Source organism: Pseudarthrobacter sp. NPDC059871 (assembly GCF_042731175.1).
Lineage (GTDB): Bacteria > Actinomycetota > Actinomycetes > Actinomycetales > Micrococcaceae > Arthrobacter.
Genome location: NZ_JBHWJV010000005.1, coordinates 1 through 57,671, shown reverse-complemented (window position 1 = coordinate 57,671; position 57,671 = coordinate 1). Strand labels below are relative to the sequence as shown.

Here is a 57,671-nt window from a genome sequence, read left to right as displayed (position 1 = left end):
ACCGTGGCCATCGCGTTGGCTGTGGTCACTGCGGTGCTCATGGTGGCGCTGCGGCACGGCCACCATGTGTCCAAGGCCGTGCACAGCGAAAACTCGGAGGTGTTCCTGCTCAACGTGCTGGGCGCCGCGCTCCTGGTGGCCGGGCTGGCCTCTGCCATGCAGGTCTCCGCAGCGGTGGGCGCCTTCATGCTCGGCATCGCCATCTCGGGCGCCACCGCCCACAACGCCACCCGCATCCTCGAACCGCTGCGCGACCTGTTCGCCGCCATCTTCTTCGTGGCGTTCGGGCTGAACACCGACCCCACATCCATTCCGCCGGTACTGGGCTGGGCCCTGGTGCTGGCGGTGCTCACTGCCGGAACCAAGATGGCCACCGGAATCTGGGCGGCCAAACGCGAAGGGATTGCCCGGCCCGGACGTTTTCGGGCCGGTGCCACGCTCATAGCCCGCGGCGAGTTCTCGATCGTGATCGCCGGGCTGGCCGTCGCCTCAGGCGCCGTACCGTCCAACCTTGCCGCCCTGGCCACCGCCTACGTCCTGCTGATGGCCGTCATCGGCCCGCTGGCAGCGCGCTTCGTGGAACCCCTGGTCAAGGCGTCATCGCGGGCGCGGCAAATCCCGGCGCAGGCGTAGGCTCCCGCGGCACCTGCCGGCGGGCTTTAGCGGGATCGCCCGCCGGTGCCTGGTTCCGCTAGATGCGGGTGCGGTGGAAGTTCAGGTGGCTCCGGCTGGCGGTTGGGCCGCGCTGGCCCTGGTAACGGTTTCCATATTCGCCCTGGCCGTAGGGGAATTCCGCCGAGGAGCTGAGGCGGAAGAAGCAGAGCTGGCCGATCTTCATGCCGGGCCACAGTTTGATGGGCAGCGTGGCCATGTTGGACAGTTCCAGCGTCACGTGCCCTGAGAAGCCGGGGTCGATGAACCCTGCGGTTGAGTGCGTCAGGAGCCCCAACCGGCCCAGCGAGGACTTGCCTTCCAACCGGGCGGCGATGTCATCCGGGAGGGTGACGGTCTCGTAAGTGGAGCCCAGGACGAACTCGCCCGGGTGCAGGATAAAGGCCTCGTCCTGCTCAACCTCCACCAGCCGCGTCAGCTCCGGCTGCTCCTGCGCGGGGTCGATGTGGGCGTACTTGTGGTTGTCGAAAAGCCTGAAGAACTTATCGATCCGGACGTCCACCGACGACGGCTGCACCATCGCGGGCTCGAACGGTTCCAGCACGATCCGCTGGGAGTCTATTTCGGCACGAATATCGCGGTCTGAGATCAGCACCGTCCCAAATTACCGTATGGGATATCCACAGCCACATTCTTTCGTTGTTGCTGTTGTCCAGTGGGGCTAGTGTTGCCTCAGATACACAGGCGCCGGATGGTCTCCCGGATGGCCCAACAGAGCTGGGGATGTTGTGAATAAATTAGTCGCGCCCTCTTTTATTGGCGTGCTCTGCGCGCTGGTGCTCGCCTCCTCGACGGCGGGGCCAGCCCCGCTGCCGCTGGATTCGAACCGGCAGGTGGCATCGTCAGGACCGTCACGCGTCTCGCTGGGGGCGGCCACCGGAGACGGCGCCGGCACGCCCGGCGCGGGAAGCAGCCCCACCGGCACCGCCCTCACCCCGGCTGTTGATCCGGACATCCGGGTGGCTTCGCCCACCCCGCCGCTGGATGCGGCACCGCCGGCGGCCCCTGCGGCCGCCGCGGTCGGACCGGCGCTGGACATCAGGCCGGCCCAGGAACCGTCCCCCGCGCCATCAGCCGAGTCCACCGGCGCTTCGGGACCCGTCACTGCGCAGCCCGCTGCCGAGGTCCCGTCCATACCCCCGCTGTGGGCACCCGACGCCGAACTGGCCTCCCCGCCGCCGCCGGCAACATCCGGGCCCACCACTTCCGGGCCGGCAGCCTCCGAAGCACTTGCAACATCCCCGGCCACGGAGGCACTGGTCAAGGACAACAACTCCGCAGCGATCCTCACCGTCTTCACCAAGATCAACGAGTACCGGGCGTCCAAGGGCTTGAAACCGGTGAAATACAACCCCACCGTTGCCGGCCTCGCGCAGGACTGGTCGGACAACATTGCCTCACGCGAGGTCATTGAGCACCGCGCAAACTTCTGGACAGATCCGCGCGCCATGAACCCCAACAACGGCGCAGGCGAGGTCATCGCCATCCGGACAGACAGGGATGCCGCCCAGCTGGTGGAGTGGTGGAAGGGCTCCCCGGGGCACAACGCTATGCTCATTGACCCCCGGTTCAACGTCATGGGGGCCGGCATCTCGTACACCAACTCCACTTACCAGATCTGGGGTGTGGTGAACTTCTTCGGCTACACCACCCTCCCGGCCGGCACCGTGGACTCGCCCGGCGGTTCCTCCTCCGGCGGAGGCTCCCCTTTCCCAGCGCCGGCACCCACCCTGTGCGATGCCACGGGGCGGCACATGCCTCCCACCCTGGACCTGAGTGCCGCGGCCATCACGGGGCCCGGCGACCTCGTCACCGTAAATTCATCGGGCCAACTGCTCAACAGGGCCTCAACAGGTGTCCGCACGTACGCCGCCGCCAAGGTCATCGGTTCAGGCTTCAGCGGCGCGAAGGAAGTCTTCGTCACCGACTGGGACCGGGACGGCGCCTACGACCTCGTGACCCAGTGGACCAACGGGAACGTCACCCTTCATCTCGGCATTCCGGCTGGAGGGTTCCAGGCAGCAATCACCCTGGGGTCCGGCGGCTGGCAGTCCCTCACCCTCGCGGTGGGAGGCTGGTGCGCCAACAACAGGATGCCGCAGATCCTGGCCCTGGACGGCAGCGGGAACCTGTTCCTCTACCCCAACAAGGGCACCAACGACCTCTCGGCAAGGGCATTGATCACAAGCGGCATCAATGCGTCCCGCCTGGCGATGGTGGACTACGACGCCGACGGCTTCCAGGATGTCCTCGCCCTCCGCGCTGATGGCGCGGTACAGCTCTACCGCGGTTGGGGAACCACCACCCTCCGTGCCGAGGCACGGCCCACGGTGGCCACCGGCTGGCAGGATGTCACCGGCATCAGGGCGCTGAAGAACGTGACCGGCCTGAACTCCACCGGCGTCGCGCTCCGCAGGGCTTCCGATGTTGTGCAGTACTGGGACCTCTCGGGCGGAAGCCTGGCGTCGCCGTCGAACATTGCAGGGTCTTGGACCGGCCAGCGGCTGGCGCAGTAAATTCCGCGCAGTAAGTACCAGGGCGAAAGGCGGCGAACCCGCCGGGGAACGGCGGCTGGAAGCCGGTGGCCCGGAAGTCGCCGGGTCAGCTGACGGTCTGCAGCTCCAACACATCCTTGAGCCGGTCCAGCTGGGACACCTCGGCGCGGACCCGTCGCTGGGCGATCCTGTTCAGTAGGCCGAACCGGTCAAGGAAGGAGAACGGGCCTTCCGGCCGGGCTTCGAGCGCGTAGCGGAGCCGGGTGCCATCGTTCTCGGTGCTGAGGTAGTAGCCGCCCGAACGGTTCGACGGGCCGGAGGTCACCCGGAACTGGATTTCCGCGCCGGGCCTGGCCTGGGTGATTTCCAGCTCGGCCGGAATGCTGAGCCCTGAGCGTCCCGCCACCATCTTGCGGTACACGGCCCCTTTGGTGCCGGCAGAGCCCTGCACCAGCTTCACGTTCCGGACGGATTCGCACCAGCCGGGCAGGTTGGTGGCGTCCAGCAGGTACAGGTACACGGCCATGGCGTCACGCCGGATGAGGACCTCGTGTTCTGCGGATGCCATGGGGATCTTTCTGTGGTTGACGCCGGCATGCTGCCCGGACCGCCTCCCCCTGGCGCCACAGCATTCCGGTTCAGGTTAGCCAGCCCGCCGGGTGCCAACCTAGCCAGATGCGGCGACGTTATTGAAGAGTTACTGGATGACGTGCCGGACCTGGGACACGGCTGGAACTGCCGGCCCCGTGGCCGGACCGCCGTTCCATCTGCGCTAAGCTAAGTTCTGCCCCGCAGATGCGGCGGCAACGCGGCTGTAGCTCAATGGTAGAGCGCTAGCTTCCCAAGCTTGATACGCGGGTTCGATTCCCGTCAGCCGCTCCAGTTCCCCAAGCCAGCCCTGCCGAGTGATGTTTCCGGTGGGCCACATCAATAACTACAAAGCGGCGGTCCACAGCCCGTCCCACCTCCGGAACTCCTCCGGCAAGAGATCAGCCAAACCTTGCTGCCGTTTCCTGCGCGGGTGATTGTTCAGCCGCGCACCTTACGGGCTGTCGCCGGCAAGGCCATACTTTTACCCCGTCCGCCGACGGTTTTGCGGTCGGTGAACGCCCGGCCTTCGGCCCTCGCTTCGCCTGCCTCCGGGCGTAGGGTCGCAAAGCAAGCGAACCCGTACGTAAGGACTGTCATGACAAAGGTTTTGGACGACGTTGCCGCGGTGGCACAGGACCTCGCAGGAGTTTACGAGGATCTGCACCAACATCCCGAGCTGTCCGGAGCCGAAGTCCGGACCGCCGGGATCGTGGCCGAACGGCTCACCGGGCTGGGCTGGGAGGTCAGCGCCGGAGTCGGCGGGACCGGCGTCGTAGGCGTCCTGCGGAACGGGGACGGACCCACAGTGATGCTCCGAGCCGACATGGACGGCCTTCCTGTCCTGGAAAAATCAGGGCTTGGCTACGCCAGCACGGCGCGCGGCACCAGTCCCGACGGAGCCGACGTACCGGTGATGCATGCGTGCGGCCACGACGTCCACGTCACCTGCCTCCTCGGTGCGGCTGCGCTGTTCAGCGCCCATCTCCCGGCTTGGTCCGGAACCATCGTGGCAGTGTTCCAACCCGCCGAGGAAACCGGCGCCGGCGCCCGCGACATGGTGGCGGACGGTCTCTTTGAGCGTTTCCCCCTGCCGGACGTTGTCATGGGACAGCACGTGGCCCCGTTCCCGGCCGGCGCACTGGGTGTGCATGCCGGACCGGCCTTCGCCGGGTCCGACAGCTTTGCTGTGACGCTGTTCGGCCGGAGCGGCCACGGCTCCCGTCCGGAAACCACCGTGGATCCTGTGGTGATGGCCGCGGCCACCATCATGCGGTTGCAGGGGCTGGTGTCCCGCGAGATCGGCGGCAACGAGACGGCTGTCCTCACCGTCGGCCAGCTCAACGCCGGCACCAAGGACAACATCATTCCCGAAGAGGCCAGGCTGGGCATCAGCATACGCACCGCGGATCCGGCGGTCCGGGAGCGGATGATCAGCGGCATGACCCGCATCATCAACGGCGAGGCCGCAGCTTCCGGGGCTCCCCAGCCGCCCTCGATCACCGCCGGGCAGCACTTTCCCGTGGTGGTCAACAACCACGACGCCACCGCCCGCGTACGCGAGGCGTTCGCCGCGAAGCTGGGCGGCGCCGTCGATCCCGGCCCCGTCACCGGCAGCGAGGACGTGGGCACCCTCGCCGCAGCCGCAGGAGCACCGTTGGTGTACTGGCTGCTGGGCGGCACCGATCCCGAGGCGTACGGCAGGGCGGTCGAGGACGGGACGGTGGCATCCACCATCCCGTCCAACCACTCACCGACTTTTGCCCCAGTCATCCGCCCTACCCTCGACGCCGGGATCTCGGCGCTCGTGGTGGCCGCGTTCGCTTGGGTAGGAAAACCCGAGGGGTAGGGCTACGCAGGCGCCGTCCGGTCCATGATCCGGATCGGCCGGCGCCGGTCCCGTACGTCCACCTTCAGGTACAGTGAGCCCTTCCGTGCCAGGACGATGCCCACCACAACGGCCGCGAGCGCAGGCACCCCGCCGGATACCAGGAGGGCAATGTGCGGGTCGGCGTGTTCGGCGATCCACCCCAGCATCGGACCGCCCAGCGCCTGGCCGCCAATGAGCACCATGATGTACAGGCTCATGACGCGCCCGCGGATCCCCATGTTTGAGCTGATCTGCACCAGCTGGTTGGAGCCGGTGAGGAACATCAGGCACCAGAACCCGGACAGCACCATCACGGCCCCGAACGTTGCCAGCGAGGGCGCCAGCGCGGCCAGGCACAGCATGGCCCCATACATTCCCGCACAGAACACCACCGAGCGCAGCCGCAGCTGGCGGCGCCGGGTCGAGGCGATGGCGCCGGCCAGTGCCCCGAGGGCCACCAGCGCGTTCAGGAGGCCATATCCGCCGGCTCCCACACGGAAGACGTGGTCGGCAAAGGCTGCGAGGATCACCGGCAGGCTCATGGCGAAGACGGAGATGAATCCGGCCATCAGCCAAGGCCAGTAGATGGTGGGCTTGCTCAGCGCATACCGGAGTCCCTCGCGCAGCATGCCCTTGCTCTTGGGGGTGGGGGCGCTGACGTGCAACTGGTCCTTGCGGAGGATGAGCAGCATCGCCACGGTGGAGCAGCAGGCCACCGCGTTGGCTGCGAACGCCCAGCCCGCACCCACGGCTGTGAGGAGCAATCCGGCCAGCGCCGGCCCGATCAGCCCGCCCAACTGGAACGTGGTGGAGTTGACGCTGATGGCGTTGCGCAGGTGGGTGGGACCCACCAGTTCGTTGACGAATACCTGGCGGGCGGGCTGGTCGAGCACCGTCACGAGTCCCAGGATCAGGGCAATCACGTAGACGTGCCACACTGCGATGGCGCCGGTCAGGGCTAGCGTGGCGAGCAGGGCAGCCAGGACCGCGGCCATGCTCTGGCACAGGATCAGGATCTTCCTCTTGGCGAACCGGTCGGCAATCATGCCGCCCCACGGGCCCAGCAGCAGGGACGGCAGGAACTGCAGCGCCACCGTGAACCCCACGGCGGTGACGGACCCGGACAGTTGGAGGACCAGCCAGTCCTGGGCGATGCGCTGCATCCAGATGGCGATGACGGCGATGAAGTGGCCCACCGCGAAGATGCGGAAGTTGGGCACGCTGAGGGAGATAAACGTGTGCTTCCACGGCAGGCGTTCCGCGACGACGGGCACGGGCTGGGTGAGCGCGTCCCGGTTCCGGACGCCGGGGGCTTGCGGGGTGGGCGGCAGGGCCGGTGCTGAACTCGCGGAATCGATGACGGGCTGGCTGACGGTTGCCGACGACGGCGGTGGGGGTGCCACAGGTTTGTCCTCAAAGTGGGTGCGGTCCGGGATGTCCTTAACGCTATGGTGGCGCTAGCAGATTATGGAGACGTATTGTCCCTATAACTCGTATTGCAAACCGCAATACGACGCGCAGCCAATGGAGTCCACCGTGTTCGAACCAGCCCAACTCCGCTCGTTCCTGGCCGTTGCCGAGACCCTGAGCTTCACCAAGGCGGCGGACCGGCTGGGGCTGGCCCAGCCCACCATCAGCCAGCACATCCGCAAGCTGGAAACCGCCGCCAAGCGTGTCCTCATCACCAGGGACACCCGGGACGTGCGGTTGACGGATAACGGGGACGCCATGGCGGGTTTCGCCAGGAACATCCTCTCGGCCCACGACGCCGCGGCCCGCTACTTTTCCGGCTCGGCGATGCGGGGCCGGCTGCGTTTCGGCACGGCTGACGATCTGGCCATCACCGGGCTGCCCCGGATCCTGCGCGAGTTCCGGCAGATCTACCCGCAGATCAACCTTGAACTGACTGTGGGTCAAAGCGATCAGCTCTACCGCAAGCTCAACGCCGGGCAACTGGACCTGGTGTTCGTCAAGTGGGTGGCCGGGGCCAAGGACGGCACCGTGGTCCAGCACGACTCCTTCTCCTGGGTGGGCCTGGAGCAGACGTCCCTCGAACCGGGCGCACCAGTGCCGCTGATCGCCTACCCCTCCCCCAGCCTCAGCCGGAAACTTGCCATCGACGCTCTCGAAGCGCACGGCCGGACCTGGCGGATCACCTGCACTACCCGCCAGATCAGCGGCGTCCTGGCCGCGGTCCGGGCCGGAATCGGCGTGGCCGTCATGCCGTCATCGCTGGTACCGGAGGACCTGAAGATCATCACCCGCCGGTTCGACCTGCCCGCGGTGGGCGATGTGGATTTCACCCTGATCCGGAACCCGCTGGCCAACGCGGAAGTCATCGACGCGCTTACGCAGTCCATTGTGGGGCGGATCATCAACCGCCAGGGGTGAGCAGGCAAGGAAGAGCCGGGAGAAATCTTTCATTGATGTCAGATCGTTGCATAATCTATGCTGGTTTCTCCAAGGTCAAGCAGCAGGCCTGTTCTAAACTACGGGCGCGCCTGCACACCATGGCACGCCGCCCGGGACAGGCAGCCAATGACGACAGCCAGGAACACCCATCTCAGCGCCGCACACGCCCGCCCGCACACCAGCATCCGGCCGGCAACGCGTCAGTCCAACCTCGGCAGCGGCCATGCCACCACCGATTCGGGCTACATCGGAAAGCCGACCTGCGAAAAGTGCCGGACGGACGAATTCATTTACCTTGAGTCCTATATCCCGCCCACCTACCGGCACGACGGGTCAGTCGCGGCACTGGGCGAGGTAGCCTACAACTGCACGCGGTGCGAGGACTTCTCGGCCCACAGCGTGCCCGTGACATGGACTCCGCCAGGCTGGTACCTGGGCTGACATTCCACGGGCCGGGCGGGCCGGAACAAACGTTCCCCCGCAAACCCAACCAACAACGAGGCCGGGCGGCCACCATCAGGTGGCCGCCCGGCCTCGTTTGTTCGTGCGGGCCTGCTAGATCAGCGCGTCCGAAAGGTGGTTCGGGGTGCCGAACCGGTGGGCGGTGATGCTGACTGCCTGCTCGTGCAGGAACGGCAGCAGCTCAACCCTGCCGGCTTCGGTCACCGCGTGGGAGTAGACAGCGATGTCGGGCCGCCCGCCCGTTGCTTCCGCGAGAGCCGGCGCGTCACCGCCCAGCAGCCGGATGCGGGCGCCGGACAGCTTGCCCGCGGAGGCGAGCCGCCCCGCCGAAGCCAGCCAGCCGGCGTCGGACTCCACCGTCAGGTCCACGTCGAGGCCAAGGAACACGGCACGCAGCTGGGCGGGAAGCTCGACGGCGGTGGACACGGTAAGCGGTGAACCCGCCAGCACGCCGGCCGCCACGGTCCGCACGAGGTGGGCCAGCGGCGCACCTTCGGAGAGGCGGATGGTGACCGGCAGGTTGCGGTAGCGGAAAATGTTGCGCTCCGCGCTCAGGCCTGAAACGTCCTTGGCGGTGCCGAACTCGCTGGCCCAGGCCTCGGCGTCGGACGCCAAGGCGCGCTGCACGGACTCAAGGTGGGCCGGCTCCAGGGCGGCGCCGGCGGCGTTGATGATCCGGCGGACGCCGGGGTGCGTGACGTCAGCCTTCGCGGATGCTTCGGCCGGGGTCCAGTCGCCCAAGCCCGCCAGGTAGTTGGGACCGCCGGCCTTGGTGCCGGCACCGACGGCCGATTTCTTCCAGCCGCCGAACGGCTGCCGCTGCACGATGGCGCCGGTGATGCCGCGGTTGACGTAAAGGTTGCCTGCCTGGATGCGGTCCAGCCAGATTCCCAGTTCCTCGGAGTTCAGCGAGTGCAGGCCTGCGGTGAGTCCGTACTCGATCTGGTTTTGGATGGCGATGGCCTCCTCCAGGGTCCCGGCGGTCATCACGCCGAGGACCGGGCCGAAGAACTCGGTCAGGTGGAAGTAGGAACCGCGATTGACTCCATACCGCACACCGGGGCTCCAGAGCCTGCCGGACTCGTCCAGCTTCTTCGGTTCCACTGCCCAGTTTTCGCCCTCGCCGAGGGTGGTGAGGGCGTTGAGGAGCTTGCCGTTGGCGGGCTCGATGATGGGGCCCATCTGGCTGGTGGGATCCTGCGGGTAGCCCACCTTCAGGGAGGTGACGGCGTCGATCAGCTGGTTGTGGAACCGCTTGGACTTGGCAACGGAGCCCACCAGGATCACCAGGGACGCGGCGGAGCACTTCTGGCCGGCGTGGCCGAACGCGGAGTAGGCCACGTCCTTGGCCGCAAGGTCCAGGTCGGCGCTGGGGGTGACGATGATGGCGTTCTTGCCGCTGGTTTCGGCCAGGAGCGGCAGGTCCTTGCGGAAGGACCGGAACAGCTCTGCCGTTTCGTAGCCGCCGGTGAGGATGACGCGGTCAACGGCCGGGTGGGAGATGAGCTGCGTGCCGAGCTCCCGCTCGCCCAGCTGGACCATAGTGAGGACGTCCTTGGGGACGCCGGCTTCCCACAGGGCCTCTACCATCACGGCGCCGCTGCGTGCGGCCTGCTTGGCAGGTTTGATGACGACGGCGGAGCCGGCGGCAAGTGCCGCGAGGGTGGACCCTGCCGGGATGGCGACCGGGAAGTTCCACGGCGGCGTGACAACGGTGAGCTTCGCCGGGACGAACGTGGCGCCGTCGACCCCGTCCAGCTTGCGCGCGGACTCGGCGTAGTAGTGCGCGAAGTCCACCGCCTCGCTGACCTCGGGATCGCCCTGGTCGATGGTCTTGCCGGTCTCGCTGGCCATCACCTCGAGGAGATCGGCGCGGCGGGCTTCCAGGGCGTCGCCGGCGCGGTGCAGGATGTCGGCGCGTTCGGCGCCGGAAAGGGCGCCCCAGGCTTTGCCCTTGTCGACGGCGGTTTCGATGGCCGTGTTGAGCGCCGCTTCGTCATTGATGAAGGCAGCCTTCACCGAGGCGTTGCCCAGCGTGGAGGCCGGAACGCGGTCCAGGATGGCCCGGCCCCAGGTGCGGTTGGCGGGCAGCGACGGGTCAGTGTCCGGGGTGTTTTCGAAACTGTGTTGTGCCTGATCGGCGCGAGGCCCGGCTGCGGCGGGAAGACTGCGGTTCTGCCGTCGGTTGGGCGCCGGAACACTGTTGTCCAGGGCCTCCAGAGAAGAGAGGAAGCGCTGCTTCTCGCGCTCGAACAGGGATTCGTTCTTGTCCAGCTCGAATACTGCCGACATGAAGTTGTCCTGGCTGGCGCCTTCTTCGAGGCGGCGGATCAGGTAGGCGATGGCGACGTCGAACTCCGCCGGGTGCACCACGGGCGTGTAGAGGAGAAGGGAGCCGACGTCCTTCTTCACGGCTTCGGCCTGGCCCTGCGCCATGCCCAGCAGCATCTCGAACTCGATGCCGGACTCAATTCCGCGCTGCTTGGCCAGGAGCCAAGCGAAGGCGATGTCGAACAGGTTGTGGCCCGCCACGCCGATGCGGATGTTCCTGATCCGCTCGGGGTGCAGCGCGTAGTTGATGACGCTCTTGTAGCTGGTGTCCGAGTCCTGCTTGGAACCCCATGTGGCCACGGGCCAGTCGTGCAGCGAGGCTTCCACCTGCTCCATCGGCAGGTTGGCGCCCTTGACTACACGCACCTTGATGCCGGCGCCGCCGTGGGCGCGGCGCTCCGCGGCCCAGTCCTGCAGCCGGATCATCGCCGAGAGCGCGTCCGGGAGGTAGGCCTGGAGTACGATGCCGGCCTCGAGGTCCTTGAACTCGGGCTTGTCCAGGATCCGGGTGAAGACCGCGATGGTCATGTCCAGGTCCTTGTACTCCTCCATGTCCAGGTTGATGAACTTGGCCTTGCCGCCGGTGCTGCTGCCGGGGGCGGCAAACGAGGCCGCGCGCTGGAAGAGCGGGGTGAGCTTTTCGACGACGTGTTCCACGGCTTCGTCGAAGGCCCATGCAGAGTGGGGGGCCACGGTGGAGGAGACCTTGATGGAGACGTAGTCGACGTCGGGACGCGCCAGCAGCGTGTGCGTTCCTTCGAGCCGGCGGGAGGCCTCGTGCTCGCCGAGGACTGCCTCGCCGAGGAGGTTGACGTTGAGCTTGATGCCGTCCTTTTTGATCTTGGCGATGGCGGGGCCCAGTTTGGCGTCGGTGGCGTCAACGATCAGGTGGCCCACCATTTCGCGGAGCACCTTGCGGGCTGCGGGGATGACCACCTGGGGCAGTGCCGGGGCCATGGTCCCGCCGAGCGCCACGGCGCTGCGCATGTACCAGGGCAGGAAGGCCGGCACCTTGGGCGCCAGCGCGGCCAGGTTGCGGGCGGCCACGTTCAGGTCCTCGGGGCGTACCACGCCGTCCACGAAGCCGACCGTGAAGTCCAGGCCGTTGGGGTCCTTCAGGACTCCGGCCAGCTGTTCGGCGGAGGCATCCACCGGAACCTTCGCGGCCTCGGTGAGCCAGTGCCGGACCAAGGCGACCGCCTCGGCGGCGAGGGCCTTGGCCTGGGGGACGTCGACGTCGACCGTCTGCGGGGTGGCCGCGTGGGTGACTGCCGGTTCCATTGCAACGTGGGTCATGGTTTTCCCGATCTTTCCTTGGGTGTGGGAGGAGGTCTTTTCATCAGTATGCGCTCCTGATCACATAAGATAAAGCGACCTTTTCCAACCAATACAGGTTAGGAAAACCAATGCTTTTAGTGGACCAAACGCCCGCTCACTTCTGGTGCGTAAAATCCAAACGCCCGCTCAATTGTGGCGGTCTAAGTATCGGCGGATTCCGGTCCGCAGAACGTACACTTCCGCACCCCAGACAGCCTTAAATGGACCAGCCCTCCCGCACGTGACGTGCAGGAGGGCTGGCAGGCGGAGCCGGCGTGAGCGCGCGTTCGCCGGAAAGCCACCACAAGTGAGCGCGCGTTCGCCGGAAAGCCACCACAAGTGAGCGCGCGTTCGCCGGGAAGCCGCCACAAGTGAGCGCGCGTCGCAGGGGTGCCGGGGGTCAGGCGAGGGGGCGGTGCATTTCCTCGATTTCCTGGTGCCGCGGGCTGTTGGGGTTCATCAGCGAGTTCTTGCGGCCATAGAAGAAGTAGATGACCAGGCCGATGACCAGCCACACGCCGAACCGCAGCCAGGTTTCCCAATGCAGCTGCAGCATGAGGAACGCCGAGGCGAGGACGCCGAAGGCCGGCACCAGGGGCATCAGCGGAAGCCGGAACGTACGCGGCGCGTCCGGACGCTTGTAGCGGAAGATAATGACGGAAAGGCAGACGACGACGAACGCGGCCAGGATGCCGATGTTGGTCAGGTCCGCGACCTCCTTGATGGGGAACACGCCGGCCAGGAAGGCCGAGGCGATGCCGGCGATCCAGGTGACACGCTGCGGGGTGCCGTTGCGGTCGGTCTTGGCGAACCAGCCCGGAAGAAGCCCGTCGCGGCTCATCGAGAACCACACGCGGGTGACACCCAGGAGGAACGTCAGCATCACGGTGAGGATGGATAACACCGCGAAGACGGAAATGATGGTTGCGATCACGGGCAGCCCAACCGAGCTGAAGGCGGACGCGAAGCCGGCCTTGGGGTCGATGTCCTTGTAATTCTGCATGCCGGTGAGCACCAGGGTGGCGGCCACGTAGAGCAGCATGGCGACGATGAGCGAAAGGATGATGGCCTTGGGCATGTGCTTCTTGCCGTCCTTGGCTTCCTCCGCCGCGGTGCTCATGGCGTCATAGCCGAAGACCGCGAAGAACACGGTGGCGCTGCCGGCAAGCACGGGGCCGAACCCGGAGGGCATGAACGGGTTGTAGTTGTTGGTGTCGATATAGAAGACGCCGAGGCCGATGATGAAGAGGATGAGGATGACCTTGATGGCCACCGCCACGAGCTCGAAGCGGCCGAAGGCCTTGGTGCCGCGGGACAGGATCCAGGTGACCAGGAGGCAGACCAGGATGGCGGGAATGTTGACGATGCCGCCCTTGCCCTCATCCACTGTGGAGGTCATCCAGATGGGCATATGGATGCCGATTCCGGACAGGAATGCATCCAGGTAGCCGGAGATGCCGATGGCCACCACGGCCACGATGGCAATGTACTCCAGGAGGAGGTCCCAGCCGATGAACCAGCCGATCACCTCGCCGAGTGCCACGTAGCCGTAGGTGTAGGCGGAACCGGCGCGGGGAATCATGCCTGCGAATTCCGCGTACGACAGTGCTGCCGCGGCGGAGGCCAGGCCCGCAATAAGGAAGGAGATCAGCACCGCGGGCCCCACTCCCGGGTTGCCTTCGCTCCCTGCGGCCACCAGCCCCGCGAGGGAGAAGATGCCGACGCCGATGATGCCGCCAACGCCGATGGCGGTGAGCTGCCAAAGGCCCAGCGACTTAAAGAGGCCGCTGTGTTTGTTCTCTTCTTCGATGTCATCAATCGGCTTTCGCCGCATGATGGACTGGCTCATATCTCTAGTGCTCATCAGGAACTCCTGCTGTGGGGTGCTGCCCCGCCGCGGCACGCCGGGAAGGCTGTGACGGGGGTAACTCAGTCCCAACAGTATGCAAGCCTGTTTGCATTAGATAAAGTGACTACTTCTAACCTATATTCATTAGTTTCAGTTAGGAATTCCCCATGCTTGACGTACGCCGGCTGCGCCTGTTGCGGGAACTGAGCATCCGGGGGACGCTGGCCGAGGTGGCGGAGGCACTGCAGTACAGCCCGTCGTCGGTATCCCAGCAGCTTGCCCTCCTGGAGAAGGAGGTGGGCGTGGAATTGCTGCGGAAGACCGGCCGCCGCGTGCAGCTCACCCCGCAGGCCGAGGTGCTGGTGGCACATACGGCGCAGCTGCTCGAAACCATGGAGCAGGCCGAGGCGGATCTGGCGGCCTCGCTGACAACTGTTACGGGCACGGTGCGGATTGCGGTTTTCCAGTCGGCGGCCCTGGCGCTGATGCCGGACACCCTCACCCGGATGGCCAAAACCTACCCCGAAGTCCGGATCGAGATGATCCAACGGGAACCGGAGACGGCACTTCACGAAACGTGGGCCCGCGACTTCGACCTGGTCATCGCCGAGCAGTACCCCGGCCACGCGGCTCCCCGCTACCCGGAACTGGACCGCGTGAAACTGACCACCGACGCCATCCGGCTTGCGGTCCCGGCGTCCGACGGCGGCGCAGCCATCCGCGCGCTCGCGGACACCGCGGAACTCCCCTGGGTGATGGAACCGCGGGGTGCCGCGTCGCGCCACTGGGCGGAACAGGCGTGCAGGAGTGCCGGGTTCGAGCCGGACGTGCGCTTCGAGACGGCAGACCTGCAGGCGCAGGCCCGGCTGATTGAATCCGGCAACGCTGTGGCACTGATGCCGGACCTGGTGTGGACGGGCCGCGGCACCACCGCCCGGCTGCTGGAGCTCCCGGGCAAGCCGCACCGCACCATCTTCACGTCGGTGCGCCGCTCCAGCGCGCAGCGGCCCGCCATCCTGGCAGCAAGGGAAACCCTGGCCGCCGCTGCCGCCGCGGTGGCGGGGGACGACGCAAGCTAACCGCCCGCCGTCGTGCGCTGACTGATCTGTGGGTGTTCCGTGCGTCACTGCGGCGGCCCGGCCCCGGCGCTAGACTGGAGCCGTTATGAATCGAACCATGTTCAAGTCCAAAATCCACCGGGCCACCGTCACCCACGCAGACCTGCACTACGTAGGTTCCGTCACCGTTGACCTGGACCTGCTGGAGGCAGCTGACATCCTGCCGGGCGAGCTTGTCTCGATTGTCGACATCACCAACGGAGCACGGCTGGAAACCTACACCATTGCCGGCGAGCGCGGCTCCGGCGTCATCGGCATCAACGGCGCCGCCGCCCACCTGATGCACGAGAACGACCTCGTCATCCTCATTACGTATGCGCAGATGACCACCGAGGAAGCCAAGGCCTACGAGCCGAAGGTGGTCCATGTGGACCAGAACAACCGCATCATCCAGCTGGGGAATGATCCCGCCGAGGGCATTGCCCCCGGCATGATGCGTCCGCCGTTCGCACTCAACAACGCCGCCCTGTAGCCGGGGCGTGAGACCGGGGACTCTTTTCCGCCGCCCGCCGCGGGTTCTTCCGTGCTAGGGGTACTTGCCGGTTTCTTCGTTGTCTGGTGCATCATCCTGGTGGGCTGGTTTGTTGGCCGGCAGAAGATCCTCGGCGACAACGCCCGCCAGGTCCTCAGCTCACTCACCTTCTTCGTTGCCAGTCCGGCCCTCCTGTTCGAAACCCTCAGCAAGGCCCGGCTGCAGGAGGTGTTCGCCGCGCCGCTGCTGGTGACCGCCGTGGCGGCCATCGCCACGGCTGCCATCTTCTTCACCATCGTGAAATTCTGGCTGAAGCGTTCGCTGCCAGAGTCCCTGATGTCCTCGATGTCCGCCTCGCTCGCGAATTCCGCGAACCTAGGTATTCCCATTGCGGTATATGTCCTCGGTGACGCCAGCTATGTTGCGCCGCTGCTGATCTTCCAGCTGGCCTTCTTCACGCCGGTGTTCCTCATGATCCTGGACTCCAGCACCAGCTCGCACAGGACCACCCCGCTCGGCTTCGTGGTGATGATCCTCCGGAACCCGATGATCGTGGGTTCGGCGCTGGGCCTGATTGTTGCCGGCACCGGTTTCAAGGTGCCCGAGCTGGTCATGGAACCCATCCACCTGATTGGCGGTGCCGCGATCCCGGCCATGCTGATCGCCTTCGGCATGAGCCTGAACGGGACCCGGCCGCTGCAGGCAGCGGCCGGACGGCGCGTGGACACCCTGCTGGCCAGCACATTCAAGCTGGCCGTCCAGCCTGCCCTGGCCTACGTCTTTGCCCGGTTCGCCCTGGGAATGGACGGCCACGCCCTGTTCGCCGTGGTGGTGACGTCCGCCCTGCCCACGGCACAGAATGTGTTCGTGGCGGCCAGCCGCTACAAAACCGGCCTCACCGTGGCCAAGGACACCGTGCTGATCACCACCGTGGTGGCTGTTCCGGCGATGATCGGCGTCGCGCTGTTGCTGGCGTGACAACCTGGACAAGGAGGACCCATGGCAACAACTCTTGACACCGTGGTGATCGGCGGCGGCGCCATGGGTTCCGCCACCGCGAGGGCGCTGTCCCGGCGGGGACGCCACGTGACACTCGTGGAGCAGTTCGGGCCGGGGCACAAGATCGGCGCTTCCCACGGCACCACCCGCAACTTCAATCCCGGCTACCACCGCCCCGAATACGTTGCCATGATCGCCGAATCCCTGGACCTCTGGAACGAGCTGGAGCAGGACAGCGGCGAGACGCTCCTGGCACGGACCGGGATCGTCACGCACGGGCCCGAACCCATGCTGCCGGACGCTGCGGAAGCGCTGGCACAGGCGGGGCTGCGCGCCGAGTTCCTGCGTCCGGACGAGGCCGGCGAGCGCTGGCGCGGCATCCGCTTCGACCAGCAGGTCCTCTACATGCCCGACGGCGGCCAGCTCAACCCGGAAGCCGCACTGCCGGCTTTCCAGCGCCTTGCCGCGGCCCGGGGCGCCGACATCCGGCACCGCACCAAGGTGGTGTCCTTCGAGGTGAGGGACGACGGCGTCCGGCTGGGGCTGGAAAGCAGCGCCGGTACCGAGGTGGTCACCGCCGCACAGGTGGTGGTAACGGCCGGTGGCTGGACGGAAAAGCTGCTGGGCACGGCCGTGGGCGGTCGCCTGCGGACGCCAAAGCTCAGGGTGACGCAGGAGCAGCCGGCACACTTCCGGATCATCGACGCGGACGCTGTATGGCCCGGGTTCAACCATTACCCGGGCGGTGGATCGCAGTACGCGGGGTGGTACTCCCCTGTCTATGGCATGCACACCCCCGGCGAGGGCATCAAGGCCGGCTGGCACGGCGTGGGCCCGGTGACGGACCCTGACAGGCGCACCTTCGAGCCGGAGCCGCAGCAGCTCGCTGCCCTGCAGGCCTACGCGAGGACCTGGCTGCCCGGCGTGGACGCCGATACCTTCGCGGCCATCAGCTGCACCTACACCACCACCCCGGATGAAGACTTCGTCCTGGACCGGATTGGGCCGGTAGTGATCGGTGCCGGGTTCTCCGGGCACGGGTTCAAGTTCACGCCCGTGGTGGGCCGGATCCTTGCCGACCTCGCCACGGGCACTCGCCCCGCGCCCGAAATCTTCAGCGCCTCGCGCTAGCTGCCGCCGGCCTGATCAACTGCCGCGGCGGCCGGAATCCTCCACTTCGGTGCGGTCCGGACCGGCGGCATCCCCTCCGTCGTCGGTGCCGTGCGCGGGATCCTGGTTCGAGGCTGCGTCCTGTTCGGAAACCTGCTCCTGCCCGTCGGCACCATCCCCGGCACCGGCGGCCTGCATCCCCGGCATGGCCACCACCGCCAGGACCGTCAGGAGCCCGGCCACCAGCGCTGCCAGGAAGACGGCGCTGGATGCGGCCACCACGGCCTGGCCGTTTCCCTCACCGCCCGGGTTGCCCGAGTAGATGGCGTTGGCCACCGCCCCGAACACTGCCACGCCCAGGGCGCTGCCGATGGAGCGGGCAAACATGTTGGTGCTGGTCACCACGCCGCGCTCGTTCCACCGCACGCTGGACTGCGCGGCGATCAGCGTGGGCGTTGCGAGCAGGCCGAGGCCGAGCCCCACCACGAAGCAGCTGGAAGCGATCAGCGCCACGTTCGGCGTCCCGGCCGTCAGCGCCAGGATGAGCAGGCCGGCCACGGTGATGGAGATGCCGATCAGGCCGGTGGCCTTGAACCCGATCCGAAGATACAGGCGGCCGGCCTGTGAAGCGCTGAGCGGCCAGCCGAGGGTCAGCGCCGCCAGGGCCAGGCCCGCGACCAGCGGTGAAACGGACAGGGCACCCTCGAGGAAAGTAGGCACGTAGGAGGTCAGGCCAATCATCACCGCACCCACGCCAAAAGATGCGAGCGCTGTGGTCACCAGCAGGCGCCGCTGCACCACCCAGGACGGGAGTATGGGTTCCGCAGCGCGCCGTTCCACCAGGATGAAGGCCACCAGGAGCACCGCACCGACGCCGAAGACCGCGAAGCTGACCGGCGAATCCCACGCCCAGGCCTCGCCGCCCTGCAAAGCGCCGAGGATCAGCAGGCCCAAAGAGCCCGCCATCAGTGCCGCTCCGGCGTAATCCACCGTGTGCTTGGCGCGTTCCACATTCTCATGAAGCGTCCGCACCAGCATCCAGCCGGCCAGGATGCACAGCGGGATGTTGACCAGGAAGATTCCGCGCCAGATGCCCAGCGCCGAGAAGACGCCGCCCAGGCTGGGCCCCACCACGGAGGACACCGCCCACACACTGGCCAGGTACCCCTGGACCTTGGCGCGTTCCTCCAGCGAGTAGATGTCACCGGCGATGGTGATGCTGACCGGTAAAACCGCTCCGGCGCCCAAGCCCTGCAGCGCCCGGAAGGCGATCAGGGACGGCATGCTCCAGGCCACGCCGCAGAGGACGGAGCCCAGCAGGAACAGTCCGATGCCTGTCAGGATGATCGGTTTGCGGCCCACCATGTCGGACAGCTTGCCGTAGATGGGCACGGAGACGGCCTGGGCCAGCAGGTACGCCGAGAAGAGCCACGGGAATGAGGAGAACCCGCCAACGTCGCGGACGATCGACGGGACGGCGGTCGCCACGATGGTGGAGTCGATCGCCACCAGTCCGGTGGACAGCATCAAGGCGATGAGGATGGGGCCGCGGTCCGAGCGGAACCCCACCCCCTGGGCGCGGGCGGTCATCATGAGTCTCGATTCGGTTTTTGTATCCCTTGTCCTTCCACTCTAGGTACCCCGGACGAACGCTGCCTACCGTCCGGCCTGGTGCGCATCCAGGAGGCGGGCACAGCGGATGAAGCCCAGGTGGGAATACGCCTGCGGATGGTTGCCCAGGTGGGTCTCGGTGCCGGGGTCGTATTCCTCCGGCAAGAGCCCGGTGGGCCCGAAGAGGTTCACCAGCTGGTCGAACAGGTCCCAGGCTTCATCGATGCGGCCCACGGCGACATAGGCCTCGATCAGCCAGGTGGTACAGATGTGGAAGCCGCCTTCAAGGCCCGGCAGGCCGTCGTCGTACCGGTAGCGGAAGACTGTTGGCCCCACCCGCAGTTCCCGTTCCACGGCGGTGACCGTGTCCAGGAAGCGCTGGTCGGTGACATCCAGCAGGCCCGACAGTCCGATGTGCAGGACAGCGGCATCGAGGTCCGGGCTGTCGTAGGCCACCGTGTAGGACTTGGCCGATTCGTCCCAGCCCTCCCGCAGCACCTCGTCCCGGATGGTGGTGGCCATGGGAGCCCAGGCGGGGTCCGGCTCCCTGCCGTGGCGCTCAGCTGTCCTCAGTGCCCTGTCCAGGGTCACCCAGCACATCACCTTGGAGTAGACATGGTGGCGTGCCGGGCGCCGGGCTTCCCAGATGCCGTGGTCCGGTTCATGCCAGCGGGCCAGGACTGCTGAGGCCATCTGGACCAGCAGCTCCCAGTGCTCCTCGGCGAGTACGCCCTCTTTCGAACTCAGGGTATGGATCAGCTCGGCAACGGGGCCAAAGACGTCCAGCTGGACCTGGTGGTCCGCCGCGTTTCCGATCCGGACCGGGCGGGAACCGGCGTAGCCCGGGAGGCTGTCCACCACGGCTTCAGTGGACAGCGGCGCACCAGTGACGGAGTACAGCGGATGCAGCCACTCCGGGCCCGGGGCATGCTCAAGGATCCGCCCCAGCCACCCAAGGAACCCGGCGGCCTCCGCGGTGGAGCCGAGGTCCGCCAGGGCATTGACCGTCATGGACCCGTCCCGCAGCCAGCAGTACCGGTAGTCCCAGTTCCTTGTTCCGCCGATGCCCTCGGGCAGGGACGTGGTGGGGGCGGCGAGGACTGCGCCGGTGGGTTCGTGGACCAAGGCCCGGAGCACCAGCGCCGAGCGCCGTACCAGCGAGGGTTTCACGGACGGAAGGGCGAGTCTCTGCACCCACTGGCGGGCGTGGAGGGCCACCTCCGCCCGGCGTTCCGTCTCCCCCTGTGGGTCTGCGGGCCGGGGTTCAGTGTCGCCGCAGCGCAGGTTGAGCACCACGGGCCCGGACTGGAGGTTCACCGATGCCGTGGCCGTGCCGTGCCTGCCGTCCGAGGTGATGCTGAAGGTCACGCCCGGCGCGAAGAGAATGATCGGTTCCGACGTGCCCACCACATGCAGCTCGTCGCCGCGGGCCTCCATGACGAACGGGGCGTTCGCGTAGTCAGGCCGCGGTGCGAAGGTGATCCGGGCAGCCCCCGTGCCGGTCAGCACCCGGACCAGGCTGGTGATGCCGTCCGGGGCCGGTTCGAGGTAGTCGGTGACGGTGACGTCCGCCCACCGGGTTTCGACGATCATGGTGCTGTCCACGTAGCGCTGGCCCAGCACCTGCGATGCCTTTGCCGGTTCCACGGAGAAGTGGCCGGCCGCGTCACCGCCAAGGATGTGGGCGAACACCGAGCCGGAGTCCGGCAGCGGGTGGCTCATCCAGCAGACCTTGGCGTCCGGTGTCAGCAGTGCGGTGGAGGAGCCGTTGCCGATCATGGTGTGCCGTTCGAGGCCCACGGCGTCCTCGCCGAACAGCCAGGCCCGGCGCAGTTCGAAGAGCAGGGCAAGGACCCGGGCAAAGGACTCGGGGTCGCGGACCCGGTGTGCCGCTGCGGTTTCGCCCCCGCCGACCCGGAGGCCCAGGTCCGGGCCGCGGAGGGTGGCGATAGCCAGTTCGTCGCTGTCGGCGTCGCCAGCGAACATGGCGGCACTGGCGCCGAGCCGGGACCGGAGGGTTTCCAGTGCCTCGCCCTTGGACGGCTCCACCACGGACAGGTCCAGCACCGAGCCGTCCACGATGAAGAACAGTCCGTGGGCGCGCGCTATTTCCCGGGCAGTCTCGGTCACCGAGGCGACGACCTCTGCCGGGGCCGGACGGGTGTGGACCGAAACCGCCACCGGCTTGCGCTCAATCCACACGCCGCTCTGGAACCCTACGGCCTCGTTTAGCGCAGCGTTGACCTTTTGCAGGACCGATTCGGTGGCAAGCGTCTGGGTGTGCGCGAAGCCCATGTCCGACTCCGCGCCGTGCGACCCGATGAGGTGGACCTCCACGGGGAGCCGGGACACCGCCGCCAGGTCCCGCAGGGAACGGCCTGAAATGATGGCGGCGTGCGTGCTGGGCAGGGCGGCAAGTGCCCGCAAGGCGATGGCGGCGCTGCCCAGCGGGAGGATCTCGGTGGAAATGCCTTCCGCGTCGCACAAGGTGCCGCCGTAGTTGCAGGCCACCAACAGGGCAGGAACACGTGCCAGAACCTTCAGTTCGTCCAGCAGCGCCGGGGTCAGCCCGCTGTCCGCCGCATCCGCCTGGACAAACGACCGGAGCACGTCCAGCGGAAGGGAACGGGTGAGCAGGGCGGAATCCGCCACGCTCTGGTTCAAAGGCGTGGGCATCAGGGAACCCCTTCGAGGCAGAACCAGGCCGGGACTGCAGCCGCTGGGTCACCTGCGGACTACCGGTTGGCGCCCCTCCCGAAGATCCTGGCGGATTCCCGGGGGAGCATTACCCATCGTCATCCCCGGCGGTTTCCCCTGAATATCCCCTTCATTGCGTATGTGTAAAAGCCCGGGCAGGCGGAAGCTCAGACGCGCGCCAGCCCGGCCACCTCGGCCAGCAGTTCCACCGAGCGCAGGCGGGCGTCCGTGCCGGTGCTCTGGTGCGCCACGATGAGTTCGTCGGCGTCGGCATGCCTGCCGAACCCGTCAAGGTAGTCCAGGACGACGTCGGGCGTTCCCACTGCGGAGTAGGTCATCATCTGCGAGACGTGCTGGCCCTGCGGGGAGTCGAGGATCATGTCCGCCTCGTCATCGGTGAATTCCCGGGTCCCGCCGCCGAAGAACAGGGACACGCGGGCGCGTTTGGTGGCCTGCATCATCTGCTGCGCCTCGGACGCGGAATCGGCCGCGATCACGTTGACGCCGGCGATCACGTGGGGGGCGTCCAACTGCGCCGAGGGCTTGAACTCACGGCGGTAGACGGCCACCGCATCCTTCAGCGCGTTGGGCGCAAAGTGCGAGGCGAAGGCGTACGGCAGGCCCAGCTGGGCAGCGAGCCGCGCGCCGAACAGGGACGATCCCAGGATGTAGAGCGGGACGTTGGTGCCCTTGCCGGGGGTTGCCTCCACGCCCTGGATCCGTGTGGGTCCGGTGAGGTAGCCCTGCAGTTCCAGGACGTCCTGGGGGAAGCTGTCGGCGGACATCGGGTCGCGCCGGAGGGCCCGCATGGTGTTCTGGTCGCTGCCGGGGGCACGGCCGAGGCCAAGGTCGATCCGGCCCGGGTGCAGGGTCTCCAGGGTGCCGAACTGCTCAGCGATGGTCAGCGGCGAGTGGTTGGGCAGCATGACGCCGCCGGCGCCGAGCCGGATGCTTTCGGTGTTCGCGGCCACGTGGGCGATCAGCACACTGGTGGCGGACGACGCGATGGACGACATGTTGTGGTGCTCGGCGTACCAGACCCGCCGGTACCCCAGTTTCTCGGCGCTCTGCGCCATGGCCACGCTGCCCGCGAAGCTTTCCGCCGCCGTCTGGCCTTTGCCGATGGTTGCCAGGTCAAGGATGGAAAGCGGGAGGGTCACGTCGGGTGCCGGCCTTTCGGAGCGTTGCGTACGGAATATCGTTGCGTCATGGCGCCCGCCGGAATCGCGGCAGGCACAGAGGGTATAACCACCGCGGCGGCCGGCTTATTTCTGTGATCTGCGGAATACCCAGCACACTGATGATGTTGCCGCCCCTATGAGCCCAGACACGAACAGCGCAGACACGAAGAGCACAGGGACAACGAACCAGTCCGCCACCATCGACCTCAAGGACCTCGGAACCGTGCAGCGGCTCGGCTTCGGTGCGATGCGCATCGTGGGCGACGGCGTCTGGGGCGAGCCCGCGGACCGGGCGGCCGCCGTGGCCGTGGTGCGCCGCGCCGTCGAACTCGGCGTCGATTTCATTGACACCGCGGATTCCTATGGCCCGAACATCAGCGAGGAAATCATCGCCGAAGCCCTGCACCCCTACAAGGACGGCCTGAGAATCGCCACGAAGGTGGGATTTACCCGCACCGGGCCCAACAAGTGGGTTCCCGTGGGCCGGCCCGAATACCTGCGCCAGCAGGCGGAACTGAGCCTCCGCAAGCTGAAGGTGGACACCATCGACCTGCTGCAGCTGCACCGTATCGATCCCAAGGTGGACGCCGAGGAACAGTTCGGTGTGCTGCGTGAACTCCAGGACGAGGGCAAGGTCCGGGCGTTGGGGCTGTCGCAGGTCAGCGTGGCCGAACTGGAAGCCGCCGGAAAGCACTTCACTGTTTCCACCGTCCAGAACCGCTACAACCTGACGGACCGCAGCTCGGAGGACGTGCTGCGCTACTCAGAGGAGAACGGCATCGGCTTCATCCCGTGGGCCCCGATTTCCGCGGGCGAGCTGGCACAGCCTGGCGGTCCGCTGGACGAGGCCGCCTCGCGTCTGGATGCCACCACCTCGCAGGTGGCCCTGGCGTGGCTCCTCCGCCGTTCCCCCGTCATGATGCCCATCCCCGGCACGGGATCCCTCAGCCACCTGGAGGAGAACATCGCAGCGGCGGGCATCACGCTCGACGACGACACGTACGCTGGGCTGGAGGCTGCCGGCAAGTAGCGGCGGCTTTCCACGCAGTGCCCAGCAACACAACAGGCAGGAGAACAGCATGGCTAACGTTTTGATGGTTGTTTCAGCAGCCGATTCCCTCACCATGAAGGACGGGAGCGAACACCCCACCGGCTTCTGGGCTGAAGAACTGGTGGTTTCGCACCAGACCCTGGTGGACGCCGGACACACTGTCCACATCGCCACCCCGGGCGGCGCGAAGCCCACCGTGGACCAGGTCAGCCTGGCCGCAGATTCCGCCGGCGGTGAGGAACGCGCCGAGGGCTTCCGTGACTACCTGGCCAAAATCGGCACCGAGCTGTCGCAGCCCCTGGTGCTCGCCGACGTCGACATCGCTCCCTACGACGCCGTGGTGATGCCGGGCGGCCACGGCCCGATGGCCGACCTCTACAAGGACACCGACCTGGGCCGTCTGCTGGTGGCCGCGGACAAGGACGGCAAGGTCATCGCGCCGTTCTGCCACGGCCCGGCGGGACTGCTCAGCGCAACGGACGACGCCGGGACGTTCACTTTCGCGGGCCGGCGCCTGACGGTCTTCAGCAACGAAGAGGAACTGAACGGCGGCACAGGCGAGAACACGCCTTGGCTTGTGGAGGACGCGCTGAAGGAGAAGGGCGCGATCGTCAACAACGCCGCTGCCTGGTCCTCCCATGTGGTCCGCGACGGTAACCTGATCACCGGCCAGAACCCGCAGTCCAGCGAGGACGTGGCCAGGGAAGTCATCAAAGCCCTGGGCTGACAGGCTTCCGCGGGTTTCCGGCGGGATGGCCTGACGCCCACGCGTTGAAGGAGGGGACCAGCTCTTGTGAGCTGGTCCCCTCCTTTGGTGTACGCGGATTGTGACCGCGGCGGTCCCCGCGTTAACTGCGGTTACTCCCCGTATCGCCCGGTTTCGGGGCCTTTGATTCTGCCGGTGGCACTCCCGGATAGTTGCTGCAACGCGCATCATCCGTCGCATCAACTTCGTACCTCCAAGGAGGAAACCATGGCCATCCCCACTCCGAAACCGGCCCTTATCGCGGCCCTGGCAGTGTCCCTGCTGGGCCTGGCCGCATGCGCCGATCCGGGCGCGACGGCGGCGACAGGACCGACGTCGGAGACTACCGCCACCGCAGCCGGCAAGACCTTCAACCTGTCCCCCGAGCAGGACCGCTTCAAGGTGGACGTGGACCAGGCAGCGGCCGCACAGGTTCCCGATGCCATCAAGGCCGACGGCAAGCTGACTGTGGTGACCACCGGCGGCACCGCCCCGCTGAGCACGTTCGCCTCCGACAACAAGACCCTGATCGGCAGCGAGGTGGACATCGCCTACGCCGTGGGCGAGACCCTCGGCCTGCAGGTGGAGGTCCTTCCCGTCGCATGGGCCGACTGGCCGCTGGGCATTGAGTCGGCCAAATACGAGGCCGTCCTCTCGAACGTGACTGTCACCGAGGCGCGCAAGGAGAAGTTCGACTTCGCCACGTACCGCAACGACCTGCTCGGCTTCTACGCCAAGAGCGACTCGGACATCACCGAGGTCAAGGAAGCCAAGGACGTGGCGGGCAAGCGGGTCATCGTCGGTTCCGGCACCAACCAGGAAGCCATCCTGGTGCGCTGGGACGAGGAGAACAAGAAGAACGGCCTCAAGCCGGTGGAGTTCCAGTATTACGACGACGATTCCGCCTCCACCCTGGCCCTCCAGTCGGGCCGCGCGGACCTGACGTTCGGACCCAACGCCGGAGCTGCCTACAAGGCGGCCAAGGATGGGAAATCCAAGCAGGTGGGCACCCTGGAGGGCGGCTGGCCGCTGAAGGCCGAGATCGCGTTCACCACCAAGAAGGGCAACGGCCTGGCCGTCGCAGCCCAAACCGCCCTGAACCACCTGATCGACGACGGCACCTACGCCAAGATCCTGGACCGCTGGGGCCTGTCCTCCGAGGCAATCCCGAAGTCCGAACTGAACCCGGCGGGCCTGCCCAAGAAGTAGGCGGCCCGCCGACGAATGGATCCCCGCCCAGCACCTTCAGGTGCAGGGCGGGGATTCTTCTGTGCCGCGGGTGGTCATTGAAAGCTTTTGCTACCAACTCGCGCCGGGCTCGTAGGTGCCGGCGCTCCACTCCTGGCCCTGGGGGTCCAGGACGCGGCAGCGCCGTGAGCCCCAGCCGGTATCCTCGGGCTCGATGACCGGTGTTGCACCGGCGGCGACGGCCGCGCGGAAGAAGGCGTCGGCGTCGTCCACCAAGAGGTACAAGCCCTGCCCGGTGGACCGACCCACCAGCGGTGGCCGCTGATAACCGGCGTCGTTGCTGGCCACCATCAGCACCGCCGCTCCGAGCCGGACCTCCGAATGGACGACAGTTCCACCGTCGCCATCCTGGCGCCGGACAACCTCAAACCCCACCGCCTGCAGCCACTCCAGCGCGGCGGACGCATCGGGGTAGCTGAGGTACGCGAAAAGCCGCGGTTCCATGGAGTGATGTTACGGCTGCGCCCCTGTTCGCGTAACCCTTCCGGCCACCCCCGGGCCGGGAAAGTGCACTGCCGGCGAGTTTGGCAATAGTCTGGCCAGATGGGGACTAACACCGTGAACTCCGGCGAGCAGCTCGACAGGCAGTCCCGCATCCTCGAAGCGGCCCTGGACCTGCTCTCCCGGCACGGGATCTCCGGCGTAAGCATGCGCTCCGTCGCCCGGGAGGCCGGCGTTGCCCTCGGCCTGGTGAACTATTACTACGACGACAAGACGAGCCTGATCCGGGCAGCCCTGCACCGCGTCGATGAGCACGACCTCCTGCTGGTCACACCGGATCCGGACTCGACTCCCGACGAACAGCTGCGCACGGCCCTGCGCCGGGTGGCGGGTGCCGATCTGCTGACCACCAAATATCTGTCGCTGCGACTCCACCTCTGGGCCCTCGCGCAGGCCGATGAGGGCTACGCCGAAATCAACGCCGCCGCCTTTGACCGGTACATCGACGGCCTCGCCGCACTCGTGGCCAATGCAAGGCCCAGGCTCACCTGGGCGCAGTGCCGGGACCGCGCGTCCGATGTCGTCGTCATCCAGAACGGCATGTGGCTGACCTCCCTCCTGGGCGTGGACAAGGCCTCCATCCAGCGCAGTATCCAGCGCACCGAGGACATCGCCTTCGCCCCTGCGCCGGACGCCGGCTAGGCAGAAGCGCCACAAGCCATCACCCCTATGTCACATTTGAACGAGTGTTCAACTTGCTATTGAACACTCGTTCAACATGCATTACTGTCCTTCTATGACGTACGCCACACCTGCCCGGTCTTTGGCTGACGGGGCCCGGGACTTCACCTTCCGATCCACGCCGCGCTAAGCCCGCCGGCCCGAAAACCCCCGGCGCGCTGTCCGCAGCACGGACATCGCGCACCGCTAAAGTCACCTCCGCAGCACAGCCGCCGCACCACCCGGCGCTGCTCCGCCGTGCCCGCAGCACGGCCGTAAACCAGCCGGCGCGGCGCGTGACCTACCACTTAGGGAGACACATGACAGATACAGCAAGCACCCTGTTCATCAACGGATCGTGGGAAGCCGCCGCGTCCGGCGCCGTCCGTGAAATCCGCAATCCGGCCGACGGCGAACTGGTCGCCACGGTGTCCGAGGCCGGCAGGGAGGACGCGCACCGCGCCATCACGGCCGCCCGCGCCGCCTTCGACTCCGGCGCCTGGTCCGGCGTCCCGGCACCCGAACGCGGCGCCTTCCTCCTCAAGGTCGCCGCCGGCCTGCGGGAACACCGCGAAAAGTTTGCCCGCGCCGAGTCCCTGGACACCGGCAAGCGGATGGTGGAAAGCCGCATCGACATGGATGACATCGCCGCCTGCTTCGAATACTTCGGCAGGCTCGCCGGGCAGCAGGCGGGCCGGCTGGTGGACGCCGGGGATCCCGCCGTCGTCAGCCGGATCGCGTACGAACCCGTGGGCGTCTGCGGCCTGATCACCCCGTGGAACTACCCCCTCCTCCAGGCCGCGTGGAAGATCGCGCCCGCCCTGGCCGCCGGCTGCACCTTCGTCCTCAAGCCCTCCGAGCTGACCCCGTCCACCAGCATCCTCGCCATGCAGCTGCTGCAGGACCTCGGCTTGCCGGACGGCGTCGCCAACCTCGTGACGGGAGCAGGCGCTGGGGCGGGCGCACCCCTTTCGGAACACCCCGCCGTCGACCTCGTCTCCTTTACCGGCGGGCTGGAAACCGGCAAGCGCATCGCCGCGGCCGCTGCCGGCACCGTCAAGAAAGTGGCGCTGGAACTCGGTGGCAAGAACCCCAACGTGGTGTTCGCGGACGCTGACTTCGATGCCGCCGTGGACAACGCCCTCAACGGCGCGTTCGTCCACTCCGGCCAGGTCTGCTCCGCCGGCGCCCGGCTGGTGGTGGAGGAATCCATCGCCGAACGATTCGTGGACGAACTGGTCCGCCGTGCCCAGGGCATCCGGCTGGGCGGCCCCTTCGACGAGGACGCCGAATCCGGACCGCTGATCTCCGCAGCCCACCGGGACAAGGTCAACGCGTACGTCCAGCGCGGCGTCGGGGAAGGTGCACGGCTCCGGACCGGCGGCGCGGCCCCTGAAGGCGAAAAGTACGACGCCGGGTTCTACTACCAGCCCACCATCCTGGACCAGGTGCAGCGCGGCATGTCCGTGGTCACCGACGAGGCGTTCGGCCCGGTGGTCACCGTGGAAACTTTCCGCACCGAAGACGAAGCCGTGGCCACCGCCAACGACACCATCTACGGCCTGGCCGGCGCCGTCTGGACGCAGGACGCCGGCAAGGCCCAGCGGGTGGCGGGCAGGCTCCGGCACGGCACCATCTGGATCAACGACTACCACCCCTACCTCCCCCAGGCCGAGTGGGGCGGCTTCGGCCAGTCCGGCGTCGGCCGCGAGCTGGGCCCCTCCGGCCTCGCCGAGTACCAGGAAGCCAAGCACATCTACCAAAACACCAGCCCGCAGGTCACCGGCTGGTTCGCTGACCACAGCAAGGAGAACTAGATGCACTTCGACAACATCGACGACGCCACGCAGCGGGAATTCGACTACGTCGTCATCGGCGGCGGGTCCGCAGGTGCCGCCGTGGCCGCGCGGCTAAGCGAGGATCCGGACGTCACCGTGGCCCTCGTTGAGGCTGGCCCGGACGACCGCAACCTGCCCGAAATCCTGCAGCTGGACCGCTGGATGGAACTGCTCGAATCCGGCTACGACTGGGACTACCCCATCGAGCCGCAGGAAAACGGCAACTCGTTCATGCGGCACGCCCGCGCCAGGGTGATGGGTGGCTGCTCCAGCCACAACTCCTGCATCGCCTTCTGGGCTCCCCGCGAGGACCTGGACGAGTGGGAGTCCAAGTACGGCGCCGCCGGCTGGAACGCGGATGCCGCGTGGCCGCTGTACCAGCGGCTGGAAACCAACCAGGACGCCGGCCCGGACGCACCCCACCACGGGGACTCGGGCCCGGTGCACCTGATGAACGTGCCCCCGGTGGATCCTGCCGGCGTCGCGCTCCTCGACGCCTGTGAAGAGACAGGCATCCCCCGGGCCAGGTTCAACACCGGCACCACCGTGGTCAACGGCGCCAACTTCTTCCAGATCAACCGCCGGGCGGACGGAACCCGGTCCTCCAGCTCGGTGTCCTACATCCACCCCATCATCGACCGCCCCAACTTCACACTGCTCACAGGCCTCCGCGCCCGCCAGCTGGTGTTCGATGCGGACAAGCGCTGCACCGGCGTCGACGTGGTGGACGGAGCGTTCGGCCGCACCCACCGGCTCTCCGCGCGCCACGAAGTCATCCTGTCCACCGGCGCCATCGATTCGCCCAAGCTGCTCATGCTCTCCGGCATCGGCCCGGCCCAACACCTCGCCGCCCACGGCATCGACGTCCTGGTGGACTCCCCCGGTGTTGGCGAGAACCTGCAGGACCACCCCGAAGGCGTGGTGCAGTTCGAGGCCAGGCAGCCCATGGTGCAAAGTTCCACGCAGTGGTGGGAAATCGGCATCTTCACTCCCACCGAGGACGGCCTGGACCGCCCGGACCTGATGATGCACTACGGCTCCGTCCCGTTCGACATGAACACCCTGCGGCACGGCTACCCCACTACGGAGAACGGCTTCAGCCTCACACCGAACGTCACCCACGCACGCTCCCGCGGGACTGTCCGGCTGCGCAGCCGCGACTTCCGCGACAAGCCGATGGTGGACCCCCGCTACTTCACGGACCCGGAAGGCCACGACATGCGCGTCATGGTGGCCGGCATCCGTAAGGCGCGCGAGATCGCCGCGCAGCCCGCCATGGCTGCGTGGACCGGCCGGGAGCTCTCGCCCGGCGTCGAGGCGCAGACGGACGAGGAGCTGCAGGACTACATCCGCAAGACCCACAACACCGTCTACCACCCGGTGGGCACCGTCCGGATGGGAGCGGACGACGACGGGATGTCACCGTTGGATGCCCGGTTGCGGGTCAAGGGGGTCACCGGGCTACGGGTCGCCGATGCGTCCGTCATGCCCGAGCACGTCACGGTCAACCCGAACATCACGGTCATGATGATCGGCGAGCGCTGCGCCGACCTGGTCCGGGCCGACCAGGCCCGCGCCGGCAGCTCCGCGGCAACGGCCGAGGAGGAATTCGCCCCTTCCTTCGCCTGACGGGCACGGCACCGCGGCAGCGGGCTTAATATATGGCCACGCCGCGTGCATCCCGCCCCTTCGACTCAGCCGCGCCCCAGGGCGGCCGATCCCATCGTGCTTTTCTGATTTAGGAGTCCACAGTGGAACCCAGCAAGAGTATTGATTCAAGCGGCATGGACGAATTTGGCTACACCCAGACCCTGGACCGCAGCATCGGCAAGTTCGCCAGCTTCGCTGCAGGCGTCAGCTACATTTCCATCCTCACCGGCGTTTTCCAGCTGTTCTATTTCGGTTTCTCCATGGCCGGCCCCGCGTACGCGTGGTCCTGGCCCATCGTGTTCGTGGGCCAGCTGATGGTGGCCCTGTGCTTCGCCGAGCTCGCCGGCCGCTACCCGGTGGCCGGTTCGGTCTACAACTGGGCCAAGCGGCTGGCATCCGGCACGTCGTCCTGGCTGGCCGGCTGGCTGCTGCTGCTGTCGTCCATCATGGCGCTGGGCTCTGTGGCGCTGGCACTGCAGATCACGCTGCCTCAGCTCTGGTCCGGCTTCCAGTTCGTTGGCGACGGTACGGGCCCGTTCGATTTCGCCATGAACGGCGTGGTGCTGGCCACCATCATGATCACCATCTCCACCCTGATCAACGCCTTCGGCGTGAAGCTGATGACGCGGATCAACAGCATCGGCGTCTTCGTGGAGCTGGTGGCCGCGGTGCTGCTGATCCTCGCCCTCGGCTGGCATGTGGTGCGCGGGCCGGAGGTCTTCTTCGATACCGCGGGCTTCGGCGAGGGGCACGACCTCGGTTTCTTCGGCGTCTTCCTGATCGGTGCCATGGCCTCCGGCTACGTCATGTACGGCTTCGATACCGCCAGCTCGCTGGGCGAGGAGACCAAGGACCCCAAGAAGACGGCGCCCAAGGCCATCCTCCGCGCCGTCACGGCGTCGTTCCTGCTGGGCGGGCTCATCCTGCTGTTCGGCATCCTTGCCGCTCCGGACCTCACAGATCCCAAGGTGGGATCGGCGGACGGCGGGTTGCAGCACATCGTGCTCAGTGTCCTGGGCGGCCCGTTCGGCAAGGCGTTCCTGGCCTGCATCGTGGTGGCCGTGGTGGTCTGCACCCTGGCCGTCCACGCGGCTGCGATCCGGATGATGTTCGCCATGGCCCGTGACAATAACCTGCCGTTCAGCCGCCAGCTCAGCAAGGTGGATCCCGTCCGCAGGACCCCAACGGTCGCTGCCATTGTCATCGGTATCCTGGCGGTCCTCCCGCTGCTGATCAACGTGATGCAGCCGGCCATCTTTACCATCCTGTCCAGCATCAGCATCGTGCTGATCTATCTGTCCTACCTGCTGGTGACGGTTCCCCTGCTGCGCAAGCGGTTCCTCAAAAAGTGGCCGCTGGCCGATGCCGACGGCGCTGAGCCCGGGTTCTGCATGGGCAAGTGGGGGCTGCCAGTGAACATCCTCGCGGTCCTGTGGGGCGGCGCCATGACGGTGAACCTGATCTGGCCGCGGCCGGAGATCTACAACTCGGTGCCGCCCTTCGAGTGGTACCTGCAGTGGGGTGGCGTTCTCTTCGTGGCTGCCGTGACCGGCGGCGGGGCCCTGCTGTACCGGCTGAAGATCAGGCACCAGACGGGCGTGCTGGCCGAGCACGCGGCTGCAGTGGCAGCCCACCCGTCCGCGGGCCCGGCTGCTGACGCTGTTCCGGCTGAATCTCTTCCGGCTGGTGCTGTTCCCGCTGAGGAGGGGGCAGTCCCGGTCAAGGTGCCCTAGGCGGCAGAACCGCTGACTGCGCAGCGCACAGGGAAGGGCCGACGACGGCACGCGCCAGGCCGTCGTCGGCCCTTCCGTGCAGCCCGCGTGCAGTAGGGATTTCGATGCTTTTTGACGGGGCCGCACCGGCGCCGGGCGGGCCAATCAGCCGCCGTGCCGCAGCGCCCTGCCGTACTCCGATGTCAAGACATTTCTGTGGCTGCGGCCGCGGGTTTGTAACTACTTGACAGTCAGCGTGGCATACGTCACGCTGTTGCACATCATGATTGTTGTTGCGTAAGACGCATGCGGAAGGACCCAAACATGGAGAAGCTTGCCAAAAGCTCGATCCGTACGCCGGGTCTTCTTCCGCGTCGATCCTCCCCCACCTCGTAACGACGACATTCCGACACCGCGGGTTGCCTCCACCAACTCCGAAGTCTCCCCACCAACCGCATACTTACCCAGCCTCCCGGGAGGAAAAAATGACTGCTCCAGTGAACGTGCCCCTCAACTCACGCGGAAAACTTGCTTCATCTCTGCCTGCAGAGCAGCAGGCAGAGATCGCTGCACTGTTCGAGTTCCGGCGCACGGGCTACTCCCTCGACGCCCCGTTCTACACTGACCCGACGATCTTCAAGATCGACATGGAGGCCATCTTCGGCCAGCACTGGATCTTTGCCGGCAGCGTTGCCGAGCTGCCCGAGCCAGGCGACTACATCACCGTCGATTACGGCCCCTATTCCCTGATCGTGCTCCGCAACGACGACGGCGGCGTCAACGTCCTGCACAACGTCTGCCGCCACCGCGGCGCCCGCGTCCTGACCGAAAATGCCGGTTCCACCGGCAACCTCGTCTGCGGCTACCACTCCTGGACCTACTCCCCCGAGGGCAACCTGATCCACGCCTCCGCTCCCGGTGAAGCCAAGTTCGACAAGAACTGCTTCGCCCTCAAGAAGGCCCACAGCCGCGAGGTTGCCGGCCTCATCTTCGTCTGCATCGCTGACGAACCGCCCACAGACTTCGACGAGACCTCGAAGATCTTCGAGCCGTACCTCGCACCGCACGACCTGTCCAAGACGAAGATTGCCTACCAGCAGAACATCATCGAAGAGGGCAACTGGAAGCTCGTCATGGAGAACAACCGTGAGTGCTACCACTGTGACGGGCACCCGGAACTCGCCTGCTCCCTCTTCCCCACCTGGGGCCTGACGGAAGGCCTGATCCCCACCCACCTCGAGGAGGTCTGGGAACGCAACAAGGAAGCACAGTCCTCGCTCGAGGAGCGGTGCCGCCGCTACGGCCTCCCCTACGAGGTGGTGGAGGAACTGGACACCCGCATCGCAGGCATCCGGATCTCCAGGGAATCCCTTGACGGAGAAGGCGAATCCTTCTCCGCCGATGGGCGCAGGCTCTCCAAGAAGCTGCTCGGCGACCTGCGGGACTTCCGCCTGGGCCGCTGCTCAATGCACCTGCAGCCGAACAGCTGGTTCCACTTTCAGAGCGACCACGTCATCACCTTCGGCGTCTTCCCCATCAACGAACACCAGACCCTGGTCCGCACCACCTGGCTGGTGGCCGACGACGCCGTGGAAGGTGTCGACTACGACCGTGAGAAGCTGACCTACACCTGGGAGCAGACCAACATCCAGGACAAGGCGTTCGTGGAACTCTGCCAGCAGGGTGCAGCCAGCCCCGCCTACGAGCCCGGCCCGTACATGAAGAGCGAATACCAGGTGGAGGCCTTCATCAACTGGTACGTGCAGCGGGTGCAGGAGCACTTGGCATGATTGAGCTCCTCTCTGAAACGGCGGCTGTCCAGGAGCCGCAGCGCATCCGCGGCCTGGAGATGCCGTGGAACAGGGTGATGGGCAGCACCGAGGGGCCTGCAGGCGCCGCGCGCGCCCTGGGGCCCTGGCACCCGCAGGAGTTCATGGCTGAATGCGTTGAGACCGTTCCCGAAGCGGGCGGCATGATGACGTTCGTATTCCGGCGCTGCGACGGGGCTCCCCTGGCGTTCCGTGCGGGCCAGTACGTGAACATTGCCTTCCCGGTGAACGGCGAAGACCAGGAGCCGGTGGACCGCAGCTACTCCCTGTCCAGCTCGCCCACGGAACCCTGGACCTTTAGCGTCACCGTGAAGCGCGACGCCGGCGGACTGGTTTCCCCGTGGGTGCATGACAACGTGCGGCCGGGTACCGTCCTGGACATGCTGGGACCAGTGGGGGCATTCCACCTGCCCGATGCTGACCGGCGCGCACGGTACCTTTTCCTGGCGGCCGGCGCCGGCATCACGCCCATCATGTCGATGCTGCGGACCATCCATTGCCTGCCCGGAACAGCCGACGTGGTGGTCCTCTACCACGGCGCCGAAGCCGGAGGCTTTGCCTTCCACCGGGAGCTTGCCTACATCGCGTCCGTGGACTCCCGGGTCAAGGTCTTCTACGCCTTGGGCGACCGCGGCAGGCCCGAGGAATGGGAAGGCTTCAAGGGACGGTTGTCCTCCGCGATGATCGACGAAGTGGCCCCCGACGCCAACGGCCGGCAGGTGTACGCCTGCGGCCCCGAGGGTTACCTGAACACCGCAACTGAGCTGCTGAAGAAGGTGGGCGTCGACGACACCTCCATCTACATGGAGTTCTTCTCCGGCGACCGGCAGACCCTCCTGGAATACCAGGCGGAGCTCGCCCTGGCGGCGGACATCGCCGAAGAAATCGCCGAGGAAATCGCGGAGTCCGCGGAGGACTATTACGAAAGCCAGCCCGCCGCCTTCGGGATCTACGAACCCGGCTATGACGAGGATGGAACGCTGCAGGCCACCGGCATGCCACTGGAAGCGGTGGACGCGGATGCTCCGGCCAGCACGGAAGCCGCCGCCGCGCCGGAGGCCGCCACCCCGGACGCGTCCAGCTTCGACACCGTGGGAACCGGGAGCCTGACCCTGTCCTTCCTGCGCACCGGAATCAACGTGCGGATCGACCCCGAGGAGCACATCCTCGAGGTGGCGCAACGTGCCGGTGTCCGGATCGGCGCGAACTGCAAAGAGGGCATGTGCGGCTCCTGCAAGGTGGTCAAGCTGTCCGGGGACATCGACATGAACCACCAGGGCGGGATCCGCAAACGGGAAATCGACGCGGGCAAGTTCCTGCCCTGCTGTTCCACCGCGCGCACCGACATGGTGATCGACGCCTAGCCGTCCCCTAAACGGTGGGCGCTGCCCGCCCCAAAGATTCACCGCAAGTGAAAAGTAAAACCACACGGAAGGTCTGATGCACCCAGCGTCGGGCCTTCCGTGGCAATCAAATGCCAACCATAGGAGCCATGCCCATGTCAGGTAACAAAGCCGTTGCGTACAAGGAGCCCGGGGTCGTCGAAATCATCGACACCCCGTACCCCACCTTCGAACTGCAGGCCGGCCCCGGCGTCAATCCCATCAACGTTGGCCGGAAGGTCCCGCACGGGGTCATCCTGCGCACCGTCAGCACCAACATCTGCGGTTCGGACCAGCACATGGTCCGCGGCCGCACCACCGCCCCGGCCGGCCTTGTCCTGGGCCACGAAATCACCGGCGAAGTCATTGAGGCCGGGCCGGACGTCGAATTCATCAAGGTGGGGGACATCGTCTCGGTCCCCTTCAACATCTCCTGTGGCCGCTGCCGGAACTGCAAGGAACGCAAGACCGGGATCTGCCTGAACGTTAACCCGGACCGTCCCGGTTCCGCCTACGGCTACGTGGACATGGGCGGCTGGGTTGGCGGCCAGGCCGAGTACGTCCTGGTGCCCTACGCCGACTGGAATCTCCTGCGCTTCCCGGACCGCGACCAGGCCCTCGACAAGATCATGGACCTGACCATGCTCTCGGACATCCTGCCCACCGGTTTCCATGGAGCCGTCACCGCGGGTGTCGGAGTCGGGTCCACCGTCTACGTTGCCGGAGCAGGGCCCGTGGGCCTTGCCGCGGCCGCCAGCGCCCAGCTGCTGGGTGCAGCGGTGGTCATCGTCGGAGACCTCAACGAGGACCGCCTGGCCCAGGCCCGGTCCTTTGGCTGCGAAACCGTCAACGTTGCCAACGGCGACCCCGCCGACCAGATCGAGCAGATCCTCGGCGTCCGGGAGGTGGATTCAGGAATCGATGCCGTCGGCTTCGAAGCCCGCGGGCACGGCCACGGCGCCCAGGAGGCGCCGGCCACAGTGCTCAACTCGCTGATGGACATCACCACCGCCGGCGGGTCCGTGGGTATTCCCGGCCTCTACGTCACCGGGGATCCGGGCGCCGCGGACGAGGCGGCCCAGAAGGGCAGCCTGTCCCTGTCGCTGGGCACCGGCTGGGCCAAGTCCCTTTCCTTCGCCACGGGCCAGTGCCCGGTGATGAAGTACAACCGGCAGCTGATGATGGCGATCCTGCACGACAGGATCCACATCGCCAAGGCCGTCAACGCCACGGCCATCTCGCTCGAAGACGCCCCCCGCGGCTACGCCGAGTTCGATGCCGGAGCCGCCACGAAGTACGTCCTGAACCCGAACGGCTACCTCAACTAAGCCGAAGGCCAGGGACCGCCCAGGCAGGTTCGACGCGGGCCGCTGCACCACCCAGACCATACGGGTGGCGCAGCGGCCCGCGTCGTTCGTTAACCGGGCAACCCAGTCCCTGCACCGTCCCATTGCGGAGATCCGCCAGGTGTTAGCGTTATCACCATGTCTGAGCCAATGTCAGTCCCAGGTCTGCCGTTTCCAGCCGTTCCGTCCGGGCAGAGCCCATGGACGGTAGAAGGTGACGGGCTGATTACCGTGACGGCAATGCCACACTCCGACCTCTTCATCGACCCGACCGGTGAATCCGGAACGGCAGCGGAAACGCTGCTGAACGCGGTCACCCTGCTGGGTGAGCCGCCGGCCGGTGACTTCGTCTTCACAGCCAGGGTGGCAACAACGTTCGAGAGCACGTTCGACGCCGGCGTCCTGCTCCTGTGGGCGGACGAACGCCACTGGGCAAAGCTGTGCTTCGAACGATCACCGTCAGGGGCTCCGATGGTTGTATCGGTAGTGACCAGGGGCGTAGCGGACGACGCAAACGCTTTCTCCGTCGCAGGCCAGGAGGTCTGGCTCCGCATTGCGCGGGTGGGCCGCGCGTTCGCTTTCCATGCGTCCCCCGATGGAGCGGACTGGGCCTTCGTCCGCGTCTTCGCCCTCGGCGACGGCCTCCCGCCGGTACGGGTGGGATTCGAGGCCCAGAGCCCGACGGGAGAGGGATGCCGCGTCGGCTTCGACCACATATCTTTTGCGTCGCGCACGCTGGCCGACCTTCGCGACGGCAGCTGACGCGTCAAGTACGCGACCCCTCCCGGCCGGCGGGAAAGAAGCTACAGCCACTGTTCCCACACGGTGAGCTGCAGCCTGACGGTGTCCTCCGAAGCAGCCCCCAGGGAAGGGCCTCCAACGGCACTGCCCTCGCCGCCGTCGTCGTCCCTTCCCTGCCAGGCTGCCGTACGCATCAGGCGCGAACCGCCCCGGACGGCTGATCCGCCGTGCGCACCGGCGTTTCCAGCCCGAGGTTCTCGCGCAGCGTGCTGCCGCGGTACTCGGCGGGGTAGACGCCGCGTTCCTGCAGCTCCGGCACCAGGTGGTTGACGATGTCATCCAGGCCGGTGGGAACCAGCCACGGCGAGATGTTGAATCCGTCCACCGCACCCGTCCGGGCGTACTCGGCAAGGTGGTCCGCAACGGCCGTGTAGGAGCCGGTGAAAGTGGCGTCGATCCGCGCCGTTTTGGAGGTCACGAACTGGCGGATGGACAGGCCCTTGTCCTTGGCCTCGGCGCGCCACTGATCCGCGAGCTGGCGGGCCTTGGCGCCGTGGAAGCCGCTGCCGCGGGTCTCGGACGTCTCCTCCACCACAGGGTCGATCTCCGGCAGCGGGCCGTCGGGATCGTAGGCGGAAAGTTCGCGGCCCCAGAACTGCTCCAGGTAGGCGACAGCCTGCTGCGGGCCGATCTGCAGGCTGCGTACCCATTCCTTCTTTTCCGCAGCCTCTTCGGCCGTGGCCGCGAGGATGAATTCGCTGGCAGGCATGATCTGCACCGCGTTGGCACCGCGGCCCGCCGCCACCGATCGCTCCACGAGATCCTTGCGGAACTCCAGGGCGTCATCGAACTTCGGGTGGGCGGAGAAGATCACGTCAGCCTGGCGGGCGGCGAAGTTGCGGCCCTCGGGTGAGTCTCCGGCCTGGAAGAGTACAGGCCGGTACTGGGCGCTGCGCGGCAGCCGCGGCGTGACGTCCACCGTGTAGCGCTGGCCTTCGTGGAGCACGTGGCGGGCGGGGCCTGCGGGGGTTTCCCAGGAGTCCCAGATCCGTTTGGCCGTCTCCACGAATGCCTCGGCGTGCTTGTACCGGTCCGCGTGGTCCAGGTAGCCGCCGCGCCGAAAGTTGGCGCCGGTCCAGGCGTTGTCCGTAGTGACGATGTTCCAGGCCGCCCGTCCGCCGGAGATCAGGTCCAGCGAGGCGAGCCGGTGCGCCAGGTCCGCGGGGTCGTTGTAGGTGGTGTTCTGGGTGGCCACCAGGCCGATGTTGTTGGTCACCGACGCCAGGGCGGCGAGCATGGTCTGCGCGTCAGGGCGGCCCACCACGTCCAGGGCGTGCGGACGGCCAAGGTGCTCGCGCAGGCGCAGTCCCTCGCCGAGGAAGAAGGCGGCGAACAGTCCGCGCTCGGCGGTCTGGGCGATGCGGCGGAAGGATTCGAAGTCGGTCTGCGAACCGGATTCCGCGGCTTTCCAGATGGTGCCGGAGTTGACGCCCTGGAAGAAAATGCCGAACTGGATCTGGCCGGTGGGCTGGAAGACGTCGGATTTAGCAGGGTTGTGCTGTGTCATGGTTTTCCCTTAGTTTCCGGTGCCGGCGGCGGCAGAGGCGTAACGGCTGGCCGGGCGTTCCAGGCGCAGCAGGTCGCGGAAGGTCCCGTCCTGCAGCACGGGGCGCAGTGCTCCACGGCGGCGCAACCCGGGCAGGACCACGCGGCCCAGTTCGTCGAGGTCCAGGGCGAGCGACGCCGGGTGGAGGCGCACGCCGTCGGCGTCCGCCAGCAGGGACTCAAGGAAGTCCGTCAGGGCGGCGGCACTGCCCGCAAAGGCCGCCCTGCCGCCGTCGAACGGGGTTTCCCGCGAGGCCGCAGCCTGCCCCCGCGAGTCCAGGACGACGTCGAGCTCGGCAATCACCGCCACGGACGCGCCCACCCGGGAACGCACGTCAAGGATCTCGGCGGCCAGCAGTTCAGGGGTAGGCGCGGACACCAGTACTGCGTCCACGGCGCCAACCGGCACTTCACCGAGCAGCGATGCCGGAGCCAGCACGGGCAACTGACCCTGCAGCGGCCGCGGAATGATGGACGGGCCCTTCACCGAGTAGCCCGCACCGGCAAACCCGGCCGGCGTCTCAAAATCGGCATAGTGCAGCTTGTCCACGTCGATGTACCGCCCGGTGGCGACGTCGCGGATCACGGCGTCGTCCTCCCACGAATCCCACAGCCGCCGTGAGACCTCAATGGACGCTGCAGCTTCCTGGCCCAGCGCGGTGCCGCTGGCGGAAGAACGCCCGACGGCGGCAGCAGCCTCAGGCGATTCGGCGGCGGTGACGATCCATCCGGCCCGGCCGCCGGAGACGTAGTCGAGGCTGGCCAGCTGGGTGGATACGTGGAACGGCTCGGTGTAGACGGTGTCCACTTCGGGCACCAGGGCAATCGACCTGGTGACCGGGCCGGCGAACGCTGCCCGCTGCAGTGCGTTGGCACGGCCGGGAACCGGCGCGTCCGTGAAGGTGGCTGCGTGGAAGCCGGCGGACTCGGCGGCCAGCACGGCACGGGAGATATCCGCCCCGTCCCAGCCGGCGCCGTCGAGCTCGATGGCCAGGAATCCGGCCTGGCTTACTTCGGCCGAAGGGGTTTCGGTGTTGCTCACTTCTGGTCCTGACGTTCGTAGGGAATCTTCTCGCCGGCTTCAATGGCCACGGGCAGCCGGTTTTCGGCCGGCGGCAGCGGGCAGGTGGCCAGGTCCGTGTAGGCGCACGGCAGGTTGACCGCGCGGTTGAAGTCCAGCACCACGGAGCCGTCCGCTGCGGGCACCACAGAGAGCGAGCGGTTGGCCGCGTAGGTGGTGGCGCCAGAGGTCTGGTCTGTGAACAGCACCGACAGGGAGCCCGGGGCGTGGCCGTTGAACGCGGTCAGCGCCAGTTCCTGGCCCGCGAGCTTGAAGCGGATCTCGCCAGGTGCCTCGTAGACGTGCTGGATGCCTTCGACGGCGGCGCCCACCGTGGTGGGCCGCGGCGCCTCGAACGGAACGAACGTTCCGCGGACGGCGTAGGCGGCGTCCGGCGAGTAGGCGGGCGTGCCCTGGTACTCGCGGAGCAGCCCGTTCTCCGGGTTCCGCGGCCGCACGATGTACTCGCCGCCGCGCTTGGCCACCTCGATGACGGTCTCTCCGGACACGAGGTTGATCCCGCCGCGTTCGGCGATGGGCCCGAATTCCAGGGTTGTGCCGGCTTCGGTGTTCAGTTCCTTGCCGTCCTGCTGCAGGCTCTCACCCGGCTGCAGGACAACACGGACGACGTCGGCGTCCGCGCTCCAGGTTCCCGGGGCGCCTTCCAGCGGGCCGGCGTCGCCGCTGAGCCAGTGGAGGTGGGTCACCGCGAGGAAGCCGTGCGGGTGGGCGCGGTGGCGCTCGTGCGCCGCGTGCCAGTCCTGCCAGTCGGCGTCGAAGGTTTCTTGGGCTGTATCAGTGGACAAGGGCGTTCTCACTCCTGCTGGCGTTGGCGGACGGGTTGGATCGCGTGAATTCGGGGCGGTTGCCGTAGGGGTCCCCGGCCTCCCACAGCGTGGTGGGCGCTGCGGCCCGGACGGCCGGGATCACTTCGAGGGCGAAGCGCTCCAGGATTTCCAGCTGCTGTTCGAAGGGCAGCGTGGTGGGCAGGGAGATGGACTGAAGGTCGTGGCGGTAGAGCTGGTGGTAGCTCAGGATCTTGTCGATCACCTGCTCCGGACTTCCCACCAGCGCGGGCCCGTCGGCCACGGCATGCTGGATGTCCCGGAAGGGCGAGTTATTGCCCGGCACGTTGCGGTTGGCCGTCAGTGCCTCGTAGACGGGTCCGAACTGCCGCACCGCTTCCTGGGTGGTGTCGGCGATGAACACGCCGCCGGCGCCGCAGCCCGAGCCGACGTACTGCTGCCGGGGATCGTGGCCGTGGCGGCTGTATTCTTCGCGGTAGTGGTCGATCAGCACGGCATAGTTCTCCCGCGGCTGGATGGCGTTGGCGGTGAACAGGGGGTCGCCCCACTTGCCGGCCAGGGCAGCCGACGTCAGCGTTGTAGCAGAACCGTGCCAAATACGCGGCGGGCCGTCGAAGGGGCGTGGCGTGGTGGTGGCCGGCTCGGTCAGCGGAGACCGGAACCTGCCGGACCAGGTGACGCCTTCTTCCCGCCACAGCCGGCGCAGCAGCTCGTACTTTTCGGCCAGCAGGTCCCATTGGTCCGCCAGGTCCAGGCCGAAGAGCGGGTACTGCAGTACCTCGTTGCCCTTGCCGATGGTGACCTCCAGGCGGCCACGGCTAAGCTGGTCGATGGTGGCGTAGTCTTCCGCCACCCGCACCGGGTCCAGCACGGACAGCACCGTGACGCCGGTGTGCAGCCGGATCCGGTCCGTCACGGCTGCGATGGCCGCCAGCACCGTGGTGGGAGAGGACGAGATGAACTCACCGGCGTGCCGCTCCCCCACCGAGAAGCTGTCGAAGCCCAGGGCTTCTGCCCGGCGGGCCGTTTCCACAACCTGGTTCAGCCGGTCCGCGGTGGAGACGATCTCCCCGGTGAGCGGGTTCTTCAGGTGCGGAATGATGTCCAGGACCTGGAATTTCATGAGGACTTCTTCGATGCTTCGGCTGAGGCGCTTGGTGTGGCCGCGGCCTGGGTGGCGGCGTAGTTGTCCTCCGTGATGGTCTTGGCTTCCGGCAGCGCTTCCTCTGACAGGCCCCAGCGTTCCAGGACCTTGCCGTAGGAGCCGTCCTTGATGGCGGAATTCAGGGCCTCGGTGATCACCGGCGCCAACCCGTTGCCCTTGAGTGACGTGGCGGCCACCAGCGTTTCGGACGGCCAGCCGGCGTTCACCTTGCCCACCACCTTCAGGTCGTCACGGGTGTTCTCGCGGTACACGGTGGACGGGTAGGGGGCGATGTTGAGGTCAGTGCGGCCCGAGGAGAGCGCAAGGATGGTGTCCGCCTCGGACTGGTAGTACTGCAGGGTGGCCGGCGCCTTGCCCTTGTCCTCGAGCTCCTTGTTCCAGGCGAGCAGGATTTTTTCCTGGTTGGTGCCAGAGCCGACGGAGACGCGCAGCCCGGAGATGTCGTCCGCGCCCTTGATGTCGTACGTGGCGGATTTCTTGGCTTCGAAGCCCATGAACGCGGCGCGGTAGCTGGCGAAGTCGAACAGCTTCACGCGGTCCTTGTTGACGCCCACGTTGGAGAAAACCACCTCGAAGTCGCCGGACTGGGTCTTCAGTGGCCAGTTCTCCCAGGATGTGACCTGGACGTCGAGTTCCAGGCCCAGCTTGTCCGCCACCAGCTGGGCGATGTCCAGCTCGGAGCCGATGGGCGTCTTGTCATCCGTGGCGTGGAAGGACAGGGGGATGGAGCCGGCAGTGGTGGCCACCGTCAGCTTGCCGTCCTTGCCGATCAGCTCGGGAACCTTGGCGGCGAGCGCCGCGTCTTTCTCGCCGCGGATCCGCTGCTGGTCCGGGGAAGTGTTGTAGACCACGCCGTTGCGTGCCGCCGTCGTCTGCGCCGCGCTGGAGGCATCACCGGAAGCCGAAGCGCCGGGGTCTGCGCAGGCGGACAGCGCGGCCGTTCCCAGGAGGACGACGGCGGGGAGTGCTGCCAGTGAGCGGCGCGTACGGAAGCGCGGGGTGGAGAGAGCCATGGATGGTCCTTAGATGTTGAAAGCCGGTTCGAGCACCTTGGAGAAGAAACTCCGGGTGCGCGGTTCCTGGGGGTTGGTGAAAATCTGCTGCGGGGTGCCCTGTTCCACGATCTGGCCCTGGTCCATGAACACCACTGTGTCCGCCACGTCGCGGGCAAAGCCCATCTCGTGGGTGACGATGATCAGGGTGGTGCCGGACTTGGCGAGCTCCCGGATAACGTCCAGCACTTCGTTGACCAGTTCCGGGTCCAGTGCGGATGTGGGCTCGTCGAACAGCAGGATCTTGGGGTCCAGCGCCAGGGCCCGGGCGATGGCGACGCGCTGCTGCTGTCCGCCGGAAAGCTGCCGGGGGTAGGCACCGGCCCGGTCCTTGAGACCCACGCGGTCCAGCAGCTCCAGGCCGCGCCGGCGGGCTTCGTCCTTGGAGCGGCCCTGCGCCACGACAGGTGCTTCGGCCACGTTTTCCAGGGCGGTGAGGTGCGGGAACAGGTTGAAGTTCTGGAACACCATGCCAATCTCGGTGCGCTGCTTGAGGATCTCCTTTTCCCGCAGCTCGTGGAGTTTCTGGCCGCGGATTTCGTAGCCCACCAGCTTGCCGTCAATGGAGATGTAGCCGCCGTCCACCTTTTCCAAGTGGTTGATGGTGCGCAGCAGGGTGGATTTACCGGAACCGGACGGGCCCACGATCACGGCCACGCCGCCCGGCTCCACTGTGAGGCTGACGCCTTTAAGCACCTCGGTGGCGCCGAAGGACTTGCGGACGCCGGTGATTTCGACGAGCCCGCGGGTGGCGGGGGCTGAAAGGGTGGCGGTCATCAGAGGCTCTTCCGGTTGGTGACGGCATGGGTGGCGAAGAACTTGCGGGCCTTCTGCAGCGGCGTCAGGGGCAGGTTACGCACAGCACCCTTGGAGTAGTGGCGTTCGATGTAGTACTGGAAGACGCTGAGGACGGAGGTGATCACCACGTACCAGAGGGTGGCCACCAACAGCAGCGGCAGGACCTGCTGGGTGCGGTTGTAGATCACCTGCACGGTGTAGAACAGCTCCGAGTAGGCCAGGACGTAGACGATCGAGGTGCCCTTGACCAGTCCGATGATCTCGTTGAAGGCCGTGGGCAGGATGGCGCGCATGGCCTGTGGCAGGACGATGCGGGTGGAGCGGCGCCAGGCCGGGATGCCCAGGGCGGCGGCGGCCTCCAGCTGGCCCTGGTCCACGGAGAGGATGCCGCCGCGGATGATTTCCGCGGAGTAGGCGGCCTGGTTCAGGGTCAGGCCCAGGACTGCCGCCGCGAACTGGCTGATCAGCGTGGTGGTCTGCACCTCGAAGAACCGCACGTCCGTGAAGGGGATTCCCAGGCTGATCTTCTCGTAGAGGTAGCCCAGGTTGTACCAGAGGAGCAACTGGACCAGCAGCGGCGTGGACCGGAAGATCCAGGAGAACGTCCAGGAGACGGACACCAGCAGCGGCGAGGCGGACAACCGCATGAGCGCCAGGATGAAACCCAAAACGAAGCCGAGGATGCCGGAGATGGCGGTGAGCTTCAGGGTTTCCAGGAGCCCGTTGACCACGGACTGCGCGGTGAACCACTGGGCCACCACGCCCCACTCCCAGCGCGGGTTGGTGGCCAGCGACCACGCGATGGCCAGGACGCCAAGCGCCACGGCGGCAGTCCCCACCCAGCGCCACGGATGCTTCGCGGCCACCACGCGGTATGACGAATAGTCAGCTGCAATGCGTGCTGGTCCCTCGGGCGGCAATCCCCCGCCTGAAGGCAGGGTGCTGCCGGTTGCAGAAGCGGATTCGGTGGCCGCCTGCCCGGTTGCGGCTGCTGCCGCGCCGGCCTCCGCCGTTGTTGCCGGCTCTCCCGTGGGTGCCGGCTTTGCCTGCGCCACCCTCGATGTTGCTGAACTCATGTGCCACCTCGCTTCTTGTCCTGGGTCCTGGTGTTCGGGTCGGAGCGGGCGCTCCGGCCTGGGCTTTTGGCCCGGTTGCTGGCTGCAAATCTAGGACCGGCCCAAACGGGGCGGCAACACCGGAAGTTGCATTAGTTCACCGGGCTTCGCACTGCGTCATGAGTCGGTTTCTTGCGTCATTTGACCTGCTGTGACGCGGAGTTAACGGGCGTGACCGGCCGCTCGACCGCCGTCGTCACCGCTGCCTAGCATGGGCACTCCGGCTGCTGCCAACGCGCCGCCGTACCTCCCACCAGCCCCCGCATCAGCCCATCCGCCCGTCAGGAGCCCCCATGCCAGCGAAGATTCCGGCCGTTGTGTTCATCGGCGGCGGACCGCGCACGGCCGGCGTCCTGGAGCGGATCGCCGCCAACCGGCCAGATGTTTTTGCCGGTCCGCTGGAGATCCATGTGGTGGAGCCGCACGTTCCAGGCTCGGGCCGCATCTGGCGGTACGACCAGGACCCGGGCCTGCTCCTGAACTCCATGGCCGCGGACATCACCATGTTCACCGACGAGTCCGTGGCCTGCGACGGTCCGGCCGCTTCCGGCCCCGGACTGGCGGAGTGGACCGCCGGCGTCCTGGACGGGTCCATCACCGATGTGCCGGACTTCCCGCGGCACCTGCAGGACCAGCTCCGGGCACTCAACGGCACCACGTTCCCCACCCGCCAGCTGCAGAGCCAGTACCTCGAGTGGTTCTTCCGCCGGGCCGCCAGGGCACTGAACCGCAGCGTCACCACCCACCGGAGCACCGCCGTCGGGATCTCACCCCTGGCGGACGGCGGGCACGAAGTCGCGCTGGCCAACGGCCGGACGCTGCATGCGGACATCCTGGTGACCGCCCTGGGCCACACCGATTCGCAGCCCGACGCCGCATCCTCCGGCTATGCCGGGTTCGCCGCCCGGCACGGCGGCTACCATGCGGCACCCAGCTACACCACCGACGTCGACTACTCAGGCATTGCCCCCGGCCAGGACGTCATTGTCTCCGGCATGGGCCTGGCCTTCGTGGACCTGCTGGTCATCCTGATGGAGGGCCGCGGGGGACGGTTCGAGGAAACGCCCGACGGCGGGCTGCGCTACCTTCCGTCCGGACGGGAACCGCGGCTGTGGGCCGGGTCGCGCCGGGGCGTGCCCTACCACTCCAAAATCTCCGCCACCCTCCGCGGCGAAGCACCCGGACCACTGCGGTTCTTCACCCCTGCCGCTGTCGAATCCCTGCTCCAGGGCCACGGGGAACTGGACTTCCACCAGCACCTCTGGCCGCTGGTGGCCAAGGAGGCCGGTTACTACTACTACCGCGAGCTCCTGACCGGAAGCCCCGAACGGGCTGCCATGGGCTGGGACGAATTCGCTGCACGCTATGCAGCTCTCGACTGGTACGGCAGCGAGCGCGCGGACCTCGTGGCCGCCGCCGTTCCCGACGACGCGCTGCACCTGGACCTCGAACGGCTGGACCGGCCCTTCGACGGGCGCCGCTTCGCGGACCACCGTGCCGTGCAGGATGCCGTTGCCGGATACATCGAACACGACCTCGCCCTCCGCGACACTCCGGACCATCCCGAGACCCTCGCCCTGTTCCTGGCCCTGCTGCACGTGTACATGGAGGTGGGCCGGGTGGTCCCCGCGGACCGGCTGAACGCCCGGTCCCAGCAGACCATCCATGGTTGGTGGCACGGGTTCTTCAGCTTCGTCGATTCCGGGCCGCCACCCCACCGCCTGCGGCAGATGCTGGCCCTGCACCGTGCCGGGCTGCTGCAGTTCCTGGGCCCCGGGGTGGAGGTCACCACTGACGAAGCAACCGGGGCTTTCGTGGCCGCGTCGCCGCAATCCGAGGCAGTGGTTTCGGCGCGGGCATTCATCGAAGCCAGGTTGCCGGCCACGTCGGTGGTCCGGTCACTCAACCCTGTGCTGGCTTCCCTGCACGGCAGCGGCTTGGGAACCGAGCAGCAGCTGCTGACCGCGGACGGGATCCACTCCACCGGCAAGCTGCTGGTGACCCCGCAGCACCGGCTGGTGGGGACGGACGGCACCCCGCAGGACACGGTGTTCGGCGTCGGTCCCGGAACGTCCGGCTGGGGTGCGGGAGCGTTTGCCCGGCCGCGCACCAACGCAGCCCCGTTCCGGGAAAATGATGCGCTGGCCCGGACCATCCTCGGCACGGCCCGCAACCTTGCCGGCGAAATGTCCGCCACAATATCCCCAGAGCCGGCCGCTGCCGGCCGGAACCAGACCCTGACAAGGAACCACCGGTGACAGCAGAACCAGAAGTCCAGCCCCGTCCCCTGGACCGCGCCGCCTTGGAAGTCCTCATCCTGCCCATGCACGATCCCCGGGTGCGGCCACTCCTGGACGAACTCGCCGTCGAGTACAGCACCCGTTACGGGGACCTGTTCGGCAGCGGCGCCGCGGCCGAGGAATTGAACCGGTACCCGGCAGCGGAGTTCGAGGGCCCCTCCGGCGCGCTGCTCATCATCCAGGAAGACGGCACATCCATCGCGGGCGGCGCGTTCCGCCGGTATGACGCCACCACTGCGGAACTGAAGCGGATCTGGACCCACTCCGCCCACCGCCGTCGCGGCCTGGCCCGGCTGGTGCTCGCCGAACTGGAGTCCCTGGCAGCTGCCCGCGGATACACCGGCCTGTACCTGACCACCGGCCCGCGGCAGCCCGAGGCCAAATACCTGTACCTGCGCACCGGTTACCAGGCACAGTTCGACCTCGCCGCTGACCCTGAGACCATCGGGGCGCTGGCGTTCACCAAGGAACTTCCCGCCGCCGGCATCAATTCCTCGCAGAACTAACCTCCGGGATACCGCCGCAGACGCGCTGGCCGCCGCTAAGCTAGCGCCATGGCGAACAAAACCACCGCAGAGAAGCTTGCCACCATCCAGAAGGGCTACGCCCTGGAGGGCGCCACCATCGAGCTGGGGGCCGCCCTGATCGACGGTGAACTCCACAAGGACGCGCCGGTGCGGCTGCCGCTGGCCATGATGAACCGGCACGGCCTGGTGGCCGGAGCAACCGGTACCGGCAAGACCGTCACCCTGCACATGATGGCCGAACAGCTTTCCACCGCCGGCGTGCCCGTCTTCCTGGCGGACATCAAGGGTGACCTCTCCGGGCTCGCCACTGCGGCACCGGGCAGCGAGAAGCTCCTGGCCCGCACGCAGAGCATCGGCCAGGACTGGCACGGCAAGACCTTTCCGGTGGAATTCCTGGCGCTGGGCGGCGACGGCAACGGCATCCCCGTCCGGGCCACGGTGACCTCGTTCGGGCCCATCCTGCTCTCGCGGATCATGGAGCTCAACGACACCCAGGAATCCAGCCTGCAGCTGGTCTTCTACTTCGCCGACAAGAACGGCCTGGAACTGATCGATCTCAAGGACCTCCGGGCGGTCATCCAGTTCCTGACGTCCGATGAAGGCAAGGACGAGCTCGAGCAGCTCGGTGGGCTCTCGAAGGCCACCGCCGGGGTGATCCTGCGCGAACTGGTCACGCTCGAAGCCCAGGGCCTGGAGAAGTTCTTCGGCGAACCGGAGTTTGATACCGCCGAACTGCTGCGCACCGCGCCCGATGGCCGCGGCGTAGTGACCTGCCTGGAGCTTCCGACGCTGCAGAACAAGCCCATGCTGTTCTCCACGTTCCTCATGTGGCTGCTCGCCGACCTCTTCGAAGACCTCCCCGAAGCCGGCGACCTGGACAAGCCCAAGCTGGTCTTTTTCCTCGACGAGGCGCACCTGCTGTTCAACGGCGCCTCCAAGGCTTTCCTGGACGCCATTACCTCCACCGTCCGGCTGATCCGGTCCAAGGGCGTGGGCATCTTCTTCGTCACCCAAACCCCCAAGGATGTCCCTGCCGACGTCCTCGGCCAGCTGGCCAACCGGGTCCAGCACGCGCTGCGGGCCTTCACGCCGGAGGACGCCAAGGCCCTCAAGGCCACGGTATCCACGTTCCCGCTCAGCGACTACGACCTCGAAGAGACGCTGACGTCGGCCGGCATCGGTGAAGCGGTCATTACCGTCATGAATGACAAGGGTGCCCCCACCCCGGTGGCCCTCACCCGGCTGCGGGCCCCCGAATCTGTCATGGGTCCCAGCGACGAGGCCCTGGTCCGGAGCACCGTGGCCGGGTCCGCGCTGCTGGAGAAGTACGGCACCGCGGTGGACAACCCCTCCGCGTACGAGAAGCTCACCGGCAAGACGGCAGCACCTACAGGTCCCGCGGCTCCCGCCGGAACACCTGGTGGGGCTTCGCAGCAGAACGACGTCGACGCCGAGGCAAGGCGCATCGAGGAGGAAATCCTGGGCCGGCCCAGCAGCAGGCCCTCGGCTACCAGTTCCGGCAGGGACGAGGCTGCTGAAAGGGCTGGAAGCGCCCCGGCTCCGAGGGCACCCCGTGCACCCGAGCCCCAACGCCAATCCCAGCCGGGGGGCGGAATCATGGGCGACCTGGGCGGTGTGCTCGGCGGCGCATTGGGTGGCGGGCTGAAAAGCATGGCACGGTCCGTAGGCACCCAGCTGGGCCGTGAGCTGCTGCGCGGCATGTTCGGCACGTCATCCCGGCGGCGCCGCCGCTGACCCCGGGGCCTCAGCGCGGGGCGACGCGGACCCCGCCAGGGCCGGCCCGGGCCGGGTCCAAAGGTGCGGCCGGGCACTCTCCGTGCCGGCGTCGTCGGGCGCTGTCCCTGGTGCCAACGCCGGGCTGCGGCGGGAATTAGGGGAGGCGCCGACTTTAGTGTGCCAACGTAGTGACGTTACTGTAATAAACGTGCAGATGAGTCAAGCGTTGGTGAGGATAGCGGCCGGATGGCTGCTGGGCCTCATGCTTGCCGTGGCCGGAGCCATTGTGGCCATCAACCTGGTCAACAGCACAGTGGCCAGCCCGCAGCAGCCGGTGCGCGAGTACATTGACGCCCTGCAGAGCGGGAACGGCGGCAAGGCGCTGGGCCTCCTGCGGGCCACCGTTCCGCCCAGCAACGCAGCGATGCTGGATGGCACGGCCCTGCAAACAGCGGCGTCGAGGCTCTCCAACGTCCAGATCGGCGAGCCGGAAGAACGTCCGGACAACCGCGTGGCAGTGCCGATGGACTACACCATTGACGGAAGCCGGCTCAGCACCGAATTCGTGCTGCAGAAGACCGGCACCGAATGGATCTTCTTCAACACCTGGGCGTTTGTCCCGTCCCGGCTGCCCACGGTGGACATCACCGTGGTGAACGGCAGCGAAGTGAACATCAACGGCGTCCCCGTGAACATGCCCAACGGACGGAACTCCTTCGCCGTGTTCTACCCCGGCGAATACGAGGCGTCGCTGGATGGCCAGTACTTCTCCGCCCCCGCCAGCCGCGCCACGGTGACCGGGCGGGACACCCCGGTGGCTCCACTGAACCTGCTGACCCAGGCCACCGGCAAGCTCAAGGAGGACGTGTCCGCCAAGGTCCGGGAATTCCTGGATGGCTGTGCCGCCGAAGCCCAGAAGGAGCAGCGGCTGCAGCCCGACTGCCCCTTCTACTACGCCAGCAACAACAGGGTGCAGGACGGCAGCATCAAGTGGTCCGTGACCGAGTATCCCAACGTCTCCATCGAACCCTTTGACGGCCGCTGGGTGGTCTCACCACTGGACGGAAAAGCCAAGGTGGAGGCCCTGCAGCAAAACTCCTTCACGGGCGCCTGGTACCCGCTGGACGAAGAGGTGGACTTCAGCTTCACCACCCGCCTGGACGTCTCCGGCGACACTGTGAAGGTCACTCCCCAGCTGAGCTTCTAGGGTTTCCTGCCGGCCTCCCGTCCGGACTGGCCCAGTTTTAAGGCCCTGCCCGCCGGGTTCTACAGTGACCTAAACCCAACCGCCCCGAAAACTGGGCTGGTTCGGTTGAGGCCACCGCAATGACCCCCGGCCCAGGACCTCACGGACCTGCGCCAGAACAGATTCCGGGGCGTAAACCACGTCGTCATAAAAGAACCGGAGTACGGGTAGTCCGTGACGGACAGCCATATTGTCCCTGCGGCGATCCTTCTTGAATTGGCGGGCATCAAGATGGAAGGCGAGCCCGTCAATCTCCACGATGAGGAACCCCTCCAGCAGGAAGTCCACGCGGCCGATCCCCTCGATCCACACGTGGGTCTCGGTGGCGATGCCAGCATCCCGGAACAGCACCCGGGCCAAGGTTTCCAGGAGAGAGTCTGCGCCGCGTTCAACCTTGGACACAACATGCCGCGCCTTTCCTGACCGGCTGCCCGTCAAGTGGCGCAAAAGCAAGGACGGCTCGATGTCCCCTCTGTTGTAGGCGCACTCCACCATGACCAGAGATTCGAGCTCCGGCAGGCACAGCAGTGCGTGAAGCAGGACGTCAGGGAGTGCTGCAAGGGTCCGATGACGGGGCGCCTGCGTCAGGGGAAGCCGATGGCTGACACAGTGGTTGGTACGTCTTCCGTTGCTTTGCCAGTAGTGAGGCCTGGCAGTTGCTTGAAGCTGCCATAATCCATAATGCGGGGCGGCCGATGCACATGTCAGGAGGCTGCGGGCCAGGCCTGCACCGACCAGCTCCGCGTCAGCACCCGGAACGGCCAGCAGCCCGCGCCCGAGCCGCACCACCTGCCCGCCACGGATTGCACGGTTGATGTCCCTCTCCGTTGCCCCGGCGGCGGTCACATCACGCCGCAGCAGCACTCCTCCAGCCGACTTGAGGATTTCCGATGGGTCCATGACGCCACAATGTCCGTCCCCAGAGGCTGTCGGCAGGTATCACGGGCTCTATGTGGACAAGGGCCATGCACACTGGCCCAGTTATGGGGCCGTGAAAACAGAACTGGCCCGGTTTTCAGGCTTGGAAAGCTTGAAAACCGGGCCAGTTCAGTGGGTAAAAACGCGGTCAGTCCATGCCGCGGAGGTCCAGGACCAGCTCGGTGTCGCCGTCGGCCTGAAGCAGCACCGGGATGCCCCAGTCCTGCTGGTACAGGTGGCAGGCTGCGTGGTCCGGGATCTCGCCGTCCTCGGTCTCGGGGCCGTCGCAGGCCGCGGCGCGGGCGGTAATGTGCAGCACGCCCTCAGGAACGTCCGGTGAGAGCTCCAGCGTGCGCAACAGGCCCACGGAGGTGCCGCCGCCGGACACCAGCAGCTCGGGCGGGGTGGAGGAGATCTTCAGCTGGGTGGGGTCACCCCAGCGGCCGTCGAGCTTCTGCCCGGTGGGGGCGGTGAAGCGGACCGTGAGTTCCAGTGGTCCCGGAGCCACGGGGCTCTTGGGCCGCTGCGTCTGGGAGGCGCCCTCATCCACCTGCTGGGCTTCCTTGGGAATGGGCACGTACACCAGCTGGTGCTTGTTCGCCTCCACCACCACCAGCAGCGGCTCGGCGCCGGCAGCCCCGGTGGCATCCACTATCACGTCGGACGGCTCGGCGAGGCCACGGGCCAGCGTGGACACTGTGCCGCTGGCGGGGTCATACCGGCGGACGGCGCCGTTGTAGGTGTCAGCGATGGCTACGGAGCCATCCGGGAGGACTGTGACGCCCAGGGGGTGCTGCAGCCGGGCCTCGGCCGCAGTACCGTCGCGGAAGCCGAAGTCGAACAGGCCCTTGCCCACGGCGGTTTTCACGGTGACCGTCCCGGCGTCGTCGATCACCAGCGTGCGCAGCGCCGACGTTTCAGAGTCGGCAACCCAGATGTTTCCGTCGGCGTCCTCGGCCAGGCCTGAGGACTGGGCGAACCAGGACTCGTGGGCGGGGCCGTCCAGCAGCCCTTCCAGTCCGTTGCCGGCCACGATGGCCACGCCGCCGGTCAGGGGGTCGAAGCTGAAGATCTGGTGCGTGCCGGCCATGGCCACCACCACGGCGTTCAGTTTGCGCGACCACACAACGTCCCAGGGAGAGCTCAGCGAGACGTCCAGGGGGTCGTTGCCCAGGGAACCGCTGAAGCCGGCGCCGTCCTCGTCCACGCGGGCAGGCCCCGTTTCCAGGAGCCGCTGCACGCCGTTGCCGGCAAGGGTCAGTGCCTTGCCGTCCGTGAGGGACAGTCCGCGGAGGCGGTGGTTGACCGAGTCGGCAATTACGACGTCGTAGCCTGCCTTGGCTGCCACGTCTTCCGGCAGCAGGACCAAGCCTTGGGGCTCGTTGAACTGTGCGGTGGCGTCTTCCCCGGCGGCAGGACCGTCGGCGTAGCCCTTGGTGCCCGAACCGTAGGTGGCCAGGACAGTTTCGAAGTCCGTACCGAGCTCCACGAGGCGGTGGTGGCCGGTGTCGGTGACCAACCAGGAACCCTTGCCGTCGGAACCGCTGGCTGCGGCACCCGCTGCCGCGCCGCCGTCGGACGCTTCCGCCCAAGCCGTGGACCCGCGGCCTGCCGGCAGGAAGAGCGCCTTGCCGGGGAAGCGCAGGGTGCCGGAGGTGGCCTCGGGCGCCACGTACGGGCCGGAGCCGCGGTGCAGCGTGCCCTTGGCCTCATGTTCGGCGATCAGCTCGGGGATCAGCACTGCCAGGCCGTCTGCGTGGCCCTCACCGGACAGGTGCGCCACGATGTAGCCCTCGGGGTCGATGACCACCAGGGTGGGCCAGGCGCGGGCGGTGTAGGCCTTCCAGGTGTCCAGTTCAGGATCGTCCAGGACGGGGTGGTGGATCTCGTAGCGCTCCACGGCGGCTGCCAGGGCCACGGGGTCGGCCTCGTGCTCGAACTTGGGCGAGTGGACACCCACCGTCACCAAGACGTCCGAATACTGCTCCTCCAGCGGCCGCAGCTCGTCCAGGACGTGCAGGCAGTTGATGCAGCAGAAGGTCCAGAAATCGAGCAGGACGATCTTGCCGCGGAGGGCTTCGAGGTCCAGGGTCTTGCCGCCGGTGTTCAGCCAGTTGCGGCCTTCCAGTTCGGAGGCCCGGACCCGGGCGTGGGTGCGTACGGTTTCGCTCATCAGCGTCCTTCCAGCTTGTTGCGGTCAGCCAGCCTGGCGTCGCGTTCAGCCAATTTGGCAAACATATCGTTGTAAGCGGCCAGATCGGCGTCGTTATTCCTGTCCGCCGCGCGGTCCACGCGTTTGGTCTCCCGCTGGTCCGAGCGGGACCACATGATCGCGACGCCGATTGCCACCAGGAGCGTGGGCACCTCACCGATGCCCCAGGCCACCGCTCCGCCGGTCTGCTGGTCGGCCAGCGCGGACTGGCCCCATGTGCGGCCCAGGTTACCGAAGTAGTCCGCTGCGAGCAGCCCGGTGCCGCCCATGATGGAGACGCCGAAGAACGCGTGGAAGCCCATGGTGGCGAGGAGCAGCAGCAGCCGCATGGGGTACGGGGCCCGGCGCGGAAGGGGATCGGTGCCGATCATGGTGAGCACGAAAATGTACCCGGTGAGGAGGAAGTGCAGGTTCATGAGTTCGTGGCCAACATGCTCGCGCATGGCGTAGCCGAACAGATCGGAGAAGTAGAAGATCACGATCGAGCCGGCGAAGTTGGCCGCAGCAAACAGCGGATGCGTGACCAGTTGGGAGAACTTCGAGTGCACGAACACGAGGATCCATTCGCGGGCGCCCCGCGAGCCGTCACCGCGGGCGGGCAGCGCGCGCAGGGCCAGCGTCACCGGCGCCCCGAGCACCAGGAAGATGGGCGCCACCATGGTCAGTGCCATGTGGTCCACCATGTGTGCCGAGAAGAGGATGCGGCCGTACACCGCCGGCGGCCCTGACGTGATGTAGGTCAGGACAATGAGGCCGATGATCCAGTTGACGGTGCGGAACCAGTGCCACTTGTCGCCGCGGCGGTGGACCTTCGCGACGCCCAGGACGTAGGCCACGAGGCCGAACAGGGCTACCGCGATCCACAGCCAGTCCAGGCGCCATTCGGTGATCCAGCGGGTGGCGTTCAGTTCCGGGGGGAGCTCGTAGCCGGTCAGGATGAAGGCCGGCGAGGCGTCGGGCGCGAACGTGGTGGGCTGCGGTGGCGCTGAACGGCCCAGCGCGACGGCGATGCCTGAGGTTGCGCCCATCACCAGGAGTTCGGCGAGGAGCAGTTGCCAGAGCACGCGCCGGGAAGACATGGTGGATCCCTTGCGGCCCAGCTGCGGGATGACCCACTGCCGGTGCATGAACCCGATGCCGCCCAGGACCAGGGTGGCAGCGGACTTCGCAAGGATCAGCTGTCCGTAGGACGAGCCGAACAGGTCTCCCCAGCTGGTGATCCGGATGCTGGCGTTGATGACACCGGACGCGAAGACCAGGACGAAAGCGAAACCGGCGAGGGTAGAGAAGCGGCGCAGCGTGGGCTCGGTGATGTCCGTTGTTGCACCGGCCTTGGGGCCGGTGAGGATCCCGGACAGGAGTGCCAGCAGGATGATACCGCCCACCCACGTACTCACACCCACAAGGTGGAGTCCGAGAGAGTTGATGGCCCCTTCATGGTCCGAGGAACTGGACGAGTGGCCGATCAGGGCGGTGGGGACGAGGCCGATCAGTGCCAGGATCAGGGTGAGGGCCAGGCCGCCCAGGGAGCGGACCCCGAACAAGGCCGTGGTGACGATGGCCGCGATGATCGTTACCGCCAGCCAGGCCCGTCCGGTCTCGATGTCTGTCATGAAGTAGACGAGCGCCTGCGTGAATTCGGCGTCGCCGGAAAGTGGCTGTCCGGCCACATCCGCGTAGGTCAGGACCAGCACGGCGATAGCGGACAGGGTCCACACTGCACCTGCGGCGGCTGCTACCACGAGGGCCCGGCTGAAGGCTGGGTGTTCCAGGCCGTCCTTGTCTCCGGGGTCACCCTTGTCCCGGCTGCGCTTTGTCAGGGTCCTGGGCAGAATCCCTACGGCGAAGATCAGGCCACCGATGACGGTGGCCACGGCCACGTTGTGCAGCGCCTTGCTGATCGGAAGCCCCCAGCGCACCAGTGCGCCGGGATCGGAGACGCCGCGCGTCACTGCAGCGCCGGAGAAGATCAGTGCTGCGATGAGGGCCAGGAACACCGCAGCGAGGCCGGCGAGCTGCCAGCCTTTCGGAATTCCGAGGGCAGTGCCGCCCGTCCCCTTCGCTCCGTTCCCGGGAGCGGGCTGAGGCGTGGCGGAACGTGGTTTTGCGGCAGAAGACACCCCTACATTGTCCGCCACGCCGGGCTGTGCGGCGAATCGGCTGGTGGGTCCGGAACGGGGCTTAAAGCAAAGGGAGCGGTGACCCTCAGGTCACCGCTCCCAGAGCTGCTCCGGCGTTGCGCCGGGCGAAGAAGCCTACTTCTTGTTGGAGACGGCAGCCTTCAGCTTGGAGCCGGCGGTCAGCTTGACGCTGTGGCCTGCTGCGATCTGGATGGTCTCACCCGTCTGCGGGTTGCGGCCGGTGCGAGCTGCACGGTCGGTGCGCTCCACTGCCAGCCAGCCCGGGATGGTGATCTTCTCGCCAGCGGCGACAGAAGTCTCGAAAACCTCGAACAGTGCGTCAAGGACGGTGTTGACGGCTGCCTGGCTGGTGCCGGCCTTGCCCGCTACCTCTGCAACAAGTTCACTACGGTTCTTAGCCATTGATGTCCTCCTGGACGGTCTGGTTACGGAGCCCGCACGCGGTGTGCGCGCAGGCCACTGTTCGAAAACTTACCAGCTACCAACCCTAGGGGCCGCAAATTCCGCGTGTTTCCGCGACTTTTTGAGGTTAATCACCGCATATTGGGGGGTTTTTCGTCCTCAGCGGAGCCTGACAGGTCACGGTGGGACGTTGAGATACGTACGACGCCGGCAGGCACCTTCCAGCCTCGGCCCGCCGCGCCGCCTGACCACCAGTCGACGCGCGCTCACTTGTGGCGGCTGTCCTTCTGACGCGCGCTCGGTCGTGGCGGCTATTCCGGTGACGCGTGCTCACTCGTGGCGGCTATTCCGGTAACGCGCGCTCACTTGTGGTGGTTGTTCCCGGGTTCGGGTGGGAGCCGCCGCGAGTGAGCGTGGGTCCGGGTGGGAACCGCCGCGAGTGAGCGGGGGTTCGGGTGGGAACCACCACAAGTGGGCGGGCGTCCGGGTGGGTGCCGCCGCGAGTGAGCGGGCGTCCGGGTGGGTGCCGCCACAAGTGAGCGGGGGTTCGGGTGGGTGCCGCCACGAGTGAGCCCGGGTTCGGGTGGGTGCCGGCGCGGGTGGTGTGTCAGCGATGGTCGAAAACTGAGCCATTTCGCGGGCTGAAAACTGAGCCACTTTGACGCTGGTTATTCTGCCGTATTTTCCGGTCTTGTCGAGG

Annotated in this window: 45 protein-coding genes and 1 tRNA gene (1 of these 46 running past the window's edge); 25 read left to right on the top strand and 21 right to left on the bottom strand. The window is 67.1% G+C overall.

What is annotated here, in order from left to right; translation table 11 throughout:
• A protein-coding gene (locus tag ACFV4R_RS08475) for a cation:proton antiporter (RefSeq protein ID WP_377201922.1) crosses the window boundary here: on the top strand, positions 1 to 633 show its 3' portion. The gene continues 549 nt to the left of window position 1, outside the view; 633 of the gene's 1,182 nt are visible here — the last part of the coding sequence; the start codon falls outside the window, past its left edge; the stop codon is at positions 631 to 633.
• A 58-nt stretch (positions 634 to 691) separates the two neighbouring features.
• Here the strand turns inward: ACFV4R_RS08475 and dcd are convergent, their stop codons facing one another.
• The gene (gene dcd, locus ACFV4R_RS08470; protein ID WP_015938813.1) at positions 692 to 1,267 is read right to left on the bottom strand and encodes a dCTP deaminase; all 576 of its coding nucleotides are present in this window, start codon (positions 1,265 to 1,267) and stop codon (positions 692 to 694) included.
• A 133-nt stretch (positions 1,268 to 1,400) separates the two neighbouring features.
• Here dcd and ACFV4R_RS08465 point away from each other — a divergent pair, with 133 nt between their 5' ends.
• Positions 1,401 to 3,188 (top strand): CAP domain-containing protein, encoded by a 1,788-nt coding sequence (locus ACFV4R_RS08465; RefSeq protein ID WP_377201921.1) that lies wholly within the window; start codon positions 1,401 to 1,403, stop codon positions 3,186 to 3,188.
• Positions 3,189 to 3,273: 85 nt separating this feature from the next.
• Here the strand turns inward: ACFV4R_RS08465 and ACFV4R_RS08460 are convergent, their stop codons facing one another.
• Entirely contained in the window at positions 3,274 to 3,735 is a 462-nt protein-coding gene (locus ACFV4R_RS08460) for an SRPBCC family protein (protein WP_377201920.1), read from the bottom strand.
• 240 nt (positions 3,736 to 3,975) lie between these two features.
• Between ACFV4R_RS08460 and ACFV4R_RS08455 the strand changes: the two genes are divergently transcribed.
• A tRNA-Gly gene (locus tag ACFV4R_RS08455) sits at positions 3,976 to 4,049 on the top strand.
• A gap of 304 nt (positions 4,050 to 4,353) precedes the next feature.
• Positions 4,354 to 5,604 (top strand): amidohydrolase, encoded by a 1,251-nt coding sequence (locus tag ACFV4R_RS08450; RefSeq protein WP_377201919.1) that lies wholly within the window; start codon positions 4,354 to 4,356, stop codon positions 5,602 to 5,604.
• 2 nt (positions 5,605 to 5,606) lie between these two features.
• On the opposite strand, the gene ACFV4R_RS08445 is transcribed toward ACFV4R_RS08450, so the two are convergent.
• On the bottom strand, positions 5,607 to 7,028 hold the full coding sequence (locus ACFV4R_RS08445) for an MFS transporter (protein ID WP_377201918.1): 1,422 nt from the start codon (positions 7,026 to 7,028) through the stop codon (positions 5,607 to 5,609).
• Positions 7,029 to 7,161: 133 nt separating this feature from the next.
• Between ACFV4R_RS08445 and ACFV4R_RS08440 the strand changes: the two genes are divergently transcribed.
• Positions 7,162 to 8,016, top strand: coding sequence for a LysR family transcriptional regulator (locus ACFV4R_RS08440; RefSeq protein ID WP_045732473.1), 855 nt, complete (start codon positions 7,162 to 7,164; stop codon positions 8,014 to 8,016).
• A 147-nt stretch (positions 8,017 to 8,163) separates the two neighbouring features.
• Complete coding sequence (locus ACFV4R_RS08435) at positions 8,164 to 8,478, top strand: hypothetical protein (protein ID WP_377201917.1); 315 nt, start codon at positions 8,164 to 8,166, stop codon at positions 8,476 to 8,478.
• Positions 8,479 to 8,592: 114 nt separating this feature from the next.
• Here the strand turns inward: ACFV4R_RS08435 and ACFV4R_RS08430 are convergent, their stop codons facing one another.
• Positions 8,593 to 12,126, bottom strand: coding sequence for a proline dehydrogenase family protein (locus ACFV4R_RS08430; RefSeq protein WP_377201916.1), 3,534 nt, complete (start codon positions 12,124 to 12,126; stop codon positions 8,593 to 8,595).
• 421 nt (positions 12,127 to 12,547) lie between these two features.
• Positions 12,548 to 14,011, bottom strand: coding sequence for an amino acid permease (locus tag ACFV4R_RS08425; protein ID WP_377201915.1), 1,464 nt, complete (start codon positions 14,009 to 14,011; stop codon positions 12,548 to 12,550).
• Positions 14,012 to 14,163: 152 nt separating this feature from the next.
• Here ACFV4R_RS08425 and ACFV4R_RS08420 point away from each other — a divergent pair, with 152 nt between their 5' ends.
• The 4 genes from ACFV4R_RS08420 (at position 14,164) to ACFV4R_RS08405 (ending at position 17,716) form a co-directional block, all read left to right on the top strand.
• Positions 14,164 to 15,075 (top strand): LysR family transcriptional regulator, encoded by a 912-nt coding sequence (locus ACFV4R_RS08420; protein WP_377201914.1) that lies wholly within the window; start codon positions 14,164 to 14,166, stop codon positions 15,073 to 15,075.
• A gap of 85 nt (positions 15,076 to 15,160) precedes the next feature.
• Positions 15,161 to 15,586, top strand: a complete 426-nt coding sequence (gene panD / locus ACFV4R_RS08415; protein WP_377201913.1) for an aspartate 1-decarboxylase — start codon at positions 15,161 to 15,163, stop codon at positions 15,584 to 15,586.
• Between the two features lie 51 nt (positions 15,587 to 15,637).
• Positions 15,638 to 16,564, top strand: coding sequence for an AEC family transporter (locus ACFV4R_RS08410; protein ID WP_377201912.1), 927 nt, complete (start codon positions 15,638 to 15,640; stop codon positions 16,562 to 16,564).
• Positions 16,565 to 16,585: 21 nt separating this feature from the next.
• Positions 16,586 to 17,716 (top strand): FAD-dependent oxidoreductase, encoded by a 1,131-nt coding sequence (locus tag ACFV4R_RS08405; protein ID WP_377201911.1) that lies wholly within the window; start codon positions 16,586 to 16,588, stop codon positions 17,714 to 17,716.
• A gap of 15 nt (positions 17,717 to 17,731) precedes the next feature.
• Here the strand turns inward: ACFV4R_RS08405 and ACFV4R_RS08400 are convergent, their stop codons facing one another.
• The 3 genes from ACFV4R_RS08400 to ACFV4R_RS08390 all read right to left on the bottom strand — a co-directional run bounded on the left by ACFV4R_RS08400 (position 17,732) and on the right by ACFV4R_RS08390 (position 23,163).
• On the bottom strand, positions 17,732 to 19,288 hold the full coding sequence (locus ACFV4R_RS08400) for an MFS transporter (protein ID WP_377201910.1): 1,557 nt from the start codon (positions 19,286 to 19,288) through the stop codon (positions 17,732 to 17,734).
• A gap of 63 nt (positions 19,289 to 19,351) precedes the next feature.
• Entirely contained in the window at positions 19,352 to 21,982 is a 2,631-nt protein-coding gene (locus ACFV4R_RS08395; protein ID WP_377201909.1) for a trehalase-like domain-containing protein, read from the bottom strand.
• Between the two features lie 188 nt (positions 21,983 to 22,170).
• On the bottom strand, positions 22,171 to 23,163 hold the full coding sequence (locus ACFV4R_RS08390; RefSeq protein WP_377201908.1) for an LLM class flavin-dependent oxidoreductase: 993 nt from the start codon (positions 23,161 to 23,163) through the stop codon (positions 22,171 to 22,173).
• 157 nt (positions 23,164 to 23,320) lie between these two features.
• Between ACFV4R_RS08390 and ACFV4R_RS08385 the strand changes: the two genes are divergently transcribed.
• From ACFV4R_RS08385 to ACFV4R_RS08375, 3 genes are all read left to right on the top strand, one after another.
• Positions 23,321 to 24,214, top strand: coding sequence for an aldo/keto reductase (locus ACFV4R_RS08385; RefSeq protein WP_377201907.1), 894 nt, complete (start codon positions 23,321 to 23,323; stop codon positions 24,212 to 24,214).
• Positions 24,215 to 24,263: 49 nt separating this feature from the next.
• On the top strand, positions 24,264 to 24,962 hold the full coding sequence (locus ACFV4R_RS08380; protein ID WP_377201906.1) for a type 1 glutamine amidotransferase domain-containing protein: 699 nt from the start codon (positions 24,264 to 24,266) through the stop codon (positions 24,960 to 24,962).
• 246 nt (positions 24,963 to 25,208) lie between these two features.
• Positions 25,209 to 26,189 carry an ABC transporter substrate-binding protein gene (locus ACFV4R_RS08375; protein ID WP_377201905.1) on the top strand — a complete coding sequence of 327 codons (981 nt, stop codon included), beginning with the start codon at positions 25,209 to 25,211 and terminating at the stop codon, positions 26,187 to 26,189.
• A gap of 90 nt (positions 26,190 to 26,279) precedes the next feature.
• Here ACFV4R_RS08375 and ACFV4R_RS08370 read toward each other — a convergent pair whose 3' ends face one another.
• Positions 26,280 to 26,672 (bottom strand): VOC family protein, encoded by a 393-nt coding sequence (locus tag ACFV4R_RS08370; RefSeq protein WP_377201904.1) that lies wholly within the window; start codon positions 26,670 to 26,672, stop codon positions 26,280 to 26,282.
• Positions 26,673 to 26,771: 99 nt separating this feature from the next.
• Between ACFV4R_RS08370 and ACFV4R_RS08365 the strand changes: the two genes are divergently transcribed.
• The 8 genes from ACFV4R_RS08365 to ACFV4R_RS08330 all read left to right on the top strand — a co-directional run bounded on the left by ACFV4R_RS08365 (position 26,772) and on the right by ACFV4R_RS08330 (position 37,908).
• Entirely contained in the window at positions 26,772 to 27,371 is a 600-nt protein-coding gene (locus tag ACFV4R_RS08365; RefSeq protein ID WP_377201903.1) for a TetR/AcrR family transcriptional regulator, read from the top strand.
• Between the two features lie 338 nt (positions 27,372 to 27,709).
• Positions 27,710 to 29,206, top strand: coding sequence for an aldehyde dehydrogenase family protein (locus ACFV4R_RS08360; protein WP_377201902.1), 1,497 nt, complete (start codon positions 27,710 to 27,712; stop codon positions 29,204 to 29,206).
• Positions 29,207 to 30,856 carry a GMC family oxidoreductase gene (locus tag ACFV4R_RS08355; protein WP_377201901.1) on the top strand — a complete coding sequence of 550 codons (1,650 nt, stop codon included), beginning with the start codon at positions 29,207 to 29,209 and terminating at the stop codon, positions 30,854 to 30,856.
• Positions 30,857 to 31,011: 155 nt separating this feature from the next.
• On the top strand, positions 31,012 to 32,610 hold the full coding sequence (locus tag ACFV4R_RS08350) for an APC family permease (protein ID WP_377202085.1): 1,599 nt from the start codon (positions 31,012 to 31,014) through the stop codon (positions 32,608 to 32,610).
• A 464-nt stretch (positions 32,611 to 33,074) separates the two neighbouring features.
• The gene (locus tag ACFV4R_RS08345; RefSeq protein ID WP_377201900.1) at positions 33,075 to 34,379 is read left to right on the top strand and encodes an SRPBCC family protein; all 1,305 of its coding nucleotides are present in this window, start codon (positions 33,075 to 33,077) and stop codon (positions 34,377 to 34,379) included.
• Positions 34,376 to 35,782, top strand: a complete 1,407-nt coding sequence (locus ACFV4R_RS08340) for a ferredoxin reductase (protein ID WP_377201899.1) — start codon at positions 34,376 to 34,378, stop codon at positions 35,780 to 35,782. Before ACFV4R_RS08345 ends, ACFV4R_RS08340 begins: the two co-directional genes overlap by 4 nt.
• 134 nt (positions 35,783 to 35,916) lie before the next feature.
• Positions 35,917 to 37,128 carry a formaldehyde dehydrogenase, glutathione-independent gene (gene fdhA / locus ACFV4R_RS08335; protein WP_377201898.1) on the top strand — a complete coding sequence of 404 codons (1,212 nt, stop codon included), beginning with the start codon at positions 35,917 to 35,919 and terminating at the stop codon, positions 37,126 to 37,128.
• Positions 37,129 to 37,284: 156 nt separating this feature from the next.
• Positions 37,285 to 37,908 carry a DUF1349 domain-containing protein gene (locus tag ACFV4R_RS08330; protein ID WP_377201897.1) on the top strand — a complete coding sequence of 208 codons (624 nt, stop codon included), beginning with the start codon at positions 37,285 to 37,287 and terminating at the stop codon, positions 37,906 to 37,908.
• 41 nt (positions 37,909 to 37,949) lie between these two features.
• Here the strand turns inward: ACFV4R_RS08330 and ACFV4R_RS08325 are convergent, their stop codons facing one another.
• From ACFV4R_RS08325 to ACFV4R_RS08290, 8 genes are read right to left on the bottom strand one after another with little or no spacing between them, the layout of a single operon-like run.
• Positions 37,950 to 38,081: a hypothetical protein gene (locus tag ACFV4R_RS08325; RefSeq protein ID WP_377201896.1), complete on the bottom strand. Its 132-nt coding sequence runs from the start codon at positions 38,079 to 38,081 to the stop codon at positions 37,950 to 37,952.
• Positions 38,081 to 39,454, bottom strand: a complete 1,374-nt coding sequence (locus ACFV4R_RS08320; protein ID WP_377201895.1) for an NtaA/DmoA family FMN-dependent monooxygenase — start codon at positions 39,452 to 39,454, stop codon at positions 38,081 to 38,083. Before ACFV4R_RS08320 ends, ACFV4R_RS08325 begins: the two co-directional genes overlap by 1 nt.
• A gap of 9 nt (positions 39,455 to 39,463) precedes the next feature.
• The gene (locus tag ACFV4R_RS08315) at positions 39,464 to 40,534 is read right to left on the bottom strand and encodes an LLM class flavin-dependent oxidoreductase (RefSeq protein ID WP_377201894.1); all 1,071 of its coding nucleotides are present in this window, start codon (positions 40,532 to 40,534) and stop codon (positions 39,464 to 39,466) included.
• Complete coding sequence (locus ACFV4R_RS08310; RefSeq protein WP_377201893.1) at positions 40,531 to 41,358, bottom strand: DUF1684 domain-containing protein; 828 nt, start codon at positions 41,356 to 41,358, stop codon at positions 40,531 to 40,533. The genes ACFV4R_RS08315 and ACFV4R_RS08310 overlap by 4 nt, the downstream gene beginning before the upstream one ends.
• Entirely contained in the window at positions 41,348 to 42,481 is a 1,134-nt protein-coding gene (locus ACFV4R_RS08305; protein WP_377201892.1) for an LLM class flavin-dependent oxidoreductase, read from the bottom strand. The genes ACFV4R_RS08310 and ACFV4R_RS08305 overlap by 11 nt, the downstream gene beginning before the upstream one ends.
• Positions 42,478 to 43,536, bottom strand: coding sequence for an ABC transporter substrate-binding protein (locus ACFV4R_RS08300; RefSeq protein ID WP_377201891.1), 1,059 nt, complete (start codon positions 43,534 to 43,536; stop codon positions 42,478 to 42,480). The genes ACFV4R_RS08305 and ACFV4R_RS08300 overlap by 4 nt, the downstream gene beginning before the upstream one ends.
• 9 nt (positions 43,537 to 43,545) lie before the next feature.
• Entirely contained in the window at positions 43,546 to 44,352 is an 807-nt protein-coding gene (locus ACFV4R_RS08295) for an amino acid ABC transporter ATP-binding protein (RefSeq protein WP_377201890.1), read from the bottom strand.
• Positions 44,352 to 45,449, bottom strand: coding sequence for an amino acid ABC transporter permease (locus tag ACFV4R_RS08290; RefSeq protein ID WP_377201889.1), 1,098 nt, complete (start codon positions 45,447 to 45,449; stop codon positions 44,352 to 44,354). Before ACFV4R_RS08290 ends, ACFV4R_RS08295 begins: the two co-directional genes overlap by 1 nt.
• Before the next feature lie 332 nt (positions 45,450 to 45,781).
• Here ACFV4R_RS08290 and ACFV4R_RS08285 point away from each other — a divergent pair, with 332 nt between their 5' ends.
• From ACFV4R_RS08285 to ACFV4R_RS08270, 4 genes are all read left to right on the top strand, one after another.
• Positions 45,782 to 47,746, top strand: coding sequence for an FAD/NAD(P)-binding protein (locus ACFV4R_RS08285; protein ID WP_377201888.1), 1,965 nt, complete (start codon positions 45,782 to 45,784; stop codon positions 47,744 to 47,746).
• Positions 47,743 to 48,294 (top strand): GNAT family N-acetyltransferase, encoded by a 552-nt coding sequence (locus ACFV4R_RS08280; RefSeq protein WP_377201887.1) that lies wholly within the window; start codon positions 47,743 to 47,745, stop codon positions 48,292 to 48,294. Before ACFV4R_RS08285 ends, ACFV4R_RS08280 begins: the two co-directional genes overlap by 4 nt.
• Positions 48,295 to 48,342: 48 nt before the next feature.
• Positions 48,343 to 50,070 (top strand): helicase HerA-like domain-containing protein, encoded by a 1,728-nt coding sequence (locus ACFV4R_RS08275; protein WP_377201886.1) that lies wholly within the window; start codon positions 48,343 to 48,345, stop codon positions 50,068 to 50,070.
• Positions 50,071 to 50,266: 196 nt separating this feature from the next.
• The gene (locus ACFV4R_RS08270) at positions 50,267 to 51,259 is read left to right on the top strand and encodes a hypothetical protein (RefSeq protein WP_377201885.1); all 993 of its coding nucleotides are present in this window, start codon (positions 50,267 to 50,269) and stop codon (positions 51,257 to 51,259) included.
• 69 nt (positions 51,260 to 51,328) lie between these two features.
• Here ACFV4R_RS08270 and ACFV4R_RS08265 read toward each other — a convergent pair whose 3' ends face one another.
• The 4 genes from ACFV4R_RS08265 to ACFV4R_RS08250 form a co-directional block, all read right to left on the bottom strand.
• Entirely contained in the window at positions 51,329 to 52,162 is an 834-nt protein-coding gene (locus ACFV4R_RS08265) for a DUF559 domain-containing protein (RefSeq protein ID WP_377201884.1), read from the bottom strand.
• A gap of 202 nt (positions 52,163 to 52,364) precedes the next feature.
• Entirely contained in the window at positions 52,365 to 54,389 is a 2,025-nt protein-coding gene (locus tag ACFV4R_RS08260) for an NHL domain-containing thioredoxin family protein (RefSeq protein WP_377201883.1), read from the bottom strand.
• Positions 54,389 to 56,548, bottom strand: a complete 2,160-nt coding sequence (locus ACFV4R_RS08255) for a cytochrome c oxidase assembly protein (RefSeq protein WP_377201882.1) — start codon at positions 56,546 to 56,548, stop codon at positions 54,389 to 54,391. The genes ACFV4R_RS08260 and ACFV4R_RS08255 overlap by 1 nt, the downstream gene beginning before the upstream one ends.
• A gap of 135 nt (positions 56,549 to 56,683) precedes the next feature.
• Positions 56,684 to 56,971 (bottom strand): HU family DNA-binding protein, encoded by a 288-nt coding sequence (locus ACFV4R_RS08250; RefSeq protein ID WP_015938867.1) that lies wholly within the window; start codon positions 56,969 to 56,971, stop codon positions 56,684 to 56,686.
• Positions 56,972 to 57,671 lie beyond the last annotated feature (700 nt).

What these genes read in the sequence shown, in the direction of transcription:
- ACFV4R_RS08405 (WP_377201911.1), top strand. Translation starts at nt 16,586, where the DNA reads ATGGCAACAACTCTTGACACCGTGGTGATCGGCGGCGGCGCCATGGGT.
- ACFV4R_RS08380 (WP_377201906.1), top strand. Translation starts at nt 24,264, where the DNA reads ATGGCTAACGTTTTGATGGTTGTTTCAGCAGCCGATTCCCTCACCATG.
- ACFV4R_RS08295 (WP_377201890.1), bottom strand. Translation starts at nt 44,352, where the DNA reads ATGACCGCCACCCTTTCAGCCCCCGCCACCCGCGGGCTCGTCGAAATC.
- ACFV4R_RS08365 (WP_377201903.1), top strand. Translation starts at nt 26,772, where the DNA reads ATGGGGACTAACACCGTGAACTCCGGCGAGCAGCTCGACAGGCAGTCC.
- ACFV4R_RS08370 (WP_377201904.1), bottom strand. Translation starts at nt 26,672, where the DNA reads ATGGAACCGCGGCTTTTCGCGTACCTCAGCTACCCCGATGCGTCCGCC.
- ACFV4R_RS08270 (WP_377201885.1), top strand. Translation starts at nt 50,267, where the DNA reads ATGAGTCAAGCGTTGGTGAGGATAGCGGCCGGATGGCTGCTGGGCCTC.
- ACFV4R_RS08320 (WP_377201895.1), bottom strand. Translation starts at nt 39,454, where the DNA reads ATGACACAGCACAACCCTGCTAAATCCGACGTCTTCCAGCCCACCGGC.
- panD (WP_377201913.1), top strand. Translation starts at nt 15,161, where the DNA reads ATGAATCGAACCATGTTCAAGTCCAAAATCCACCGGGCCACCGTCACC.
- ACFV4R_RS08425 (WP_377201915.1), bottom strand. Translation starts at nt 14,011, where the DNA reads ATGAGCACTAGAGATATGAGCCAGTCCATCATGCGGCGAAAGCCGATT.
- ACFV4R_RS08290 (WP_377201889.1), bottom strand. Translation starts at nt 45,449, where the DNA reads ATGAGTTCAGCAACATCGAGGGTGGCGCAGGCAAAGCCGGCACCCACG.
- fdhA (WP_377201898.1), top strand. Translation starts at nt 35,917, where the DNA reads ATGTCAGGTAACAAAGCCGTTGCGTACAAGGAGCCCGGGGTCGTCGAA.
- ACFV4R_RS08435 (WP_377201917.1), top strand. Translation starts at nt 8,164, where the DNA reads ATGACGACAGCCAGGAACACCCATCTCAGCGCCGCACACGCCCGCCCG.
- ACFV4R_RS08285 (WP_377201888.1), top strand. Translation starts at nt 45,782, where the DNA reads ATGCCAGCGAAGATTCCGGCCGTTGTGTTCATCGGCGGCGGACCGCGC.
- ACFV4R_RS08360 (WP_377201902.1), top strand. Translation starts at nt 27,710, where the DNA reads ATGACAGATACAGCAAGCACCCTGTTCATCAACGGATCGTGGGAAGCC.
- ACFV4R_RS08375 (WP_377201905.1), top strand. Translation starts at nt 25,209, where the DNA reads ATGGCCATCCCCACTCCGAAACCGGCCCTTATCGCGGCCCTGGCAGTG.
- ACFV4R_RS08275 (WP_377201886.1), top strand. Translation starts at nt 48,343, where the DNA reads ATGGCGAACAAAACCACCGCAGAGAAGCTTGCCACCATCCAGAAGGGC.
- ACFV4R_RS08385 (WP_377201907.1), top strand. Translation starts at nt 23,321, where the DNA reads ATGAGCCCAGACACGAACAGCGCAGACACGAAGAGCACAGGGACAACG.
- ACFV4R_RS08420 (WP_377201914.1), top strand. Translation starts at nt 14,164, where the DNA reads ATGCTTGACGTACGCCGGCTGCGCCTGTTGCGGGAACTGAGCATCCGG.
- ACFV4R_RS08350 (WP_377202085.1), top strand. Translation starts at nt 31,012, where the DNA reads ATGGACGAATTTGGCTACACCCAGACCCTGGACCGCAGCATCGGCAAG.
- ACFV4R_RS08305 (WP_377201892.1), bottom strand. Translation starts at nt 42,481, where the DNA reads ATGAAATTCCAGGTCCTGGACATCATTCCGCACCTGAAGAACCCGCTC.
- ACFV4R_RS08325 (WP_377201896.1), bottom strand. Translation starts at nt 38,081, where the DNA reads ATGCGTACGGCAGCCTGGCAGGGAAGGGACGACGACGGCGGCGAGGGC.
- ACFV4R_RS08400 (WP_377201910.1), bottom strand. Translation starts at nt 19,288, where the DNA reads ATGATGACCGCCCGCGCCCAGGGGGTGGGGTTCCGCTCGGACCGCGGC.
- ACFV4R_RS08450 (WP_377201919.1), top strand. Translation starts at nt 4,354, where the DNA reads ATGACAAAGGTTTTGGACGACGTTGCCGCGGTGGCACAGGACCTCGCA.
- ACFV4R_RS08345 (WP_377201900.1), top strand. Translation starts at nt 33,075, where the DNA reads ATGACTGCTCCAGTGAACGTGCCCCTCAACTCACGCGGAAAACTTGCT.
- ACFV4R_RS08250 (WP_015938867.1), bottom strand. Translation starts at nt 56,971, where the DNA reads ATGGCTAAGAACCGTAGTGAACTTGTTGCAGAGGTAGCGGGCAAGGCC.
- ACFV4R_RS08330 (WP_377201897.1), top strand. Translation starts at nt 37,285, where the DNA reads ATGTCTGAGCCAATGTCAGTCCCAGGTCTGCCGTTTCCAGCCGTTCCG.
- ACFV4R_RS08300 (WP_377201891.1), bottom strand. Translation starts at nt 43,536, where the DNA reads ATGGCTCTCTCCACCCCGCGCTTCCGTACGCGCCGCTCACTGGCAGCA.
- ACFV4R_RS08395 (WP_377201909.1), bottom strand. Translation starts at nt 21,982, where the DNA reads ATGCCCACGCCTTTGAACCAGAGCGTGGCGGATTCCGCCCTGCTCACC.
- ACFV4R_RS08340 (WP_377201899.1), top strand. Translation starts at nt 34,376, where the DNA reads ATGATTGAGCTCCTCTCTGAAACGGCGGCTGTCCAGGAGCCGCAGCGC.
- ACFV4R_RS08460 (WP_377201920.1), bottom strand. Translation starts at nt 3,735, where the DNA reads ATGGCATCCGCAGAACACGAGGTCCTCATCCGGCGTGACGCCATGGCC.
- ACFV4R_RS08260 (WP_377201883.1), bottom strand. Translation starts at nt 54,389, where the DNA reads ATGAGCGAAACCGTACGCACCCACGCCCGGGTCCGGGCCTCCGAACTG.
- ACFV4R_RS08355 (WP_377201901.1), top strand. Translation starts at nt 29,207, where the DNA reads ATGCACTTCGACAACATCGACGACGCCACGCAGCGGGAATTCGACTAC.
- ACFV4R_RS08430 (WP_377201916.1), bottom strand. Translation starts at nt 12,126, where the DNA reads ATGACCCACGTTGCAATGGAACCGGCAGTCACCCACGCGGCCACCCCG.